Annotated in this window: 52 protein-coding genes, 2 tRNA genes, 1 rRNA gene, 3 pseudogenes and 1 riboswitch (1 of these 59 only partly in view); of the genes and pseudogenes, 29 read left to right on the top strand and 29 right to left on the bottom strand. The window is 46.2% G+C overall.

The annotated features are described in order from the left end of the window. The 5 genes from ACWJJ4_RS13640 to ACWJJ4_RS13620 form a co-directional block, all read right to left on the bottom strand. Window positions 1-125: ribosomal RNA gene (locus tag ACWJJ4_RS13640) — 16S ribosomal RNA — on the bottom strand; the annotation flags it as partial. A 162-nt stretch (window positions 126-287) separates the two neighbouring features. Further along, window positions 288-361 (bottom strand) — tRNA-Gly (locus ACWJJ4_RS13635). An 8-nt stretch (window positions 362-369) separates the two neighbouring features. Continuing rightward, window positions 370-446, bottom strand: a tRNA-Arg gene (locus ACWJJ4_RS13630). 303 nt (window positions 447-749) lie between these two features. Beyond that, entirely contained in the window at window positions 750-2,168 is a 1,419-nt protein-coding gene (locus ACWJJ4_RS13625) for a sugar porter family MFS transporter (protein WP_172614489.1), read from the bottom strand. 428 nt (window positions 2,169-2,596) lie between these two features. Beyond that, window positions 2,597-3,598, bottom strand: a complete 1,002-nt coding sequence (locus ACWJJ4_RS13620) for an NADPH:quinone oxidoreductase family protein (protein WP_039062714.1) — start codon at window positions 3,596-3,598, stop codon at window positions 2,597-2,599. Window positions 3,599-3,725: 127 nt separating this feature from the next. Here ACWJJ4_RS13620 and ACWJJ4_RS13615 point away from each other — a divergent pair, with 127 nt between their 5' ends. The 6 genes from ACWJJ4_RS13615 to ACWJJ4_RS13590 all read left to right on the top strand — a co-directional run bounded on the left by ACWJJ4_RS13615 (window position 3,726) and on the right by ACWJJ4_RS13590 (window position 8,379). Continuing rightward, window positions 3,726-4,199, top strand: coding sequence for an SRPBCC family protein (locus ACWJJ4_RS13615; protein WP_039062713.1), 474 nt, complete (start codon window positions 3,726-3,728; stop codon window positions 4,197-4,199). Between the two features lie 111 nt (window positions 4,200-4,310). Next, window positions 4,311-5,165: a manganese catalase family protein gene (locus ACWJJ4_RS13610; protein WP_071392079.1), complete on the top strand. Its 855-nt coding sequence runs from the start codon at window positions 4,311-4,313 to the stop codon at window positions 5,163-5,165. Window positions 5,166-5,402: 237 nt separating this feature from the next. Further along, window positions 5,403-6,965 carry an APC family permease gene (locus ACWJJ4_RS13605; protein ID WP_007409293.1) on the top strand — a complete coding sequence of 521 codons (1,563 nt, stop codon included), beginning with the start codon at window positions 5,403-5,405 and terminating at the stop codon, window positions 6,963-6,965. A 116-nt stretch (window positions 6,966-7,081) separates the two neighbouring features. Further along, complete coding sequence (locus ACWJJ4_RS13600) at window positions 7,082-7,663, top strand: TetR family transcriptional regulator (RefSeq protein ID WP_014304461.1); 582 nt, start codon at window positions 7,082-7,084, stop codon at window positions 7,661-7,663. A gap of 72 nt (window positions 7,664-7,735) precedes the next feature. Then, window positions 7,736-8,065, top strand: coding sequence for a DMT family transporter (locus tag ACWJJ4_RS13595; RefSeq protein WP_003156023.1), 330 nt, complete (start codon window positions 7,736-7,738; stop codon window positions 8,063-8,065). Next, the gene (locus ACWJJ4_RS13590; RefSeq protein WP_102422394.1) at window positions 8,065-8,379 is read left to right on the top strand and encodes a DMT family transporter; all 315 of its coding nucleotides are present in this window, start codon (window positions 8,065-8,067) and stop codon (window positions 8,377-8,379) included. The genes ACWJJ4_RS13595 and ACWJJ4_RS13590 overlap by 1 nt, the downstream gene beginning before the upstream one ends. Before the next feature lie 59 nt (window positions 8,380-8,438). On the opposite strand, the gene ACWJJ4_RS13585 is transcribed toward ACWJJ4_RS13590, so the two are convergent. The 3 genes from ACWJJ4_RS13585 to ACWJJ4_RS13575 all read right to left on the bottom strand — a co-directional run bounded on the left by ACWJJ4_RS13585 (window position 8,439) and on the right by ACWJJ4_RS13575 (window position 11,167). After that, complete coding sequence (locus tag ACWJJ4_RS13585; protein ID WP_015416938.1) at window positions 8,439-9,653, bottom strand: CynX/NimT family MFS transporter; 1,215 nt, start codon at window positions 9,651-9,653, stop codon at window positions 8,439-8,441. Further along, the gene (locus ACWJJ4_RS13580) at window positions 9,643-10,329 is read right to left on the bottom strand and encodes a FadR/GntR family transcriptional regulator (RefSeq protein ID WP_003156026.1); all 687 of its coding nucleotides are present in this window, start codon (window positions 10,327-10,329) and stop codon (window positions 9,643-9,645) included. The genes ACWJJ4_RS13585 and ACWJJ4_RS13580 overlap by 11 nt, the downstream gene beginning before the upstream one ends. A 121-nt stretch (window positions 10,330-10,450) precedes the next feature. Then, window positions 10,451-11,167: a GntR family transcriptional regulator gene (locus tag ACWJJ4_RS13575; protein ID WP_007409298.1), complete on the bottom strand. Its 717-nt coding sequence runs from the start codon at window positions 11,165-11,167 to the stop codon at window positions 10,451-10,453. Between the two features lie 177 nt (window positions 11,168-11,344). After that, window positions 11,345-11,444: riboswitch (purine riboswitch) on the top strand. Window positions 11,445-11,498: 54 nt separating this feature from the next. Between ACWJJ4_RS13575 and ACWJJ4_RS13570 the strand changes: the two genes are divergently transcribed. Beyond that, on the top strand, window positions 11,499-12,659 hold the full coding sequence (locus ACWJJ4_RS13570; RefSeq protein ID WP_007409299.1) for an MFS transporter: 1,161 nt from the start codon (window positions 11,499-11,501) through the stop codon (window positions 12,657-12,659). A 51-nt stretch (window positions 12,660-12,710) separates the two neighbouring features. On the opposite strand, the gene ACWJJ4_RS13565 is transcribed toward ACWJJ4_RS13570, so the two are convergent. Next, window positions 12,711-13,277, bottom strand: a complete 567-nt coding sequence (locus ACWJJ4_RS13565) for a YdhK family protein (protein WP_070082687.1) — start codon at window positions 13,275-13,277, stop codon at window positions 12,711-12,713. Between the two features lie 196 nt (window positions 13,278-13,473). Between ACWJJ4_RS13565 and ACWJJ4_RS13560 the strand changes: the two genes are divergently transcribed. Then, entirely contained in the window at window positions 13,474-13,647 is a 174-nt protein-coding gene (locus tag ACWJJ4_RS13560) for a hypothetical protein (RefSeq protein ID WP_003156030.1), read from the top strand. Window positions 13,648-13,699: 52 nt separating this feature from the next. On the opposite strand, the gene ACWJJ4_RS13555 is transcribed toward ACWJJ4_RS13560, so the two are convergent. Continuing rightward, window positions 13,700-15,058 carry a serine hydrolase gene (locus ACWJJ4_RS13555; RefSeq protein ID WP_015416935.1) on the bottom strand — a complete coding sequence of 453 codons (1,359 nt, stop codon included), beginning with the start codon at window positions 15,056-15,058 and terminating at the stop codon, window positions 13,700-13,702. A 136-nt stretch (window positions 15,059-15,194) separates the two neighbouring features. After that, the gene (locus tag ACWJJ4_RS13550; protein ID WP_015416934.1) at window positions 15,195-15,464 is read right to left on the bottom strand and encodes a hypothetical protein; all 270 of its coding nucleotides are present in this window, start codon (window positions 15,462-15,464) and stop codon (window positions 15,195-15,197) included. Between the two features lie 233 nt (window positions 15,465-15,697). Between ACWJJ4_RS13550 and ACWJJ4_RS13545 the strand changes: the two genes are divergently transcribed. Next, on the top strand, window positions 15,698-15,952 hold the full coding sequence (locus tag ACWJJ4_RS13545; RefSeq protein ID WP_015416933.1) for a hypothetical protein: 255 nt from the start codon (window positions 15,698-15,700) through the stop codon (window positions 15,950-15,952). Window positions 15,953-16,009: 57 nt separating this feature from the next. Here the strand turns inward: ACWJJ4_RS13545 and ACWJJ4_RS13540 are convergent, their stop codons facing one another. Beyond that, window positions 16,010-17,203, bottom strand: a complete 1,194-nt coding sequence (locus ACWJJ4_RS13540) for a macrolide family glycosyltransferase (RefSeq protein ID WP_070081443.1) — start codon at window positions 17,201-17,203, stop codon at window positions 16,010-16,012. Window positions 17,204-17,343: 140 nt separating this feature from the next. Further along, window positions 17,344-18,030: a GntR family transcriptional regulator gene (locus ACWJJ4_RS13535; protein WP_060386780.1), complete on the bottom strand. Its 687-nt coding sequence runs from the start codon at window positions 18,028-18,030 to the stop codon at window positions 17,344-17,346. 191 nt (window positions 18,031-18,221) lie between these two features. On the opposite strand from ACWJJ4_RS13535, the pseudogene ACWJJ4_RS13530 reads away from it, so the two are divergent. From ACWJJ4_RS13530 to ACWJJ4_RS13520, 3 genes and pseudogenes are all read left to right on the top strand, one after another. Beyond that, a pseudogene (locus ACWJJ4_RS13530) lies at window positions 18,222-18,589 on the top strand (isocitrate/isopropylmalate family dehydrogenase); the annotation flags it as partial. A 424-nt stretch (window positions 18,590-19,013) separates the two neighbouring features. After that, window positions 19,014-19,439 (top strand): hypothetical protein, encoded by a 426-nt coding sequence (locus tag ACWJJ4_RS13525; RefSeq protein WP_020955408.1) that lies wholly within the window; start codon window positions 19,014-19,016, stop codon window positions 19,437-19,439. 207 nt (window positions 19,440-19,646) lie between these two features. Then, window positions 19,647-20,153 (top strand): annotated as a pseudogene (locus ACWJJ4_RS13520) (isocitrate/isopropylmalate family dehydrogenase); the annotation flags it as partial. Between the two features lie 61 nt (window positions 20,154-20,214). Here the strand turns inward: ACWJJ4_RS13520 and ACWJJ4_RS13515 are convergent. The 4 genes from ACWJJ4_RS13515 to ACWJJ4_RS13500 form a co-directional block, all read right to left on the bottom strand. After that, window positions 20,215-20,997, bottom strand: coding sequence for a class I SAM-dependent methyltransferase (locus ACWJJ4_RS13515; RefSeq protein ID WP_156735863.1), 783 nt, complete (start codon window positions 20,995-20,997; stop codon window positions 20,215-20,217). Between the two features lie 35 nt (window positions 20,998-21,032). Next, on the bottom strand, window positions 21,033-21,650 hold the full coding sequence (locus ACWJJ4_RS13510; RefSeq protein WP_071392080.1) for an NUDIX hydrolase: 618 nt from the start codon (window positions 21,648-21,650) through the stop codon (window positions 21,033-21,035). A gap of 163 nt (window positions 21,651-21,813) precedes the next feature. After that, complete coding sequence (locus tag ACWJJ4_RS13505; protein WP_278071617.1) at window positions 21,814-22,686, bottom strand: DMT family transporter; 873 nt, start codon at window positions 22,684-22,686, stop codon at window positions 21,814-21,816. Between the two features lie 214 nt (window positions 22,687-22,900). Continuing rightward, window positions 22,901-23,722, bottom strand: a complete 822-nt coding sequence (locus ACWJJ4_RS13500; protein WP_454021699.1) for a MerR family transcriptional regulator — start codon at window positions 23,720-23,722, stop codon at window positions 22,901-22,903. A gap of 132 nt (window positions 23,723-23,854) precedes the next feature. Between ACWJJ4_RS13500 and ACWJJ4_RS13495 the strand changes: the two genes are divergently transcribed. Further along, a complete protein-coding gene (locus tag ACWJJ4_RS13495; RefSeq protein ID WP_454021698.1) occupies window positions 23,855-24,313 on the top strand; it encodes an N-acetyltransferase family protein in 459 nt (152 codons plus the stop codon). Window positions 24,314-24,471: 158 nt separating this feature from the next. Then, the gene (locus ACWJJ4_RS13490; RefSeq protein WP_044803008.1) at window positions 24,472-25,215 is read left to right on the top strand and encodes a sulfite exporter TauE/SafE family protein; all 744 of its coding nucleotides are present in this window, start codon (window positions 24,472-24,474) and stop codon (window positions 25,213-25,215) included. A 41-nt stretch (window positions 25,216-25,256) separates the two neighbouring features. Here the strand turns inward: ACWJJ4_RS13490 and ACWJJ4_RS13485 are convergent, their stop codons facing one another. Next, window positions 25,257-26,096, bottom strand: coding sequence for a helix-turn-helix transcriptional regulator (locus tag ACWJJ4_RS13485; RefSeq protein WP_014417044.1), 840 nt, complete (start codon window positions 26,094-26,096; stop codon window positions 25,257-25,259). Between the two features lie 108 nt (window positions 26,097-26,204). Between ACWJJ4_RS13485 and fabF the strand changes: the two genes are divergently transcribed. Then, on the top strand, window positions 26,205-27,440 hold the full coding sequence (gene fabF, locus ACWJJ4_RS13480) for a beta-ketoacyl-ACP synthase II (protein WP_101562772.1): 1,236 nt from the start codon (window positions 26,205-26,207) through the stop codon (window positions 27,438-27,440). A gap of 28 nt (window positions 27,441-27,468) precedes the next feature. Here the strand turns inward: fabF and ACWJJ4_RS13475 are convergent, their stop codons facing one another. Beyond that, window positions 27,469-28,680: a Bcr/CflA family efflux MFS transporter gene (locus tag ACWJJ4_RS13475; protein WP_454021697.1), complete on the bottom strand. Its 1,212-nt coding sequence runs from the start codon at window positions 28,678-28,680 to the stop codon at window positions 27,469-27,471. A 146-nt stretch (window positions 28,681-28,826) separates the two neighbouring features. Further along, complete coding sequence (locus ACWJJ4_RS13470; RefSeq protein WP_014304447.1) at window positions 28,827-29,960, bottom strand: glycerol dehydrogenase; 1,134 nt, start codon at window positions 29,958-29,960, stop codon at window positions 28,827-28,829. A 282-nt stretch (window positions 29,961-30,242) separates the two neighbouring features. Between ACWJJ4_RS13470 and ACWJJ4_RS13465 the strand changes: the two genes are divergently transcribed. From ACWJJ4_RS13465 to ACWJJ4_RS13450, 4 genes are all read left to right on the top strand, one after another. Then, entirely contained in the window at window positions 30,243-31,100 is an 858-nt protein-coding gene (locus ACWJJ4_RS13465) for a YitT family protein (protein WP_003156057.1), read from the top strand. A gap of 118 nt (window positions 31,101-31,218) precedes the next feature. Next, window positions 31,219-31,746, top strand: a complete 528-nt coding sequence (locus tag ACWJJ4_RS13460; protein WP_454021696.1) for a GNAT family N-acetyltransferase — start codon at window positions 31,219-31,221, stop codon at window positions 31,744-31,746. A 279-nt stretch (window positions 31,747-32,025) separates the two neighbouring features. Further along, window positions 32,026-33,654: a ribosomal protection-like ABC-F family protein gene (abc-f, locus tag ACWJJ4_RS13455; RefSeq protein WP_454021695.1), complete on the top strand. Its 1,629-nt coding sequence runs from the start codon at window positions 32,026-32,028 to the stop codon at window positions 33,652-33,654. Window positions 33,655-33,790: 136 nt separating this feature from the next. Further along, on the top strand, window positions 33,791-34,513 hold the full coding sequence (locus ACWJJ4_RS13450; protein WP_003156060.1) for a gamma-glutamyl-gamma-aminobutyrate hydrolase family protein: 723 nt from the start codon (window positions 33,791-33,793) through the stop codon (window positions 34,511-34,513). Window positions 34,514-34,546: 33 nt separating this feature from the next. On the opposite strand, the gene ACWJJ4_RS13445 is transcribed toward ACWJJ4_RS13450, so the two are convergent. The 3 genes from ACWJJ4_RS13445 to ACWJJ4_RS13435 all read right to left on the bottom strand — a co-directional run bounded on the left by ACWJJ4_RS13445 (window position 34,547) and on the right by ACWJJ4_RS13435 (window position 38,587). Then, window positions 34,547-36,700, bottom strand: a complete 2,154-nt coding sequence (locus ACWJJ4_RS13445; RefSeq protein ID WP_454021694.1) for an MMPL family transporter — start codon at window positions 36,698-36,700, stop codon at window positions 34,547-34,549. 98 nt (window positions 36,701-36,798) lie between these two features. After that, complete coding sequence (locus ACWJJ4_RS13440) at window positions 36,799-37,434, bottom strand: response regulator transcription factor (RefSeq protein ID WP_014304442.1); 636 nt, start codon at window positions 37,432-37,434, stop codon at window positions 36,799-36,801. Continuing rightward, window positions 37,427-38,587 (bottom strand): sensor histidine kinase, encoded by a 1,161-nt coding sequence (locus ACWJJ4_RS13435; RefSeq protein WP_181445539.1) that lies wholly within the window; start codon window positions 38,585-38,587, stop codon window positions 37,427-37,429. The genes ACWJJ4_RS13440 and ACWJJ4_RS13435 overlap by 8 nt, the downstream gene beginning before the upstream one ends. A gap of 517 nt (window positions 38,588-39,104) precedes the next feature. On the opposite strand from ACWJJ4_RS13435, the gene ACWJJ4_RS13430 reads away from it, so the two are divergent. The 6 genes and pseudogenes from ACWJJ4_RS13430 to ACWJJ4_RS13405 all read left to right on the top strand — a co-directional run. Continuing rightward, window positions 39,105-39,350, top strand: a complete 246-nt coding sequence (locus tag ACWJJ4_RS13430; RefSeq protein WP_101562767.1) for a spore gernimation protein GerQ — start codon at window positions 39,105-39,107, stop codon at window positions 39,348-39,350. A 17-nt stretch (window positions 39,351-39,367) separates the two neighbouring features. Further along, on the top strand, window positions 39,368-39,736 hold the full coding sequence (locus tag ACWJJ4_RS13425; protein WP_070081429.1) for a spore coat protein: 369 nt from the start codon (window positions 39,368-39,370) through the stop codon (window positions 39,734-39,736). An 18-nt stretch (window positions 39,737-39,754) separates the two neighbouring features. After that, window positions 39,755-40,891, top strand: coding sequence for a zinc-dependent alcohol dehydrogenase (locus ACWJJ4_RS13420; protein WP_003156072.1), 1,137 nt, complete (start codon window positions 39,755-39,757; stop codon window positions 40,889-40,891). 18 nt (window positions 40,892-40,909) lie between these two features. Then, on the top strand, window positions 40,910-41,107 hold the full coding sequence (locus tag ACWJJ4_RS13415) for a hypothetical protein (RefSeq protein WP_003156073.1): 198 nt from the start codon (window positions 40,910-40,912) through the stop codon (window positions 41,105-41,107). Window positions 41,108-41,121: 14 nt separating this feature from the next. Beyond that, window positions 41,122-41,421: a spore coat protein gene (locus ACWJJ4_RS13410; RefSeq protein WP_016937108.1), complete on the top strand. Its 300-nt coding sequence runs from the start codon at window positions 41,122-41,124 to the stop codon at window positions 41,419-41,421. A gap of 51 nt (window positions 41,422-41,472) precedes the next feature. Beyond that, a pseudogene (locus ACWJJ4_RS13405) lies at window positions 41,473-41,550 on the top strand (hypothetical protein); the annotation flags it as partial. Between the two features lie 51 nt (window positions 41,551-41,601). Here the strand turns inward: ACWJJ4_RS13405 and ACWJJ4_RS13400 are convergent. Next, a complete protein-coding gene (locus tag ACWJJ4_RS13400; protein WP_102422381.1) occupies window positions 41,602-42,180 on the bottom strand; it encodes a TetR/AcrR family transcriptional regulator in 579 nt (192 codons plus the stop codon). Window positions 42,181-42,425: 245 nt separating this feature from the next. On the opposite strand from ACWJJ4_RS13400, the gene ACWJJ4_RS13395 reads away from it, so the two are divergent. Continuing rightward, the gene (locus tag ACWJJ4_RS13395; RefSeq protein WP_454021693.1) at window positions 42,426-43,616 is read left to right on the top strand and encodes an MFS transporter; all 1,191 of its coding nucleotides are present in this window, start codon (window positions 42,426-42,428) and stop codon (window positions 43,614-43,616) included. A 216-nt stretch (window positions 43,617-43,832) separates the two neighbouring features. Continuing rightward, window positions 43,833-44,192 carry a hypothetical protein gene (locus tag ACWJJ4_RS13390; protein WP_166706381.1) on the top strand — a complete coding sequence of 120 codons (360 nt, stop codon included), beginning with the start codon at window positions 43,833-43,835 and terminating at the stop codon, window positions 44,190-44,192. Between the two features lie 48 nt (window positions 44,193-44,240). On the opposite strand, the gene ACWJJ4_RS13385 is transcribed toward ACWJJ4_RS13390, so the two are convergent. Then, entirely contained in the window at window positions 44,241-44,861 is a 621-nt protein-coding gene (locus tag ACWJJ4_RS13385) for an FMN-binding negative transcriptional regulator (protein ID WP_239808612.1), read from the bottom strand. A gap of 118 nt (window positions 44,862-44,979) precedes the next feature. Between ACWJJ4_RS13385 and pdxR the strand changes: the two genes are divergently transcribed. Then, window positions 44,980-46,362 (top strand): MocR-like pyridoxine biosynthesis transcription factor PdxR, encoded by a 1,383-nt coding sequence (pdxR, locus tag ACWJJ4_RS13380; protein ID WP_454021692.1) that lies wholly within the window; start codon window positions 44,980-44,982, stop codon window positions 46,360-46,362. A gap of 37 nt (window positions 46,363-46,399) precedes the next feature. Here pdxR and ACWJJ4_RS13375 read toward each other — a convergent pair whose 3' ends face one another. Then, a complete protein-coding gene (locus tag ACWJJ4_RS13375; RefSeq protein ID WP_077721859.1) occupies window positions 46,400-47,689 on the bottom strand; it encodes a Na+/H+ antiporter NhaC family protein in 1,290 nt (429 codons plus the stop codon). A gap of 223 nt (window positions 47,690-47,912) precedes the next feature. After that, window positions 47,913-48,317 (bottom strand): MerR family transcriptional regulator, encoded by a 405-nt coding sequence (locus tag ACWJJ4_RS13370; protein ID WP_007409338.1) that lies wholly within the window; start codon window positions 48,315-48,317, stop codon window positions 47,913-47,915. Window positions 48,318-48,476: 159 nt separating this feature from the next. On the opposite strand from ACWJJ4_RS13370, the gene ACWJJ4_RS13365 reads away from it, so the two are divergent. Further along, window positions 48,477-49,526, top strand: a complete 1,050-nt coding sequence (locus ACWJJ4_RS13365) for an NAD(P)-dependent alcohol dehydrogenase (protein ID WP_367069567.1) — start codon at window positions 48,477-48,479, stop codon at window positions 49,524-49,526. 58 nt (window positions 49,527-49,584) lie between these two features. On the opposite strand, the gene ACWJJ4_RS13360 is transcribed toward ACWJJ4_RS13365, so the two are convergent. Then, a complete protein-coding gene (locus ACWJJ4_RS13360; RefSeq protein ID WP_182069730.1) occupies window positions 49,585-50,547 on the bottom strand; it encodes an arsenic resistance protein in 963 nt (320 codons plus the stop codon). A gap of 188 nt (window positions 50,548-50,735) precedes the next feature. After that, on the bottom strand, window positions 50,736-50,779 hold the final stretch of the coding sequence (locus tag ACWJJ4_RS13355) for an HAD-IIA family hydrolase (RefSeq protein WP_326375111.1). Its footprint extends 1,192 nt past the window's final position; the window shows 44 of its 1,236 coding nt (coding positions 1,193-1,236); its start codon lies beyond the right edge, outside the window — the gene reads right to left on this strand; the stop codon is at window positions 50,736-50,738.

Genomic DNA, 50,779 nt, shown 5'->3' with positions numbered 1-50,779 from the left:
ACCCACGTGTTACTCACCCGTCCGCCGCTAACATCAGGGAGCAAGCTCCCATCTGTCCGCTCGACTTGCATGTATTAGGCACGCCGCCAGCGTTCGTCCTGAGCCAGGATCAAACTCTCCGATAAATGGATCACAGACTACATTCACTGCATCCTGCAGTAACGTCTGTGTGATCTGCATCATGCAGACCTTAGTTTGACTGACTACGCACATTGCTGTGCGATTTATTTAAAACTTTGAATTAACAGGTACGTTTTGTCTTGTTTAGTTTTCAAAGATCATTATAATGGAGCGGGTGATGAGAATCGAACTCACGACATCAGCTTGGAAGGCTGAGGTTTTACCACTAAACTACACCCGCATTTGAATTGGCGCGCCCGAGAGGAGTCGAACCCCTAACCTTTTGATCCGTAGTCAAACGCTCTATCCAATTGAGCTACGGGCGCTTATCAGGCGACTTAACTATCATACTACCAATCAGTTATGATGTCAAGTATTTTTTTATTAATTTTCGAAGTCTTTTTTCTCGACCTCATTTATTATACACGCTTTTGAGAATTTGTAAAGTCTTTTTTTCAAAAGATCATTTTCTCATTTGTCGTTATCGCTTTGTTCATCAGCGACGTTTAATAATATACCATGCACTTTAAATTAGGTCAACACTTTTACGAAACTTTTTTCCCGCTTATTATTCCCTTCTATATAATAAGTAAAAAGCGGGATCCCCAGGAACCCCGCGTCTATTCAGATTACCCGCTCACCTCGGCTTCTGCGCTATTACGATCTGTTTTTTCATAGGCACGGAAGTTTTGTTCAAGCTGTTCGAGCGACAGACCTTTCGTTTCCGGAAGGAACCTTTTCACAAATATAACGGACGCTATCCCTAACAGGACAAAAATGAAGAAGGTTGCAGACAATCCGATGTTTGCGAGCAGGATCGGAAAAGTTAAACCAACAATGAAGTTCACGATCCAGAGGCAGAAGACAGTGACCCCCATACCAAGCCCCCGCAAACGCAGCGGGAATATCTCCGACAGCATCAGCCAGGTCACCGGAGAGACAGCCCCCTGCTGAAACGCAAGGAAAGTGACTGTTAATGAAAGAACCACATAAGGAAGAGCAGGCGATCCTTTCAGCACGACAGACAGAACTCCGATCAAAAGCAGCACCGCAGTCGTTCCGATGAGCCCCGTCATCAGCATCGGGCGGCGGCCGACTTTGCCGAGAAGCCATATTCCCACAAAAGTCGCGAGCACTGAAATCACACCGTTAGCGATATTGCCGATTAATGCGGCTTTTGTCTCGAAACCGGCATCTTTTAAAATTTGAGTTCCATAATACATAATTGAATTCACGCCGGTGAGCTGCTGCACTACCGCAATTCCGATCCCGATAAACACAATGCGGCGCACCCACGGAACGGCAAGATCCTTAAAGGTCGCCTGCTCCATCTGAGCTTCCTTATGAAAGGCAGATTCAATCTCAGCGAGCTCAGACTTCGCTTTCTCTTCATTCCTTATTCGCCGGAGAACGTGCAGAGCATCTTCTTTTCTTCCTTTAGAAACCAGCCAGCGCGGACTTTCAGGAACTTTCAGCATACCGAAAAACAAGAATACCGCCGGAAGGGCCGCGATAACGAGCATATAACGCCAAGCGTGAGAGGTATCACCAAGCACATTGCCGATGATAGCATTACACGTGAAGGCAAGCAGCTGGCCCGTTACAATCATCAATTCATTTTGGGTAACCATTCTCCCTCGGCTTTCCGCCGGCGACATTTCAGCCAAATATGCCGGAACGGTTACGGATGCTCCCCCGACGGCAAGCCCCAGCAGAAAACGGGAGATGATCATAACCGACACGTTAGGCGCCAGTGTACACCCAAGCGTCGCTGCAAAGAACAAAACGGCAAGGATAAGGATATTTTTACGTCTGCCGTTATAGTCCGACAATCTCCCTCCGAAAACCGCGCCGATCGCAGCCCCCAAGAGCAGGGAGCTCGCCACCATCCCTTCAGTCAAAGCGGTAAGATTAAGCTGGTCAGCTTCCGCCATAAACGGCAGCGCCCCATTAATCACACCGGTATCGTAGCCGAAAAGAAGTCCCCCGAATGTCGATACTAAAATGATGGTTCTCAAAAATGAATGCTGGCTGCTATTTTTATTCATCTTCAAATCCTCCTAGTTTTTACACAGAGATAATATCAGAATATTCAGTTATCAATATTTACACCTCTAACGTCTGCATACAAGTTCTGACGTCCAAAACAGTTATATAAGAAGAAAATGTTCCGAAAGCGTTATCATTTATAGTGATTATTCGCTCTCCCCTCTCGCCAAATTGTTATTTTATAGTTACTTTGTAGTGAAGTTATAATGATATTATTGGTACTTATGTTATTATCATAATTTTAAAAGCGCTTTCAGTCAATAAATATTTCAGAAAATTTTATAACTTACCTTTATATTACCTATATATAATCAATTTATATTTTACATCAATTCATTTTCATAACATGATCAATGAATTACCCCTATTATAATCAATAATTGATTACATATTGAAAACCCCCAACTGCTAGTTGGGGGTTTTTGTTTTATTCTTCGTTTATTGTAACAATCGTTCTCCCTCTCGCTTCTCCTTTTAAAAGGGCAGGAAGCGTATCCGGCAGCTCTTCAAGTGTAATTTCCTTTTGAATAAAGGCCTCCAGATCTGCAGGCTTGAAGTCATCAGCTAAACGCTGCCATATTTTCTTTCTTGTCTCCATCGGACAGAATACGGAATCAATTCCCAAGAGACTGACGCCGCGCAATATAAACGGAAAGACTGTAGCCGGGAGTTTCGTTCCCGCTGTCAGTCCGCTCACAGCAACTGATCCGCCGTACTGAATCTGACTGAGAACTGAAGCAAGCGGCTCACCTCCGACCGGATCGACGGCCGCTGCCCATTTTTGTTTTTGCATCGGTTTTAACGTGCCGTTATACACTTCGTCACGGTGAATGACCGTCTTTGCTCCGAGGCTCTTCAAATACCCGCTTTCTTCTTCTTTTCCCGTACTGGCCTCGACCTCATAACCTAAGGTTGAAAGAATGGAGACGGCAAAGCTTCCGACGCCGCCTGTCGCTCCCGTCACCAGCACCTTCCCTTTTTCAGGAGCGGCATGGTTTTCTTCAAGACGCTGGACGGACAATGCGGCAGTGAAGCCGGCGGTTCCGATCGTCATGGCTTCTTTAAGTGTCAGACCTTCAGGCAGCGGCACGATCCAATCTGCCGGAATGCGGGCCATCCCGCTATAGCCGCCAAAATGGGAAACGCCTATGCCGTAGCTTGTCGCAATGACTTTGTCCCCTTCTTTAAAACGGGCGTCATCTGAAGAAACGACGATTCCCGCTAAATCAATTCCCGGCACGAAAGGATACGACGTTACGATCTTGCCGTCAGGAATGGCAGCCAAGCTGTCTTTATAATTCACCCCTGAGTAGCAAACCTTAATCAGCACTTCACCCTCGGGAAGATCCTGAACCGCCAGCTCCCGTACGCTGACTGAAAACCGGTCTTCATGTTGATCGACTACTAACGCTTTAAATTGATCTGTCATCACTACGTCTCCTTAAAATGAATTGAATGGCTCTGGAAAAGCATAAAATAAGTTTGATTTGTTTTCAAATGTCCTGCCCTGTGTAGTATGATCAAAAGTAAAAACAGCGAAAGAGTGGTTACGCATCATGTCTGATAAACAAAACAAAGATAACAAAACCAAAAACAACAACAGCAGCAATCAGCCATTACCGGACATTATTCATACCGCCGTTTTCAAGGCGCCGATACAAGTTGTCTGGGATACGGTCTCTACGGCGGACGGCCTGTCTCTCTGGTTTATGCCGAATGATTTCACACCTCAAGAAGACAGTGAGTTTCAGCTGGAATCTCCGTTCGGTCCGTCTCCGTGCAAGCTGCTGGATATTGAAGCGCCGTACCGCCTTTCTTTTTCATGGGATACGGAAGGCTGGATCGTTTCTTTTGTCTTAAAGGAAACGGAAAGCGGAGATACTGAATTCACTCTCATTCACGGCGGATGGAAAGAGCCGGAAGCCGTCATCAATAAAGTCAATCGGAAAAGCTCCGAGATTCACAGTACGATGGATCAAGGATGGAACGGGCTTGTCAACACGAAACTTCGCGGGGCGGTTGAGGCTTAACACAAAAGGACGGACACGCTTTCCGTCCTTTTTTTGATGCCGATACATAAAAACTGACTTTGCAAAGACACTAACAGAAGAACCGAAAACTTCTTTCAGGGGGCGCTGTTTATGTATTATTACAAAGAAGAGCTGATCAATATCATTAAACCGGACAAGCCGGACCCGGCCGCGGCCAAGGTGCTTCAGGAAATTTTAGGCGGGCATTACGGGGAAATGCGGACGATGATGCAATACTTTTTCCAAAGCTCTAATTTCAGAGGAAAAGAAAAACAGTTCCGTGACCTGCTTCGCGGTGTATTTTTAGAAGAGATCGCACACGTTGAGCTCGTCCAGCATACGATTAATGCGCTGCTCGATGAAAGCGGCGCTGAGGGCGCCGGAAATCGGGCAGCAGATCAGGCGCCGCTTGACGAAGCAGTTAAACACGCCAATCCGCACCATTTTATCATCGGGGCGCAAAGTTCTCTTCCTGTAGACGCCGGCGGCAATCCATGGAACGGGTCTTGGGTATACAACCACGGGAATCTGATTGCCGACTTATTGGACAATGTCGTGCTGGAATCAACCGGCGTGCTGCAAAAAACGCGCATTTATGAAATGAGTTCTAACCAGACGTTCAGAGAAACACTCGGTTTCCTGATCGTCCGTGACAACGCCCATCAAAATGCATTTACAAAAGCGCTGGAAACACTGGGTGTCGAATGGGGCAAATTATTTCCCGTGCCGAATTATGATATTGAAAAATACCCGGAATGCCGGAAATTCGTTGAAATGGGTTATCATAATACACAATTTAATTTCAGACTGGATCCGACACGGATCGGAGAAATTCTGCAGGGAACGACGCCGAGCCGAAACGGCGGCGAATTAAGTGTGTCCGAGCCTCCTAAAGGTTTCCCCGTCCCGGAACTTCCCGAGCTTCCGAATGAGCACAGCCCCGGACTGAAAGATATGAACTTGTAACAAAAAACGTCTGTTTCGGGCGTTTTTTGTTTTTCTGAATATGAGGTTTGAATGTGTTCAAAACGGGGAATATAAGCCGGGAGATCTTGCCATACGGCCGTTATTTTGATGTGAGCACATTGCGGTACATACTTCGTTTCGAAAGTTGTCCTAATTTTCCAGCCGGCCGGCTGGGTATGTTTGAATGATAATGGGAATTATGTAAAGAGAACAATGTCTTTTTTAAGGAGGCAGCGAATGTCTAAGCAAGGAAACTTCCAGAAAACTATGTCACTTTTTGATCTTATTTTAATCGGCATGGGAGCCATATTCGGTTCGGCATGGCTGTTTGCCGTCAGTAACGTCGCCTCTAAAGCGGGCCCGTCAGGCGTTTTTTCCTGGCTGATCGGCGGGGGAATCATCTTATTGATCGGCTTAGTTTATGCGGAACTGGGCGCCGCGCTGCCGCGGACCGGAGGAATTATCCGGTATCCCGTATATTCACACGGACACCTGGTCGGATATTTAATTTCCTTCGTCACCATTGTGGCATACACGAGTCTTATTTCAATAGAAGTCACGGCAGTCCGCCAATACGTGGCGTATTGGTTTCCCGGTTTGACCGTAAAAGGCTCTGATTCTCCGACAATTGCCGGATGGATATTGCAATTTGCGCTGCTCTGCCTGTTCTTCCTCCTCAATTACTGGAGTGTCAAAACCTTTGCGAAAGCAAACTTCATTATTTCGATTTTTAAATATGTCGTACCGATTACGGTAATTGTTGTACTGATTTTTCATTTTCACCCGGGCAATATGACCGTTCACGGATTCGCGCCTTTTGGTTTCACCGGAATTCAGGCCGCGATTTCCACAGGCGGCGTCATGTTTGCATACCTTGGGCTGCATCCGATTGTGGCTGTCGCGAGTGAAGTGCAGAATCCGAAGCGGAACATTCCGATCGCATTGATTGTCTGTATTATCGTTTCTACTATTATTTACACCGTGCTGCAGCTCACTTTTATCGGGGCGATCCCGGCGGATACCCTGAAGCACGGATGGCCGGCTATCGGGACTGAATTCTCCCTTCCGTTCAAAGATATCGCCGTTTTGCTCGGTTTGGGGTGGCTGGCGACATTGGTCATTTTAGATGCGATTTTATCACCGGGCGGTAACGGAAATATCTTTATGAATACGACTTCACGTCTCGTCTACGCCTGGGCCAGAAACGGAACATTATTCAGCATTTTTTCTAAAGTCAATAAAGAAACCGGGACACCGCGCGCCTCCCTTTGGCTTTCGTTCGGTCTGGCTGTTTTTTGGACGCTTCCGTTCCCTTCTTGGAACGCTCTTGTCAACGTATGCTCCGTCGCATTGATTCTGTCTTATGCGATTGCGCCGATTTCTTCTGCGGCGCTGAGAGTCAACGCGAAGAATATTAACAGACCGTTTTATTTAAAAGGGATGAGCATCATCGGGCCGCTGTCGTTTATTTTTACCTCTTATATTGTATATTGGTCCGGATGGCGCACCGTATCCTGGCTTCTCGGTTCTCAAATTGTCATGTTTCTGATCTATCTCTGTTTCAGTAAATATGCTCCCAAAGATGATGTCAGCATACGCCAGCAGCTGAAATCAGCATGGTGGATCGTCGGCTTTTATGTCATGATGCTGATTTTCTCCTATCTCGGCTCGTTCGGCCACGGATTGGGCATTATCAGCAATCCGCTTGACCTGATTCTGATCGCCATCGGTTCGCTCGGTATTTATTACTGGGCAAAATATACGGGTCTGCCGAAGGCTATGATCGACAGTGATAAATGACGAATGCCGGAAAGAAGTATGGTCTTCTTTCCGGTATTTTTATGTTAAGGGGTGACAAAAAAGCGAATATGCGATAAAATGAATGACAGTCATTCATAAAAGGAGGAACCCCTCTATTGGCAAAACAAAGCTCGGGAAAATACGAAAAGATCCTGCAAGCCGCGATTGAAGTCATTTCTGAAAAAGGATTAGACAAAGCATCCATTTCAGAAATCGTCAAAAAAGCCGGAACGGCCCAAGGTACGTTTTATTTATATTTTTCTTCTAAAAACGCACTGATATCCGCGATTGCAGAAAACCTGCTCGACACTACGCTGGACAGAATAAAAGGGAAAACGGACGGTTCTGAAGATTTTTGGACGTTGCTGGACATTTTGGTAGATGAGACATTTCACATCACCCGGCTTCATAAAGATATTATCGTTCTCTGTTATTCCGGTCTTGCCATCGATCATTCAATGGAGAAATGGGAAGCCATTTATCAGCCTTATTATTCCTGGCTGGAAGGTGTGATCAATACGGCCATTGAACAGGGTGAGGTCATCAGCGGCATTCATGTCAGATGGACGGCCAGAACGATTATCAACGTTGTCGAGAACGCGGCTGAACGGTTTTATATCGGCTGTGAACAGGATGTCGATCTCGAAGTATATAAAAAAGAAATATTCAGCTTTCTCAAAAGAAGCTTGCAGAAATGATTGGCGGAGACCGATCATTTTTGACCCCCGTAAAAATGACTGACATTCATTCATAACTGAGGTGACTGTATCATGTATTGGCTGCTTGTATTGATAGCCGGATTGTTAGAAGTAGTTTGGGCGTCCGCCCTGAAGCATGCGGATTCGCTCTTTGATTGGATTGGTATTTTCCTTTTGATTGCCGTCAGCTTTCTGATGCTGATCCGCTCTTATAAAAAAATTCCGATGGCTGCCGCATATACCGTTTTTGTCGGAATAGGCACCGTCGGCACATATGTAACGGGCGTCATTTTAGGCGAATCGTTTTCAATCGGGCAAATATTCTTTTTGGCTTTGCTGTTGTCCGGCATTTTAGGAATGAAGGTATTTACGAAAGAAACTGAAACAAGGGGTGAACATTAATGGCATGGCTGCTGTTATTTATTGCCGGAGCGGAGGAAGTTGTAGCGGCCGTTGCCATGAAACATATTGACGGTTTTAAAAAAAAGTGGCCGCTGATTGTCATGGTAACAGGCTTTATGATTTCATTCTTTTGCCTTTCCGGAGCGATGCAGGTTCTTCCCACAGGTGTCGCGTATGCGGCTTGGACCGGCATGGGAAGCATCGGCGTTTCTGCCGTGGGCATACTTTGGTTTAAAGAAAAATTCAATCTGTCACAATTGGTGTCTCTGGGGCTTATCCTCATCGGTGTCATCGGCTTAAAACTGACAGCGTGACGGCCTGAGACAGCTTTTTAAACAAAAAACAAAGGACCCTAAACGGGCCCTTTGTTTTTTTATGCTGTTTTGATCTGTTCCGCTTTTCCCGCTCCGACTCCGAAAATGAAGATCAGAACGGAGACTGCGATCAGCATGAATAACGGAACCGTCCAGCCGTGCGTGATGTCATGCAGCAAACCGAATACAAGCGGCCCGAACGCGGCAAGCAGGTATCCGAATGACTGGGCCATGCCGGAAAGCGCCGCGGCTTCATGAACATGCCGGGTCCGCAGGCTGAAGAACATCATCGCCAGACTGAACGCACAGCCTCCCGCAATTCCGATCAAAATGACCCATAGCGGAGTGAGAGCCGGGCTTCCGAAAAGAACGCCGGCAATGCCGATAAGGAAAAATAAAGCCGTCAGTCCGGCGAGTGCGCGCTGATTTTTCATTTTAGCGGCAGCGATCGGCACAATAAAAGTAATCGGCAGGACTGAGAATTGCATTAATGAAAGCATCCATCCCGCCTTACTTGAGCTGAGTCCATTCTGCTGAAGAATTTCCGGCAGCCAGGCGATGACGGTGTAAAAAATAAGGGATTGCAGCCCCATGAACATCGTCACCTTCCAAGCCAGCGGAGACCGCATCAGACTGTTTTTCTTCTCTCCGTTTGTCCCAGTCGTACGGACGGGCAGTTCGCGTCCTCGCATTTGCGGAATCCACATGACGAACGCAATAAAAGAAAGGATAGCCCAGCAGCCGAGCGCGCCTTTCCAACCTAACCCCGCTGAAGAGGCGATCGGCACGCTGATGCCGGATGCAATCGCGCCGCACAGATTCATAGAAACCGAGTAGACGCCGGTCATGATGCCTAAATTTCCGGGAAACTTATGTTTAATGAGACTCGGCAGCAGGACGTTGCATACGGCGATCGACAATCCCAACAGGATCGTTCCGAAAAAGAGAGTGCCGATTCCGGCGATGGAGCGCAGCAGAGTTCCGGCTGTCAGGACAATTAATGATGACAGTAAGACAATCTCGGTCCCGAAGCGCCGGGACAATAATGGAACAAACGGCGACAGACATGCAAAGGCCAAAAGCGGCACTGTCGTAATGGTGCCGGCAGCCGCATTGGTCATGCCGAGGCTGTCCCGAATTGAGGAAACGAGCGGCCCGACCGATGTCAGAGGCGCTCTGAGGTTGGCCCCTATCAATATGACTCCGATGACCAGCAATATCAGTTTTTTACGATGACTTGCTTGCAGAATTTGATGTTCGTCTTCAATTTTCATGTTCATCCTCCATGTGTATTGTATCTTTAAATACTGTGATGTATTGGTTGACGGCCTCCATGGCCTGATCCGGTTTCTGTCCGATAATCGCGGCGGCAAGCTGGGTGTGGATCCGGATAGCAGGGGTGATTTCCAACAGGTTATGGACTGACGCACAAAGCGCCTCCGTCATATGCTCGTATAGATCAGAAAGCATGTTGTTATGGGCCGCCTGTACAATTGTTTTGTGCAGCTTAATGTCGGCTTCGGCATACCGTTTTCGATCTTCATTTTGCAAGGCCGCTTCACATTCATCCAAGCATGCCTTCAGTGCTTTCAGGTCTTCGTCATTACGCCTTTCCGCCGCCAATCGTGCAGCTTCTCTTTCGAGTGCGTATCTGACTTCTAATGTTTCAAGCAAATTTGATTTTTTAATATGGCGGTAAAATGCCGCGCCGAGAACACTGGATGAGCTGACATACGTACCGCTCCCCTGCCTTGTCTGCAGCAGGCCGGCATGTACGAGCGCCCGAATGGCCTCACGCAACGTGTTTCGGCTCACATCAAATTGCTTCATTAAATCCAGCTCAGGGGGAATGCGCGTCCCGACCGGCCATTTATCCGATTGAATTAACGATTCAATTTGCGCCACCACTTGTTCTACGAGCGACAGTCTGCTTGTTTTGGATATCTCCATCAAAACACCTCTGAAATTTGTAGGATGATTCTATCATTGGGTAATATAACATAAAAGAAGCTACGATGTAAATCAGCGGCAACAAAAAAAGAGTGAGTTTTTCTCTCACTCTTCGGCGCTTTTATGAACGTTTTATATTGACTGAGGTCACGACAAACTTGTCATGACGGTGGCGGGAAAATGAATATTCAAAGGGAGTGCCGTTGTCCAAAAAGCCTACATGCTCGACTTCAAGTATCGGGTCATCCGGCCGGCAGCCGAGATATTGCTGATCCATGTCATCCGACTTGCACGCTCTGATTTTTCTGTGTGAGCCTGCGATTTTGAGCTGCAGTTCCCGCGTAATATGATCGTAGATGGAATGGTTGAGCACCTCGTCATTAATGCCGGGTATAAGGCTCGCCGGCATGTATGTTTTTTCAAGAACGTACGGTTCGCCTTCAACAATTCTGAGCCTCACTACATAATAGACGGGAGTCTTTTCATCGATGGCCAAATGTGCGGCGACATCTTGAGACGGAAACTGCACTTCAAACCGGATGACCTTGCTCTTGATATTTTTGCCTTTTAACAAATTGCTCAAGCCGAGAATTTCGTTGCTGACTACGTGAACGTGCTCATCCTGCATGGCTGATTGGATGATAAATGTGCCGTGCCCTCTTTTTCTGAAAAGCATCCCTTCAGCCGCAAGTGTATCAAGCGCCCGCTTCATCGTCATCCGGCTGCACCCGAACTCCGCAGCGAGCGTCTTTTCATCCGGGATCGGCTGATCTATGTCATATACACTGCTTTTAATCCTCTTTCTCATTTCGTTGGCGATTTTTTCGTACTTATTCATCGGTTTCCTCCGGCTGTATAATGTTTGATCTGTATAGACTCCTTACGGTTATCATAAATTTTTTTCCCTGCTTCATCAATGACGTTACAGCCACCGATATTGAAATTGAAAGGATTTCCTCGAATTTTCTATGGAATCTCCCTCACTATTATGGTAGAATTTTTTGCAGAAACGGACACAGCCGAATATTGCATACATTGTATAACCTCAATGATATGGTTTGAGGGTGTCTACCAGGAACCGTAAAATCCTGATTACAAAAATTGTCCCGTACACTTTTTGTAATCAGGATTTTTTATTTTCTAAAAAATAAAAAAAGGAGTATCTGTACATGAATTTCAAAGTATTTCTGCTTGCAGCATCTACCATCGCAGTCGGATTGGTTGAATTAATTGTGGGCGGTATTCTTCCGCAAATCGCTTCCGACTTAGATATATCCATCGTCAGCGCGGGGCAGCTGATCAGCGTGTTTGCGCTCGGTTACGCGGTATCCGGCCCGCTGCTTTTGGCAGTGACGGCAAAGGCTGAACGAAAGCGGCTTTATTTAATCGCACTGTTTATTTTCTTCCTAAGTAATCTGGTCGCTTATTTCAGTCCCAATTTCGCCGTACTTATGGTGTCACGGGTGCTCGCTTCCATGAGCACAGGGCTGATTGTCGTCCTTTCTTTAACGATTGCTCCTAAAATCGTGGCGCCTGAATACAGAGCGCGGGCGATCGGCATCATTTTCATGGGGTTCAGCTCCGCAATCGCTTTAGGCGTGCCTGTCGGTATTATCATCAGCAATGCCTTCGGATGGCGTGTTCTGTTCTTGGGAATCGGCGTATTATCTCTCGTTTCCATGCTGATTATCAGCGTCTTTTTTGAAAAAATACCTGCTGAAAAAATGATTCCGTTTCGTGAGCAGATCAAGACGATCGGGACCGCCAAAATTGCCAGCGCACATCTTGTCACCTTGTTTACATTGGCGGGGCATTACACACTCTATGCCTACTTTGCGCCTTTTTTGGAAAGAACGCTTCATTTGAGTTCCGTTTGGGTCAGTGTATGCTACTTTTTGTTCGGTCTGTCAGCGGTATGCGGCGGCCCGTTCGGAGGCTGGCTGTATGACCGTTTAGGAGCATTTAAAAGCATCATGCTTGTGACCGTTTCTTTCGCTCTGATCCTGTTTATTCTTCCGCTGACAACGGTTTCTTTAATCATTTTCCTGCCTGCGATGGTGATCTGGGGATTGCTCAGCTGGAGCCTTGCGCCGGCGCAGCAAAGCTATTTAATCAAAATTGCGCCTGAGTCTTCCGATATTCAGCAAAGCTTCAACACGTCCGCTTTGCAGATCGGCATCGCGCTCGGGTCAGCCATCGGCGGCGGCGTGATCGGACAAACCGGTTCTGTCACAGCAACAGCCTGGTGCGGCGGTTTGATTGTCATTATCGCTGTCGCGTTAGCTGTATTCTCTTTAACGAGACCTGCCTTGAAAAGAAAATCCGCATAAATGTGAGACCGCAAAAAAGCCAAAGGAGTTCCTTCGGCTTTGGCGGTCTTTTTATTTTGCGGCAGCAAGCTCGTCTTCTGTCACCCATTTATGATTGGTTACTTTTTGGCCGCCGTCAGTCGGTGTATAGTCGACCATATAAACGGTTGTCTTTTTGGCTGAATCAATAACGGCTTCGGCACCCTTCATGCCTTTCATATGGGATGCCTCGATCACGGCCTTGTCACCCGGTTTTAACGTTTGATCACCGGCGCCCTTCAGCTCTTCCTGAATGACCCATTTGTGATCTTCGACGCGCTTTCCTCCCGTTTCCGGAGTGTAAGATACACTGTAAACCGTTGTATCATAAGCACCTTTTACGGTTCCTTGCGCATTTTTCATGCCTTTCATATGAGAAGCTAAAATCATGACGTCACTGCCGACTTTATAAGTCGGATTTTCGGCCTTCTTTAAACCTTTCGGCACCTCGGATGAACCTGAGTGATTCATGTCTTCGTGAGAGTGCGTTTCTTTGTCTTTCGCTTTTTCGCTTCCTCCTGAAGATTGGCTGTTGCATCCGGCAAGCGCCAGAACGGGGATCAGGAGAAACATGCTGAATAAAAATAGTCTCGCTTTCATTTCAAGAACTCCTTTGCCTTTTTGATTTTTCATTTTCCCTTTCGTTTCTTCGGTAAAACAAAAAGATGGCCTGTCATTTCTCCTAATTCTTCAACTCTCTCTTTATTGCCTTTTATCAGGTGAAATTGTTCACAAAATGTACACATTAATAGAGATGCAGTATAATTCAATTATCAGATAATAGGGGGAACTCATCATGAAAACGAAGGTTTTTGCGGTGGTATTGGGCGCTGTTTTAATGATTGCGGGGTTGGTTTTGGCAGAAGTTTCGCTTTATATGGAATACATCACAATGGTCGGAGCTATGATTTTTTCTTCTATATTTATGTCAGAGCCGAAAAGAAAATTTCGCGTCATCAAAGGGGTTTGACTTCTCTATTACCGCCGTCTTCTCAGGACGGCGGTTTTGTTTTGCATGTCACTCAGTCTATCCGCAAAGCCGTTTCTTCTGTGCCGTCCTGATATAAAACGAAATGCGGGGCTGTTTGTGCTTTATCACCTGCAAATTCAATTTCAAGCGGCAGCGCCCTGACAAAATAACGGGTTTCCGTCATTGGGAATAATTCGAATGGTGTCTGCCCGTCTATTGTAAGATACAATCGGTTTTCTTTTACCGTCACCGATGCATGTGTGTCATCCTGAAATGAGTAATTGCCGGTAAATCTGCTGTAAATCGCAGGATCGATATCTGCTTTTTTCTGATCCGCCGGACGTTTCGGAATCACGTATGGCTGATCAAATAAGATGTTTACGGCCGCGGCAATCACAGCTTGTTCAAATTGATACGATTGTTCCATATTGCTGAGATAAATCAGTGTTTTGTTCTGGTCAATATACCGGATCATCAGAGTTGAATAGCCCGGCCAGCCTCCGTCGTGACTGATAACCTTCCCTTTTTGGCGGCTGTTTTGAATCATCCAGCCAAATCCGTATCCGAATTGCTCTTCTTCATTCCAATAGCCCGGCGTAAACGCTTGATCTTTAGACTCTTTGCCGATGATTTCTTCCGTATAAAGAGCCTGATCAAACAGATATAAATCTCTAATAGTGGAGTTAACGGTTCCGTCACCTTGAATCCCGTCAAGAAAGACGACATAATCGGTTTCCTCAAGTTCATCCGGCAGCACATATTCTCCGGAATGAACATCATACACATAGCCATATGCATAGTTCGGAATGTTTTCTTTACTCAGCCTTCTGTTATAAATCCGCGTATCATGCATACGAAGCGGATGAAATACGGCTTGTTTCATAAATTCAGCAAAACTCATGCCTGATACAATTTCTATAATAACCGCTAACACCGCATACCCCGTATTACTGTAAAGCCAATCCTTGCCCGGCGGGAAATAAGCATCCGGTTTATGCTGCTTAAGCATATCGATCACATCTTGATTAACGGCAATTCTGTCCCGGTCCCAATGTGTTAAAAATAACTCCATATAGTCCGGCAATCCTGACGTATGATGGAGTAAATGCCGAATGGTAATGCCCGGATAAGGAAAATCAGGAAGCCACCGCTCTATCATATCGTCATAACGCAGCTTCCCTTGCTGCTCTAAAATGATAACGCCTAAAGCTGTAAACGGCTTCGATACTGAGGCCAATTCAAAGACCGATTGGTCATTCAGCATCCTCTTTGTTTTCAGTTCTGCAGCGCCGAATGAACCCTGATATAAGATGCGGCCGTTTTCCGCTGCCAATACAGCTCCGTTTATTTCATGTCTTCCGTCTAAAGTGCTGAAAAGCTGTTCAAAAGCTTGTTTTTTCTTATCGTTCATTTCACGAACCTCCATATACAAGCTGATTTACTCTTTTATACGAACAGCCGCTTTAGAAGTTTCAATATTTTTCCTTACTGGAACACCAGTCAGTAAACTGCCGTTCAGGCAGCCGCGGGGGTTTGATGAAGGTCTTTTATTCGCACCATACTGTGCAGGCTTCGAACTCAACATGCTTCTCGTCTTTTTTTGCACCGGCAATTTCCATAGTCGAAAACATCGCACAGACGACGGCTTTGTATTCGTTCATGACGGTTTGAATTTCAATCAGAAACCGTTCGGATGAAGCCGCGTATTCCGTTACGTATTCTTTCATTTTGCCGATAATATCATCTGCCTGACGGATGAAGCCGGCCGCCTCCAAGTCACTCTCAAACTGGTTTTTGTTGATCATATGAATATGCATTTTTCAAGGCCCCTTTCAGCAGCGTTTTGTGGTTATATCCACTGTAAAGGACAGGCTTGGATAAACTTTTAATAAAATATGAACAAAATATGAATTGGCTCATCGGCCTGACCGGCGGGCTTTCGGCTGTGCTCCGTTTCATTTGGACTACCTGAAATAATGACTTCTTTACTCTATGAAAAACAGCTCATATATGATCTAATACCAGTAAAATGAACGTTAGGAGGCGGCCTATGTCAGCAGCAGGAAATCGGCAAAAATTTTGGGTCATGGCGATGCTTATAGCGGTCTTTGCCGTGTTTGTTTTCTCTTTTTCTGAGAATCATTCACAAAAGAACTGGCACACGGCGGTTGACCAGGCGTCAGTGAATGTCTTCGGCCAGCAGATCTTTGAAAAAGACCGTCTGGCAAAAACACTCGACGCACGTGAGGCAGAATCTCTTCTGACTCTTGTGAAACTTGCAAATGAAGAACATCACATCATCTAAAAGCCATTATAAAAAGCCTGTTTCCCTTTGGCAGAGGAAACAGGCTTTTTCCATGTATTATTGAGCATGTTTTTGTTCAATAAACCGGTCGATCCGGGCCAGAACATCTTCCATGTCCATACATTCTTTAAAGCTTTCATTAATGGCTTGAATGCCTTGTTTGTATTTTCCGTTATGCAGCACTTCTTCCGCGGCAAGCTTTACCTTTTCAGCGCTCACTTCATCTTTTTGCACTGTATAGCCTGCATCCAATTCAGTCAGGCGGCGCGCAACCATCGGCTGGTCTTTATCATGCGGAATAACGACCAGCGGCACTTGATAATGAATGCCTTCATTTACACTGTTCATTCCGCCATGCGTGACAAACACGTCGGCCTGCTCCAGCACTTCAAGCTGCGGCACGTACGGGGCGATGATAAAGTTTTCCGGCGCCTGTTTGATTTTCGACAGATCGGCTTTTTCCCCGGCGGCAATGACTACTTTTCCTTCAAAATCTGAGAACGCGTCTATGCACAGATTGAAAAACGCTTCCGTGTCCCCGAGCACCGTTCCCATTGAGATATAAATGACTTTTTCATTCTTTAATGAGTCAATCGGGAAGTCGACGCGCCCTTTTCTCTTCGGAAAACTCGGACCGATAAATAAATACTCATCTCCGAATGTCTCACTTTCGGGCTGAAAATATCTGCTTGTATAGACGACGTTCAATTCACCTGTGTTGTTCATAAATTGAACCATGCTGTCAGGGGCGACACCGTATTTGTCTTTCATCTCGGCCAACAGCTCTTCACATTCCCTGTCCGGCTGAAACGGCACGCCCGATTCCGGATGGAGCGGCAGTATTTTCAGACGGTCTTCATTGAACAGGAAGGATGCTGAAGAAGAGATGCCGGGAATGTTGAGATAATCCCGCACCAGCTCTCCCGCACCGAATTTATCATAATAGACGGCGTCGAATTGAATGTCCTCTGCCAGCCGCTGCACAATATGTAAAATCTCCAGTGACGTTTTGATATGAACCTTTAAAAATGCAAGTATGCCGGACGGACTGCCGGGATCAATGGGTGTCATTCTGAGCAGATCGCTGTGAAGGTGAACTTTCGCTCCTACTCCTTCCAGTCTGCTTTTGTATTTTTCCGTTGAGATATAATGAACGTGATCGCCCCGTTCGCTGAAGGCCTTTGTCATACCCAAAGTCGGGTTTACGTGTCCTTCTGCGGGAAAATTGATCATCAGAATATGTTTCGCCATTTTTCAAACTCCTTTGCCTTTTTTGCGTCTCTTCCATATCCATCATAAATGACGCGGAAAAAATCATGCAAGGAACATCCGTCAGGTCTTTATGACGGTTCGATGACATCGGCAAAAAAAGACAAGGCTTTTCACCTTGTCTATCGTGATGATTCGTCTGTTTCTCCCGCTTTGAGCACACCTTTCAGATGTTCTTCATCATGCTTGAGATGTTCCGTCATATATTGCACGGCTTTTGTTTTATCGCCCTTTTTTATTTCTTCAAAGACTTTCCGGTGCTCATGCAGGATAACCTCCGCACGGTCATCTCCTTTAAAATTAAGAACTCTGCAAAAATGAATCAGCACATTGACATGCTCAAGCAGCATGGCCAGCCGGCTGTTGCGGCTGAAATCCACAAGAAGCCGATGAAACGACTCGTTTAAGGAAATAATCTCAGTCTCTTTGACGCCTTTATTGATGGCTTCTTCCGTCTCCCGCAGCTGTTTTTCAATGAGGTCAATTTCACTCTCAGCCGCTTCATCAATAACCAGTTCGACCGCCAGTGATTCAAGTGACATTCTGATTTGATAAATCTCTTCAACATCCTTAACGGACAAAGAATAAATGACAAAGCCGTTTCGATCGTCTGCCGTCAGAAGCCCGTCCTTTTCAAGGAGCCGCATGGCTTCTCTGACCGGCGACCGGCTGACTCCGAAATCCTTAGCCAGCTGAGTCTCATTCAGCCGTTCACCCGGTTTAAAAATCCCGTCAAATATCATTTTTTTCAATTGGGAATAAAATTGCAGATAATACGGGATTGGCTTATCTAATTTAAAATTATCCATCTTTCCTACCTCTTCATACAATTTAGGCCTTATTGTTACCAAGATCATATAACAGTTTATCTATGGAAGCAACATTCCCGAGCTTGTCAGCATAACGGAGGTGCCGTAATATGGAAGTATAGTTGGTCGAGGGTATTCCGTAAACCGAAAACAATTCATTCGGAGGTGACGGAAACATGAAGACATACTAGATTGTCAGCATACCGGGGGACGGTGTGGGGAAAGAAACAGTTCCGCAAGCGGAACGGGTGTTGAACGCGATCGCCGAATTACATGGAGGCATTGCCTTTGATTTCACTTCTTTTCCGTGGAGCTGCGAGTATTATTTGGAGCACGGGAATATGATGCCGGATGATGGATGAGAAACGTTACAGCACTTTGATGCTTTGTTTTTGGGAGCGGCGGGGACTGCCCATCAAGATACGCCGGGAACCACATCCCCGATTTTGATCTGTTAATCGTCCGGGAAGGTGAGTACAGCTCTGTCGGCAGCAGCATCTATCAGGGTGAAGATGAAATCGCCATTCAATACGCGATCTTTTCCCGGCGGAGTACGGAATGAGTGATCTGTTTTCGAACCGGCAGCGTTCGGCTGGGGTTTTGACAAAGAAATATTACAATTTTTTCAAGAGATAGAGAGAGAAAATTGTATGTCAAGACGCAGCAGGGGAACTGCAAGGAAACGGTAACCCCTCCTTTAATTGTGGTGAAAAAAGAGGATATACCTACAAGACAGGTCGATTGAAGACGGTCTATTGGCATCTTATATCCGCAAATATGTCTTTACACAAAAAAGTTAGAGAGGTAAAAAATATGAAAAAAATATTTTACTTTTTTTTGATATTATATATAATTATAGTATTATTACTTAATTCTGTATTTGACTTGAGTAATGTATTATTAACTGTTTTGTTTGCTATATTCGTTGGTGCATTAGTGATTTATAGCATTGCGAAACGGAGTAAAGGTGATGAGAGAAAAAAGTGTTAAAGAAGGTTACTAAATTATTTATAGCGGGGTGTATTCTCGCTACTGTGTTGTCTGCTTTCGCTCCAAGTTCTGAAGCAGCTTGTCGACGGACAAATCTTGGGACTCAGTGTGATAATGATGTTCTTCTTAAAAAAAGGGTAAAGGTTTATTACACAAAAAATCAGGTAAAAAAAGTGGTTTCTAGATATAACAGCATGGGGTCTAATAAAGGGCTTATTCTCGGTTATATTATTGGGTTGGTACACCCTTCTACTGGTTTAAGTGTTTTAATGTATCAAGTAGGAGCTAATAATATGATTAAGCCTTTTAAAACTGCTAATTCTAAGAAAAAGGGTTTAGAGATTTCTTACACGGTTACCGTTTATAAGTGGTCAAATGCATCTACTAAGGTATCTGGAGTAAAATATAAATATAGATAAGACTAAGTAATACATAATGAGCAGGCGATGGCCTGCTTTTTTTATTACAAGAGAAATGTGCAAAATGAAAAAGGAAAACTGAAGTGGAAATCGATCTGCATGGGATCCTGTGTGATGATGCGTTCCTAGCGTGAGTCAACGGTATGCGGATTGCAGGGAGGATTAAGGAGTTGACTCACTCAGTCAGCATTCAAACAAACTTGTTTCAATCGGCGGAAACACGTCACAAGCGCGACGAAATCAAACGGTATTGTTCACTCGATGCCGTTCTGGGATGACATCTTTAAAGAGGTCAGCCGGGAGTACGCCGGGATTGAGACGGATTCCCAGCACATCGATGCACTGGCGGCCTTCTTTGTCACGCAGCCGGAACGCTTTGATGTCATTGTCGCTTCGAATCTGTTCGGAGATGTGCTGACAGATATCGGCGCGGCGATTATGGGAAGCGTCGGAATCGCTCCCGCAGCCAACATCAATGTAAACGGCAAATATCCTTCTGTTCACGGCTCCGCCCCGGATATTGTCGGAAAAGGAATTGCCAATCCTATAGGCCAAATATGGACGGCGAAATTAATGCTCGATTCATTCGGAGAAGAGGAACTGGGCCATCTCCTCTTACAATCTATTGAAACGGTCACAAACAGCGGCATTCTGACTCCTGATGCCGGCGGAAAGCATTCAACGGAGGACGCCCCATCCGCCATTATTTCTTAAATCAAGAACAGATAAGACGAAAAAACCGCGGGCAGGAAAACTGCACAGCGGTTTTTTCGTCTCAGACGGGACGGAGCGCGCAGAAACAGGCCGATTCACCTGTGAAGCCCGCAATACGGCCTGATTGATCCTTTTCTACAGAAAAAAACCGCTGTATATCACGAGGAGCATCCAGCATCTGTTTTTCCAGTAATGCGGCTTTCTCTTCAGTCAGGCCTGCCCGTTCACACCAGACGGTAAATTGAAATGGTTTCAAAAAGCAGACAGCGGATTCCATCCGGAAGCCGGCTGTCTCCAGAAAACGAAGCCATTCTGTTTTTTTCCACGCCCGAAAGTGGCTCTGATCCCGTTTCTTTTCAATGTCATTATAAAAATGGTCATATTCATTCTTTTCAGGTGCGGTATTGTCAATGAGAAGCAGTCTGCCGCCCGGTTTGACAACCCGAAACGCTTCATGAACAAAGGCTCTGACATCGGGAAAATGATGCGCCGCGATTCTGCATGTGACGATATCGAAAGCAGCATCGGAAAACGGCATCTTTTCAGCATCGCCTTTTTCGAATGACACGTTCGTCCATCCGTTTCCGGTTATAAATGCTTCAGCGGCTGCTAACATTTCTTCCGTGAGGTCATATGCGATAACAGAGCGTACGAGAGGAGCGAGAGCGTTAGCCGTATGTCCACCTCCCGTCGCGATATCCAGCACGTCCATATGCTTTTCGGCACCGGAAGCTGAAATGAGATACGCCAAATCCTCTCCTGCGGCGTGTCCGGGACTAGTCACATATTTCGCGGCGTTTTTGGCAAATTGCCGCTGCGCCTGCTGTTTAATTGAATCCTCCATTATACTTGGGCCCCCTTTTCTTTCTGCTTGCTGCCTTAATCAAAATAAACGGGTTCATCCGGATGTTTGAGATATGCAAACATCTTTTCAATCTGACTTACCGTATTGCGGGCGGCAGATAGCGGCGGCAGTTCCGTTTCCGCAAAAAAGCCGGCCGCGCTTGTTTCCGTTCCCTCTCTGAGCCGGCCGCCGATGATCTCGCATTTGATAAACACTTTGTAAACGTGGGCGGCGGACGGCGGATGGGAATGGCATTTCTTATCCATTACAGCTAACAGTTTAACGGGCTTTACGTCGATTCCCGACTCCTCTTTTACTTCTTTGACAGCGGTCTCGCCCGGTGAAATCCCGATATCAGCCCATCCGCCCGGCAGCGCCCATCTGCCGTCGCTTTTCTCTCTTACCATTAATATACTCTGATCTTTAAAAACTGCCGCTCTGATATCAACTTTCGGAGTGGGATAGCCCGTGTCACCGGCGAATACGTCTTTGATGATCCTTTTGTCGATGCCGGTATGATGCGCCATGATATCCACGCTTATTTTTCTTATTTCTTCAAATCTCTCAATATCATATATGTCTTTGGAATAAGCCAGCCCCGCTTGCGCCGCGGATTGAAGCTGTTTTGCCCATTCAAGCCATTTTGGCTCCATTTTTTCACCGCCTTATGTTAATTGACGAAACCCCGAATTGCACCTTGAGAGTACCGGTGCCCATGATCCGTTTCTGCTCCTTGTTTTCTGTTTATGGCGGAGCGAATCCTGCCGGGAAATCAGAAAAAAGCCATTCATTTGCTGAATGGCTTTTTTTCATTTTCTATTTTTCTTTCATGACGAGAACGACGCCTGAAACAATAAGGGCCGCCCCGATCCAGAAGGTTCCTCCGATCGACTCTCCCAACAGCAGCCAGCCGAGCAATGTCCCGGAAAGCGGCTGAAAGAAGAAAAACAGACCGCCGCTTGCCGCATTCAGCAATTGCAATCCGCGATTCCAAAGCATGAACGCGCAGGCGGTTGAGATCACACCCAGATATAAAAGTCCGCCCCATATCTCAGGCCGGGCAAGCTGAGACAAAGGAATCTCCCGAAGCGGGCCCGCTGTAAACGGGGTCAGGATGACAAATGCGACGCAAATGGAATACGTTGTGACGACAAGCGGGGAGTAATGGCCGGGAACCCGTTTCATCAGCACGGACATCAAAGCCCATGTCAGCGCCGCAGCCAGAAGCGAGAGACCGCCGAGCTGGCTCGACATATCGAGATCTCCGTTCCCCACAATGAGCAATACTCCGATCGTCGCCAGCCCTGTCGATATTCCTTTTTTCAGCGTTAACCGTTCTTTCAGCATCAGCCGGGCAAATACAACCATAAATGCGGGAGTGGATGCCGTAATAATCGCACCCATCTGCGCGGTTGATAATTTCGTGCCGATTTCCTGCGTAACGATCGAAACCGTGTTGCCGATCAATCCGATCGCAGCGATCAGTAATAAATCACGTTTAAGAACTTTCCAGGATTGGCGTGTAAATAAACTGAGAATCAAAAGTGAAAGAAGCGCCACCGCATATCTCAGCCATACCAGTTCAAGCGGCGGAATGACCGCTACCACTACTTTTACGACGACATACATACCGCCCCAGATACTGGCGGCCAATGCCAAATAAATCGAACCGAACAATGTATTTTTCAATTGATGCACCCTCCGTTATCATATTAGGTCACGTCATATGCCCTAACGGAGAGAAGCGCAGTCACTTTCCTCCATTAAGGGCGGAGAAGTGCTGCCGGTACATCATGTTCAAATAAGGGCGCTAGAAACATATCGTTTTTCACCTCAATTGCAATCTGATTTTTCTCATTATACAAGGTTTGTCAGAAGACGTAAATGAACGGCGGCATCGGCTTTATCGATTGCGGACTTCCAGCTGGATTCTTGTGATCTGATTGTCAAACCCGTCCGCCACAACCTCATCAAGCATATATTCTTCATATGCATAATCGCCCATTTCCAGCCCATACTCTTCAATAAACTGCATGATGCTGCGGTAAGCCGCTTCCGCTTCATCCCCTATTTGGTACCCGACGGCATAAAGCCCTTTCGGCTTGATATGGAGGTCTCTATTCTCTATGCCTCCTTCTGTCTTCATATAAAAATGGGTGTAGTTGTAGAATTCTTTTTTCAGAATCTGCTCCCGCGCAAACAGTCCGCCGACCGGATGTCCCTGATCGAGTTCATGTACCCGCATATAGCGGATCAATTCGGAAATGGCGGCAGTGTATTGCCGTTCTGGCAAATGGAGTACGGGTCGTCCTATCATAAGTGTCTCTTCATCTAATCGTTGCAATGAGATGGAGGAAAAGTCTGTCTCCAAGGCTTGTTCGGTCAGCTTCACCTTTGTCTGAATCATTCTTTGCAGGTGCTCCAGCTTTTTGATTTTGCTTTCGATTTCTGAAGATTTCTCTTTTAAAAGCGTGATGACACCCTCGGGGGTTTTGTCTGTTAAGAGCGGTTTGATCTTCTTCAAGGACACCCCGACCTCCTTAAACAGACCGATGACCTGGAACAGTTCGAATTGATGATAGGAATAGTATCTGTATCCGTTCGCTTTTTTGATTTCCGGAGAAAGCAGGCCGATCTCGTCATAATGGAACAGGGTTTGTTTTTTTACGTGGCACAGTTTTGCAAATTCACCCGTTGTGAAGTATTTTCTGACGTCTTCGCTCATAATGCCTCCTTGACTATACGGTAACCATATCCTTTATGATGATCATTGTATCCGAGAGAAGGCTGATTCACAAATGGCTTACGAAATGAAAGCTTTACCGTCTCAGAAAAAAGCGGAAGAGGAGTATCAAGTATGACGATTGAAATCAGAGCAGTCACGGAAGAGAACCGTGCCGATATACTGGCGCTTCATGTAAGGGAAAGCCAGACTTCATTTATTGAAACCGCGGAAGAGTGCTTACAAGATGCTGAGGATTGCCGGCATTATCAGCCGGCCGGTCTTTATGTTAACGAGGTATTGGTCGGCTTTGCCATGTACGGATGGTTTCCGGAATATGATGAGGAAAATGAAAACGGCAGAGTGTGGCTTGACCGTTTTTTTATTGATGAACATTATCAGGGACGTGGATTGGGCAGGCTGTTGCTTGATGCCCTTATCCGCCATCTCGTTCGAATATATGATTGCAGACGGATTTATTTAAGCCTGTTTGAAGATAACGTGCACGCATTGCGGCTTTATCAAAAATTCGGCTTCTTATTCAATGGAGAGCTGGACTCAAACGGAGAAAAAGTGATGGTGAAAGAGCTGTAAACCCTCTGTATAAAAGCGATTCGTCTTCTTGCCAATCCCTTAAATTTGAGGTAACATAAAGATATTGGACGACGGTCGACGGACTACGGTCGATTGTTAAAAACCTGATAAAGCGGATCTGAACATGGTGATCAGGTATCTAAATGGAGGAGAAGATTGTGCTTATTATACTCGTTATGTTTCTTCTCGGGATTATTCTCGGGTTTATCGGCGCGGGGGGAGCCGGTTTTGTCATTGCACTTTTAACTATACTGTTTCACGTACCGATTCATACGGCTTTGGGCACCTCCCTCGCCGGAATGGCTTTCACAAGTTTATCGGGTGCTTTCAGCCACTACCGTGAAGGCAATATTCAGATGAAGATCGGCCTCATCGTCGGCGTTTTTGCGGCATTCGGTTCGTTTTTCGGGGCAAGGCTTACTTCCCTTATCCCCGCAGATTTGCTGCATTACTTGACGGCCGGCATGCTGTTTTTATCTGCTCTGCTTATTTTAGTCCGGTTATTTATTGTAAAAGAAACACAAGAAGATTCTGGACGGCAAAGCAACCTGAACATATGGGTGAAAGCCGTTGTACTCGGTATCATCGCAGGAATCTTGTCCGGAACGTTCGGTATCGGCTCTGCTCCTTTTATCCAAATCGGCTTAATGATTCTTTTGCGCTTATCCATCCGCCAGTCGGTCGGCACCACCATGCTTGTCATTATCCCGCTTGCGGTCGGCGGAGGACTCGGTTATGTGACGGAAGGATTTGTCGATTATATGCTGTTGGTCAAAGTGCTGATCGGAACGATGTGCGGCGCATATGTCGGAGCAAAATTCACCAACCTCGTGCCGAAAGTCATTCTGAAATCAGCCATCTTTTTAACACCGGCCATCGCCGGTTTGATGCTTTTATTTTAAACTGAAACGGGAGGCGGCGGCCTCCCGTTTTTTTCTGTTCTTCACCTGTTTTCGAAGAGCTTTTTCAGCTTTGCTTCCGTTTCGGTATGATCTACCGGCGTATACACACTGCAGCGCAGATCACTGTTACCCTGAACCTGAAATGAAGTCAGGTTAAAGACCATTTTTCCCGCCTTCGCATGGCGGAACTCAATTAATACTTCGGGTGCCGAGCTGACTTCGCTCTCATTCCACAGCGTATGAAATTCCGAATACGTTTTCTCCATTTCTTCTATAAACTGAGAATACCACGTATCAGCTACATACTGGCCGTAATACGTTCTGAAAATGGCGATGAATCCTTTCACAAAGTGCTCCCAGTTCACGGCTAAACTTCTTAATTCTTTTCTGGAAAACAATAGCTCTATGAGATTCCGTTTTTCAGGAGGAATTTGTTCAAAATCTAAAAACACGTGAGCCGCGGCCTGATTCCATCCTACGATATGACACCGCCTGTCCGAGATAATGGTGGGACAATAACGGAGCTCCTGCAGGATTTTTGAAAGCGACGGGCTGATAACCGCTTCTTCCTCCGCGGTAAACGGCTGCTTCACGCCCTCCTCAATGGCAAGCGCGTATAAATAATTTCTCTCATCTTTATTGAGCTGCAGCGCATCGGAAACCGCGTCCAACACGGCTGCGGACACTTTAATGTCTCTGCCCTGCTCCAGCCACGTATACCACGTGGTGCTTACGCCGGCTAATTGCGCGACCTCTTCTCTTCGGAGTCCGGGCGTTCTTCTCCGTGTGCCCATCGGCAGCCCGGCCATCTGCGGAGAAATTTTGGCCCGCTGCGTTTTTAAAAACTCTGAGAGCGCCTGCAATCTTCCTTCTGGTATCATACCGAATCTCTCCTCTCTTACCCTGGTATTCATTATACTAGGATAATCAACAACTTGTAATAGGATAATTGCAAGTTACAATAAATACATACCGAAGGAGGAATGACCATGAAAAGAGTTGTGATCACCGGAATGGGAGTGATTTCACCTCTCGGCAATGATGTGCATACATTTTGGAAACACCTGACGGAAGGAACATCGGGAATCTCTCTCATCGATTCGTTTGATGTCTCCGGCTCCAAGACAAAAATAGCCGGCACCGTCCGTGATTTTGACGCCGAAGAAAGATGGGGCAGAAAAGAAGCGAGACGGCTTGACCGTTTCAGCCAGTTTGCTTTAGCGGCAGCGGAACAGGCGCTTGAAAGCTCCCGGATTCAGCTCGATCAGATTGACCGTGAACGCCTCGGCGTGTACGTCGGCTCGGGAATCGGCGGCATCACGACTTTGATTGATAACGTTCATACTTTAAATGAACGGGGAGCGCGAAAAGTGAGCCCGAGCCTTGTCCCCATGATGATCTCAAACGCGGCCGCCGCTCAAATCAGCATCAGATTAGGCGCGCTCGGCCCCTCACTTTCGCCCGTCACCGCGTGTTCCATCGGCAATACGTCGATCGGGGAAGCATTCAACGCCATTCGGAATGATGACGCGGATATTATGTTTGCCGGGGGAGCGGAAGCGGCGATTACGAATTTGTCATTAGCCAGCTTCGGCAATGCCCACGCGCTGTCAGCGAGAAACGAAGACCCCGCCGCGGCAAGCCGGCCGTTTGACGCGGATCGCGATGGGTTTGTCATGAGTGAAGGCGCAGGCATCTTAGTATTGGAATCATTGGATAGCGCAATCGGCAGAAATGCCCCGATCCTTTGTGAGGTGCTCGGCTACGGCGCAAGCTCTGACGCGTATCATATGGTGGCCTCCCATCCGGAAGGGACGGGCGCATACCTGGCGATGAAAAACGCTTTGAAAAAGGCGAACGTTTCAGCGGAAGACATTGATGTCGTAAGCGCCCACGCGACAAGCACAAAAGCCGGAGATCTTTCTGAAACATTGGCCATCAAGACATTATTCGGGGAGCTTGCGTATGACATTCCGGTTACGGCCAACAAATCAATGCTCGGCCACATGCTTGGCGCGGCAGGCGGCGTTGAAGCCATCGCTCTGACAGAAAGCCTGAGACACGGCATCATCCCGCCGACGATCAATCTGCAGCACCCTGATTCGGCATGTGATTTGGACTATGTGCCAGACGGGCCCCGCCATCAATCGTTAACGATCGGCCTTTCCAACTCATTCGGCTTTGGCGGACATAATTCGGCGATCGTGCTGAAGAAATATGAATAGCGGGCATCAAAAAAAGGAGTGAATCATTTCACTCCTTTTTTGCTTTCTCCGGTTTTGTTGTTAAGGCGAAAAAAGCGATGGAACCGATAACGGATGTCGTGAACATAATTGCCCCCATCGGCACGGCCGTCGCTTCATTCATCCCCACAAGCGGCGACACGATGGAACCGAGAAGAAGCGGAAGCATGCCGAGCAGTGCGCTTGCGCTTCCCGCGCGGTGTCCCTGCTTTTCCATCGCCAATGTAAAGGTGCTTGTCAGCGTCATGCCGATCGTAATCATATAAATAAAAATGGAAATCACCAGTGCCGCCAGCGGCCCGTGAATGATCGTCATGACGAGCAGAACGGCAGTCGCCGTCATCGCTATAATCACGCCGATTCTCAGCAGGCTTTTTTCGTGAATAATCCCGCCGAAACGGCCGATGATAAAGCTTCCGGTAATGATCGCCAGACCGTTTATGCCGAATAAAACACTGAATACCTGAGGCGATACTCCGTAAATATCCTGATACACAAAAGGCGTTCCGGAGACATACGCAAAGCTCCCGCCGTGAATAAAACCGACCGTCAGCGCATAGCCGATAAATGACCGATCCTTCAGCAGGCTTCCCATTGTCCGCACGGAATTTCCGATGGAGCTCGGAATCCGCTTTTCCGGCGGCAGGGTTTCTGTCAACTTGAGCGCAATGATGAGAACAAGCAAAAACCCGATAAAGGTTAAAAACAGAAAAATCGTATGCCATGATGCAAACGGAAGCAATAAAATCGCGCCTCCCGTCATCGGCGCCACCATCGGCGCGACGGCGGTAATAACCATCAGCAGCGAGAAAAATTTAGAAAGCTCTCTCCCCGTAAACACATCTCTGACGATTGCACGGGATAAAACGAGTCCCGCCGAAGCGGTGAATCCTTGAAGAAAACGGGCAATCACCAGTGTTGAAATGTTCGGTGCAAGCGCGCAAAACAGAGAAAACAAAGCAAATAAAAAAATACATAGCAATAACGGTTTTCTTCTTCCCTTCGCGTCACTTAACGGGCCGACAACAACCTGTCCGATTGTCAGTCCGATCAGACAAGCGGTTAAACTGAGCTGGACAAGCGAAGCGCGGGCGCTTAAATCTTCGGCGATTTCAGGGAAGCTCGGCAGATACATATCTATATTGAGCGGCCCCAGTATCGCAAGCATTCCGAGTAGAAAAGCCAGCGCAAGCCGCTCCTTACCGGTCGGATTATGCAGCATATCGTTCCCACCTTTCCTTTGTCAATCTCTCAAAACATTTGTATATTGTATCATAATTTTTTCTTTATTTTTAAAAGTTTTCAAAGGGCATAAAAAAAACCAAGGGCTGTAACAGCCCTTGGTTCCGGGTCACGCGGTAAAAGGTTTTACGCGTGTTTTTCTTTAAATGCTTTTGCGTATTGATCAGCCGCTATAATGGCATCCGCCACGTCGTCAGCCGTCACGTCAAAAGCGGCATGAATCGTTTCTTCTTCAATCGTCGCGGCTTCTGCCACTTTCATAATGTCCTCTTTAGATGCGTCTTTCAATTTGATGTCTTCAAGTGTGACAGGCAGCCCTAAGCTGATATAAAACGCGATATACCGCTCAATTTCCTCAAGCGAACGTTTTTCCAGCGCCAATTGAACAAGCGTGCCGAATGCCACTTTTTCACCGTGGGTCAAGTGATGGATTTCACCTTCAAGCGCGGTAAATCCGTTATGAATGGCATGTGCCGCAGCTAAGCCGCCGCTTTCAAATCCCAGTCCGCTCAGAAGTGTATTGGCTTCAACAACCGCTTCCAATGCGGGCGTAACGGCTTTCGCTTTCACAGACTCATAAGCGAGACGGCCGTATTTGAATAATACCGCTTCACATTTTTCCGCGATAGCCTCTCCGGCGATTGTCGGAATTCCGCCTGCCATCGTTTTACCGCCATTGGCGATGACACTGCGCGCCTCTATCCACGTCGCCATCGCATCGGCAATCCCTGATGCTAAAAAGCGCGGCGGAGCTTCCGCGACGATTTTCGTATCGACCAGAACCAAGTCAGGATTCTTATGATAAAAACGATAGTTTTCGAACGCGCCTTGTTCAGAATACACGACAGACAGCCCGCTTGTCGGAGCATCCGTTGAAGCGGCCGTCGGCACGATAACGGTGTAGCCGTTTATTTCATCTGATACGGCTTTGGCCGTATCAAGCGTTTTACCGCCGCCGACTCCGATGACAATAGTCGCCCCTGCTTTTTCTGCGATGCCGGCAATTCTTTTCATTTCTTCCTGGGAGGCTTCGCCGTTGAAAACCGCCTCTTCAGAAGAAATATTGCTTTTCTTTAATTCAGCCGTCACTTTATGGCCCGCGATATCCCATACGGTTTTGTCCGCGATGACGACGGCTTTTTCACCAACACCCTCCAGATGTCCGCCGATTGTTTCAATGGCGTTTTTTCCCTGCACGTATTTGGCCGGACTGATAAAAATTCGTTCCAATGTCATCATCCCTTCTTCGTTGTCTCTCATTACATTTCTCTTATTGATAGAGCAGAAATGAAAACTCTTCTGATATCATTCCTCGTTTTGGTTTGATTCAAACCTCATATACACTGCTGAAAAATCAATTTTCACGGCATTGACAAGATGTGAAGGTGTCTATATAATCTTCGATATTGAAGCTGATCATTCTTTACTGAATGAACAAACGAGATTGTGAATGATTCGTCTTAAAAATTATTTAGTTCTGCTGGATAATTTTTGAGGCGTTTTTGTTTTTTATATATTTTTGACTGCGGAGGAGGTTTGCATATGAAGAACATTTGCAAGGATATACTGATGATTATGGCCGGAGCCTTTCTTATCGCGGCGTCCGTGGAATTTTTCGTCATCCCGAATCATTTAGGGGACGGCAGCACCGTGGGAATCGCTCTCGTTTTATATTATCTTTTCCATATACCTGCAAGTATTACGACTCTGGTTGTAAATTTGATTTTTATCGGGTTGGCTTATAAATTTTTAACGAAAAAAACGATTTTATACACGATACTCGGTACGGGAATGACTTCTGTTTTTCTCAGCATCGTCAGCTTTATTCCATTCGGCGTGCACGACATGGTGCTCGGGATCGTATTCGGCGCTCTGCTGATGGGAGCGGGGCTGGCATTGATCTTTATCGCTGACGGATCTACCGGCGGGACCACGCTTTTGGCGTATTTATTGAATTACACAAAGGGCTTTAACATCTCCAAAAGCATGTTTTATATGGATTGTGTCATCATTTTCGCATCCGTTTTAGCGATCGGAATCAATCATATGCTGTATACGTTTATATTCGTTTATCTGTGCGCCAAAATCGTCGATATTGTCATTGAGGGTTTCCATAATAAAAAAGCCCTCACCATTATGTCTGACCAATACGAAGAAATCGCCAAAGCCATCACCTCCGAGTACGGCAACGCGGCGACGATTTTTTACGGATACGGGTATTACGGCAGCAAAGACAAGCGCATTATCTATGTTGTCATTAAAAAGAACGAATTGCTGAAAATCAAAAAACATGTTCAAAAAATTGATCCGAAATCATTTATCGTTATTCATGAAGTAAAAGAAGCTGTCGGAGGGCAATTTGGGTTTACAAACCTGCCCGCCGCCGCAAATGAAAAATAACCGCCTGCAGTGTATAGCTGCAGGCTTTTTTTATCCGGCTCTTCCCCGCTCAAAGGTTTTTTACATCTTTCAATCGAAGTAGTAAATGAAACCTTTTTTGATGGAGGAACATAAAAAAATGAATATCAAAACTGAAAGGCTCGTAATTCGGACATTTGAACCGGAAGATTGGCAGGATGTCTATGCGTACACCTCGAATCCGAGTGTCATGAAATATATACCAGAGGGTGTCTTTACCGAAGAAGATGCCAGGAAATTCGTTACTGAAAACAGCGGTGAACATACCGGGAAGTTTCCCGTTTTATTGAAGGATGAGAAAACGGTCATTGGCCACATTGTTTTTTTTCAGTATTTTGGCGATCATACGTATGAAATCGGCTGGGTGTTTCACCCGGAATACCAGGGCAAAGGATATGCTTCAGAGGCGGCGCGCGCCGTGCTGGCATTCGGGTTTAACAAGATGAAATTACACCGGATTATTGCGACATGTCAGCCGGAAAACATGGCTTCGCACCGGGTGATGGAAAAGATCGGGATGAGGCGGGAAGGCTTTTTTAAAAAATGCATCCCCCATGATAATGAATGGTGGGATGAATATTATTATGCAATTTTAGAAGAAGAGTGGGAAGCCTCCAATCTGGAATAAAAAGGCTTATACCCTTTGCTTTTACAGATAAGTGTGTGCTACACTGTTCGTAACAAATACGAAGGGATGATGGGTGGACAATGATTAACTAATCTTATTTTGACCGTTTGAAATCAAATATTTCAAATCAGAAAAAATAGGATTAGTCTGCCCATTTTCTATACGATACGAGAAAGCTATGTAAAAATAGCTTATTTGATCATGCACAGGTACGGCTAATCCTTCCAAATCAATTGGGAGGATTTTTTTTGTCCTCCCTTTAAAGCGAGGGATTGACATATGAAAGAAATGTTAAAGTTAAGCGGCATCAGTTATGAAATCAACAGCGTTCCCCTTTTTGAACAGATCAGCGCGAGTGTCCAGCAAGGCGACATCATCGGCGTTATCGGTAAAAACGGCGCCGGCAAATCTTTATTGCTGCAATTGATCTGCAATCAAAAAGCGCCGTCACAAGGACAGATCCAGATGATGCAAGATGTGAACATATATATGGTGGAACAAGAAACGGAAGCTTATGATTCCGGCCACCCGGAGCCTGCGGAGGCAGCCTTGTTAGAAAAGTGGAACGTGCCCGCACGCGCCTTTTCGCAATTAAGCGGCGGAGAAAAATTGAAAGCCCGTCTTGCCAAAGGTTTCTCCTCCTCAAGCGGCCTTTTGTTATTAGATGAGCCGACGAACCACCTCGATCAGCACAGTTTAGAAATACTGCTGAATCAGATCAAGAATTACAAAGGCACCATTATTTTCGTTTCGCATGATCGTGCTTTTATAGATGCAGCAGCGACAAAAATCTGGGCCATCGAAGGAAAGAAACTCATTGAACAAAAAGGGAATTATTCAAGCTATATGGAGGTCCGCAAACAGAGAAGGCTGACCCAGCAGCGGGAATATGAGAATCAGCAGCATATGATCAGACAGATTGAAGCTCAAATGAACGAGCTGAGCGCTTGGTCAAAAAAAGCCCACGCCCAATCAACGAAAATAGAAGGCTTTAAAGAATACCACCGCGTAAAAGCAAAACGCACGGACGCCCAGATTAAATCAAAGCAGAAGCGTCTTGAAAAAGAGCTTGAAAAAGCGAAAGCAGAACCGGTTGAAGCGGAGTATGAAGTCCGTTTTTCCATTGAGCACCGTAAAAAAGCGGGAAAGCGTTTTTTAGAAGTAAGTGATGTCACAAAGTCATATGACGGCCGAACGCTTTTTAAAAACGTGAATTTCACTGTGATGCACGGTGAAAAGATCGCGATTACAGGTCCGAACGGCAGCGGGAAAACAACATTATTGAAGGTCATCCTCGGTCAGGAAAAAGCGCAGGGCGGCATATGGATTTCTCCGTCTGCAAACGTCGGATATTTAACCCAGGAAGTATTCGACCTTCCGCTTGATAAAACCCCCGAACAGCTTTTTTACAAAGAAACGTTCGAAGCAAGGGGAAATGTTCAATCCCTCATGAAGCATTTAGGATTTACCGCAGCGCAATGGACGGAACCCATCGGCAAGATGAGCATGGGAGAGCGGGTCAAATGCAAGCTGATGGCGTTTATTCTGGAGGAGAAAGATGTGCTGATTCTGGATGAGCCGACAAACCACCTTGATCTGCCGTCACGCGAGCAGCTTGAAGACACTTTGGCCCGATACGACGGAACGCTCATCATCGTATCGCATGATCGCTACTTTGTCGAAAAGACGACGGACATCCGGCTTGATATCTCAAACGGCAGCGTCCGAAAACAATGGAAAGAATCTCCCTCCGTCAGGGATGATGCTGAAGAACTGCGATTAAAGCTTGAAACCGAACGGCAGGAAGTCCTCGGAAAACTCAGCTTCATGACTCCGGCTGATAAACAATATCGTGAGCTTGATCAAAAATTCAAAGAGCTGACGGAAGAAATCAAGAAATTGAAATGAATGTAAAAACCCGTGATTGTCACGGGTTTTTTTGAAAAGTTCACATATCATGAAGAATAATTTCAAACTGATTTGTACAACCTACGTTCAGATTCATACGAGAAGGTTCAGAAAGAAAGGTTCAGGTGAACGCAGAATGGCCAAACGCATCGGAATTACGGGAAACATTATGGCTGATCAATCCGGCCCTTTCCCGGGTTATAATCGGGCATATGTCAATAATGATTATATTCAGTCTGTTTCTGAGGCCGGCGGTGTGCCGTTTATATTGCCGGTGATTCAAGAGACGGCGCTTTTAAAGGAACAGGTCTCTCATGTTGACGGCATCATTCTGTCCGGCGGCCAGGATATAGATCCGCTGTTTTACGGCGAAGAACCTTTACAGGCTTTAAGAAAGACCTTTCCTGATCGGGACGCCTACGAAAAGGAGCTGATTCTCACGGCGGTTGCTTTAGAAAAGCCGATACTGGCCATCTGCCGGGGGATGCATATGTTAAACGTCACTTACGGGGGAACTTTATATCAAGACCTGACACACGCTTCGTTTGCTGACATTAAGCATGACCAAGAAAAAGATCCGCCGTTAAAAACCCATCATGTTTCTTTTGAAAAAGGGACACGTCTCCATACCTTGTTTGGCGATTCAGCGCGGGTGAATTCATTCCATCACCAGATCATAAAAGAGACGGCGCCTTCATTTAAAGCCGCGGCTTATGCGAAAGACGGGGCCATTGAAGCGATTGAACGGACGGGTGAATTATTTGTCGTCGGCGTGCAATGGCATCCCGAAATGCTGACAAAAAAACACGAAGACATGAAAAAGCTTTTTTCCCTGTTCATGAATGCGGTCAGCACATAAAAAAAGCAGATCATAACGATCTGCTTTTTCATTTTATTCTTCCGGTTTCTCCGGTGTTTTGCCTTGTGTCAGCTTATGGCCTTCGATATCCACGTTCGGAATGATTTTATCCAGCCACTTCGGCAAGTACCAGGCCGCATGTCCCATCAGCTTCATGACACTCGGAATGATGGTCATTCTTACAATGAACGCATCGAAAAGAACACCGAAGGTCATTGCCAATCCCATGGATTTGATCGTAGAGTCCCCCGCGAAGATGAATCCCGCAAAGACGAAAATCATGATCAGTCCCGCCGCTGTTACGACAGGTCCGCTATGTTTCAATCCGGCATGGATGGCTTGTACCGGATTTTTTGTTTTGACATAGTCTTCTCTCATTCTGCTGACAAGGAATACTTGATAGTCCATCGCCAGCCCGAAAAGAATACCGATGGCTAAAATAGGCAGGAAGGCGAGAATCGGACCTTTTTCCGGAATGCTGAGCAAGCCGGTGAAATTCCCATCCTGCAGAACGAATACCGATAACCCGAGTGTAGCGGTCATCGTCAGCAAAAAGCCGACGACGGCGGCAAGCGGCACGAGAAGCGAGCGGAAAACAACGGTCAGCAATACAAACGCAAACCCGACAATGAGAATGGCGAATTCCGGAATCGCATCATTTAACCGGTCTGAAATATCAATATTCACCGCTGTTGACCCGGTGACGAGCAGGCGGATGCCGTTTTTGTCTGATCGTTTCCGTATATCCTGCACTAACTCTTTCGTTGCCTTATCATTCGGCCCGGTTTCAGGCACTGCCGTAATGATGGCATAATCCCCTTTTTGATTCGGCATGGCAGGTGTGACGCTCGACACATTGTGCAAGTCCTTTATTTCTTTCACGGCGTCTTGAAATGCTTCACTTTTATTCCCCTTGACTCCTTTTGCATCGGCAACAATTGTCAGCTTGCCGTTAAAGCCTTCGCCGAATCCTTTAGACAACAGATCATAGGCGCGGCGGTCCGGGCTGTCTTTCGCTTTCATTCCCGCATCAGGCAGCCCTAGCTCTAAATGCATGGCCGGCAGACTGATGACGGCTAAAAGAATAATGCTGAAAATGCTTAACAGAATAGGCTTCTTTGTAACGAAGCGCCCCCAGGCATTCGTGTCGGCGCTTTTCTTTTCTTTCTTCTTGTTTGATTTCGGAATCATCCGTTTTCCTGCGATTGATAACACCGCAGGCACCAGCGTTACTGATGCCAATACAGCCATCAGCACACTGAGCGCCGCAGTCAATCCCATGGCAGACATGAACGGAATGCCGACAACGGTCAATCCGCAAAGCGCGACGATCACGGTCAGTCCCGCAAAAACGACGGCGCTGCCAGCCGTTCCCGCAGCCTTAGCGATCGATTCATTTTTTTGTACACCTTCGCCCAAAAACTGACGATGCTTCGTAAAGATAAACAGCGCATAATCAATCCCGACGGCCAGGCCGATCATTCCGGATAATGAGAGACTGACCGAGGCTATTGTAAAGACCTGTGTTCCGATTAACGTCAGCGCGACGCTTACGCCTAACCCAATCAGGGCTGTGACAATCGGCAGCCCCGCTATGACTAATGAACCAAACGTAATGGCCAGAACGACGAAAGCCAGCACAACGCCGACAATTTCAGAGGCACCGCCGACTTCAACACCGGCTCCCGGCACATCACCGCTGAGCTCCGTCTGCAGGCCCTTGTCTCCGGCGGCGGACAGACTGTGTTTAATATGTGAAACAGACGCCTCCGTAATGTCATCCGCCGCTTTTTTGTACGTAATATCGGCATATGCCACTGATCCGTCTTTAGAAATGGTTCCTGTCTCAAAAGGACTTGCAATCGAAGCGACTGAATGATCTGTTTTGATCTTCTTTAATGTCTCTTCAATCGCTTGTTTTTCCGGTTTTGACGTCAATTTCTTCCCGTCTTCAGCTCCGAAAATAACCCGTATGCTTCCTTTATCAGGCCCCTTTGAAAATTCTTTTTGAATGATATCCATCGCCTTTTCAGAAGGTGTGTCGGGAATTGACATATCCTCAGAAAAAGCAGGCTTTAACGAGATGGCGATCACAATCGAAGCGATCAATATCACGAGCCACGCAATGATCATTTTGAATCGGTTGCGGGCAGACCATCCCCCTAATTTATATAAAAAACCAGACATCGAATACTCCTCTCCAATCATTACTTTCTGCCTAATTGTAGTTCACATTCACATAAAAAAAACGTACATAGGGGCATGTACGTTTGGGCAGTTTTTCATTATATATTCAGTTTCAGAATGCCTTTTTGCATGGCAATGGTGACGGCTTCCGTCCGCGAATCAGCGCCTAATTTGTTATAAATCGATGTTAATCTCGCTTTTACCGTCCGCTCTGAGATTCCTAAATCGAAGGCGATCGCTTTGCTTTTATGTCCTTTCGCAACGGCTTGCAGAACTATGATTTCCTTGTCCGTCAGCTGTGTTTCATTGGCATTTGCCCGTTCCATTTTCATTTCCCGGAAACGGCGCAAGATGTCCGGCTGCAGAAGCACTTCTCCCCTCACCGCCGCATCCATCGTATGAAATAAGGTTTCTGAGCTTGTGTCCTTCAGCAGATAACCGTTCGCGCCTGATTCGATGCCTTCTATCATCAGATGATCTTCATTATAGGTCGTCAAAATAATGATCGGCACATCAGAATGCTCTTTTATCTGTTTAATGGCTTCCAGCCCGCTCATTTCCGGCATGTACAGATCCATGAGAATGACATCGGGCTTTAGTTCCTCTGCAAGGCGGACGGCGGTTTTCCCGTTTTCCGCCTCTCCCGTTATGGTGTAATGGTCATTTGTTTCTATCAAAAGCTTCAGACCTTCTCTGACGACAAGATGGTCATCTGCTATTAACACTTTATACATGTTCCGCTTCTCCTTGAATTGGTATGATGATCTCAATTTGAGTTCCCGCTGCTCTGGCGCTTGTTATACGGAAAGTGCCATTCATCATATTGACGCGTTCTTGTATCCCAAGCAGCCCGTAATGTCCGCTTTTTCTCATTTCTGTTCCGGCATCAAAGCCTTTCCCGTCATCTTTGACGGTTATGCGGATCTGTCCCTCTTCTTCCTGAACGGACACCCAGACATTCTTGGCTTCTGCATGCTTGGCGGCGTTAGTCAGGCCTTCGCCGATCATGTAATGGCAATTCTCCGCCGTATGAACGTCAAGCACATGATACACGCTGTAATCTAAAAAACAAGACAGCCCGGAGGCTTCTGTAAAATGGTTGATTTGTTCAGTGATGCATTCTTTTAAGAACCCGATCTCTTCTGATTTGCTGCGAAGGTTGTCAATGGCCGAGCGCGCATCAGCCAATGTGCCCTTCACTCTGTCCATTGACTGGCTGATGATGTCTTTCGCTCTGTCAGTGTTACCCTTTGAAAGATGAACATGCACCGCTTCAAGCTGCATATGCAAACTGACCAGCCCTTGCGCAAGTGTATCGTGCAAGTCTCTCGCCATCCGCTGCCTCTCGTTTTGAAGCGTCAGCTGTTTCACTTGCCGGTGAGCGAGCTCTAATTTTTCAAGCGTCATCTGTGTTTTTATTTTTTCATCAACTTGTGCGAAAAATGTTGCCGCATACGTGATAATCACGATCATGATGGGAGCGGCGATAACGATGAAACGAAGCAGATGATGCGGATGCTCCTGGTGCAGGGCTGCTATGGACATTAAAATGAAAAGATAGAGTATGAGCAGCGTTTTGCCCTTATCCGCCATTCCGATAATCTGCCCGATTAAAAAGGCATAGAGACCGATGACCGCCGCGATATAGCCGCCGGTCATCAAGTTAGCCGATGTATATATGATAAATCCCTGTATGATGAAATAAAGAAACGTTTTTTTCTTGACCCAGCGATAGGAATGCCAGTGCAGCACGGCAAAAATGACGATCAATATCGTGAATAACAGCAGCAATAAAACCGTCCAGCTTTCATAAATGTACTGCAAAGAGACTGATGCGGCATATACCATAAAAATAAACGCCAGACCGGGCACCCGAAGCGCAAGCATATGCAATGAGCGTCTGTCACGGGAGACATAGTCTTCTTGATGTTTTGTACCAAACAATCTCTGTCCACTCCCTTTTAGCCGACCGGCCTCACGAGATTTTATTCTATTTGTCATCATACCATAAGTGCCTTCTTCTCACCTTCCCCTTCTGTCCTGCATGGCGGGTGAAAGAAAAAACAGCCTGCGGGATTGGTTATATATGGGCTTGCGTTCGGCTCATTGATCGGCCTGTTAAGCGCCAGCCGGATGATCTCGCGGAAGGGAACCAGGTTCGTTGCCCCGGTCAGCGTTCTGTTTGTTATCACTGGGATATTTGTCATCAGCGCAGGTTGTTTTTCCGCTTTCAAAAGCATCGTGTTTGCCGGACTTATCATCTACGGGATTAGGCTTCCTCTTTTTTGATGTACCGTCAGATTTCTTCTCTCTTTTTTCTTATAAACAAAATTTGTAAGACTAAAGTCCTTTTCTAAGGGGAAATTAACTACGTATTTCTAGAAAGGGAGGTTTAAAAGACATTATGGAAAAGCGAGAATTAGCGGCTCACGAGTCGCTTGACTTACATGAAATGATTAACTTCAAGACGCTTTGTGTAGCGAAATCCAAGCTCATGCAAGGACTTGTGTTTAATCAGGACCTGAAAACGTTAATGGAGAAAGATGTTCAGCAAGCCTCTCAAGACCTGGCTGATTTACAGGCGGTTTATGAACGGGCATCTTTTCAGGCTCCTGTTCCTCAAAACCGGCCGACTTCGATCATCAATTGAAAGGAAGGTAAGCATCATTGAATCATGACTATTTAGATCCAATCAATTCATTACACGTCCCTGAACTCGCAGATATGACATTCGCAATGGATTTTCTTTTACGGGCAAAAGAAGGCGTCAGAAATACCGCCGTCGCTTTAACAGAAACCGCTTCACCTGATGTAAGAGCTTTGCTGCGCAAACAGCTCATGCAGGGAATCGCGATGCATCAGGAAATTACCGACTTGATGGTCAGCAAAAAGTGGTTTCATCCGCATGATCTGAGCGAACAGTATAAACTGGATCAGCTCTCTGCGAAAAATACCCTCATGGTCGGAAACATGAACCTGTTTCCCGTTGAAACGAACAGAAAAGGGATGTTTGACCGCACACCTGATGAACACTAACACTGGAGGTATTACAGCATGAAGGCCGTAACGTATCAAGGAGTGAAAAACGTCGTAGTCAAAGACGTGCCTGATCCGAAGATTGAAAAACACGATGACATGATTATAAAAGTCACAAGTACGGCAATTTGCGGATCAGATTTACATTTAATCCACGGACTCATTCCGAACTTGCAGGAAGACTATATTATCGGGCATGAACCGATGGGCATCGTGGAAGAAACCGGTCCCGGCGTGACGAAAGTCAAAAAAGGCGACCGCGTCATTATTCCTTTTAATATTGCCTGCGGAGAATGCACTTATTGTAAAAATCACCTGGAAAGCCAATGTGATCAATCAAATGAAAACGGCGATATGGGCGCTTATTTCGGCTATTCAGGGAGTACCGGCGGCTATCCGGGCGGCCAGGCCGAATATTTGCGCGTCCCTTTTGCGAACTTTACCCATTTTAAAGTCCCCGAAACATGCGAAGAACCGGATGAGAAATTGAGTGTTATTGCCGATGCGATGACAACCGGTTTTTGGAGCGTTGACAATGCCGGCGTAAAAGCAGGCGATACGGTCATCGTTCTCGGCTGCGGGCCCGTGGGCCTTTTCGCTCAAAAATTCTGCTGGTTAAAGGGAGCGAAACGCGTAATAGCCGTAGACTATGTCAACTACCGTCTCCAGCATGCGAAACGGACGAATAAAGTGGAAATCGTGAACTTCGAAGACCACGAAAATACGGGCAGCTACCTGAAGGAAATCACCAAAGGCGGCGCTGATGTGGTTATTGACGCCGTCGGCATGGACGGAAAAATGACAGATCTGGAGTTCCTCGCCAGCGGATTAAAACTTCAAGGCGGGGCCATGAGCGCATTGGTCATCGCGTCCCAAGCGGTGCGAAAAGGCGGAACGATTCAGATTACGGGTGTGTACGGCGGCAGATACAACGGGTTTCCCCTTGGCGATATCATGCAGCGGAACGTCAATATCCGATCAGGACAAGCTCCGGTTATCCATTATATGCCGTATATGTTTGAACTGGTGTCAACCGGCAAAATTGATCCTGGCGATGTTGTAAGCCATGTCATTCCGCTCAGTGAAGCGAAGCACGGCTATGAGATGTTTGACACGAAAACAGATGATTGTATTAAAGTTGTACTCAAACCTTAGAGAACGGAGGCTACAGAAATGGCCAGCGCCTTACATGAATTACTCGAAATTCAGGAGATGGCTTCTTTTAAGTCACTTTGTCTGACGAAATCCAAAACCATGAAAGCGCTCGTATCCGATCCGCAGCTGAAAGAAATCATGCAGCAGGATGCGGATACATCAACAAGGCAATTGCAGGAATTTGCCTCGATTTTATCTGATGCAAAGCACGAATAGGAGATGAATAACGAATGAATCCGATTATGGAATACTTGACGGGGATGGATGCACTGACAGACCAAATTGTCGCTATGGATTTATTGAATTCGGCAAAAAGCGGAGTCAGAAACTATGCGATGGCGGCGACGGAAGCCGGAACGCCTGAAGTGAAAGCGATCCTCACCCGTCACTTAGAAGAAGCCATCGACATGCACGAGCAAATCTCACGCTATATGATGGAAAAAGGCTGGTATCATCCGTGGAACACAGATGAACAAGTCCGGTTTAATTTACAAAATATTGATACGGCGCTCCGCCTGCCCGTCCTATAAATGTTTTGCTGCTGAGACAGCACCTCTGGCTCAAGCTTCAACGAAACAGCTCTGCAGCTTCTCCAGCCTTTCTTCGGGCTGTTATTGGGGCTTGCAGCGGTGAATGCGTGCGTGGCAGCTGCCGGGCGTTCGCAAATAGAGCAGAGAAGGCAGAACAAATTGTTCTGCCTTTTTAATTATTCACGTAGCTTGAACTCCCTTAAACGCACTCATCACAAGATCATGCACATAGGAATCATTCACCTCATCACCTGTGATCAACAGGCGATAGAAAATCGGTCCGTAAATGAGATCGATGCTTACTTCAATATCAAGATTCTCTCTTAATTCACCTTTCTGAATTCCCTTTTCCAGAAGGCCTTTCGCTTGGAGGCGGCGGGGCTGGAAAAATCGCGTGCGATATTCTTCCGCCAATTTTGCATCCAGCTGTCCCGCACCGATTAATTCCTTAATAACGGTTCCTTCCCGGCTTGTCAAAAACTTTGCTAAATTTGCGGCGTGGATCAATATATCTTGCACTGTTGATCCTGTATCGGGCACAGGCAGTCTGTCCGTAGCGGTCGAAAGAAAGCTGTCCATGATAACGGCAGCCTTGTTTGACCACCATTTATAAATCGTTGCCTTACTCACTTTGGCACGCTCTGCAATTTTATCGACTGTCACCGCGTCAAAGCCATTTTCCAACAATAGGTCATAGGCAGCAGAAAGAATCGCCTTATGTGTTCCTTCATCACGCGGCCGTCCTCGTTTACTCTGCACATGAATCATTCCTTCCCGAATTATAAACGATACGTTCAGTATACTTAACATGATAAAAAAATAAAACAGAAGCCTATTTACAAAACTGAACGTTCAGTATATTATTTACTTATAAAAACTAAACGTACAGTTTAGTAAATACTCAACACTCCGCAAAACCTTAGCACTAAAAATCTATGGAGAGGAGATGAATCAGCAAAATATTTATCAAACCTCATAAAATCATTAAAAAGGAGTTCATTCATATGGCTAAAGAAAATAAACAAACAGCAGATCAGAGAATCTCAACCAGTTTAACCCTTCTTCTCGCAACGGCATGCGGTATCATTGTCGCTAATCTTTATTATGCACAGCCCTTGGCAGGATTCATTAGTGCGGCAATCGGGCTTTCTCCAAGCAGTGCCGGATTGATTGTCACGCTGACTCAAATCGGATACGTTGCCGGCCTACTGTTTCTCGTCCCTTTGGGAGATATTATCGAAAACAGAAAACTTGTCGTGGTATCGCTCCTACTAAGCGCAGCCGCTCTAACTCTGACAGCATGTGTGAAGCATGGAACACTGTTTTTAGCCGCTGCGTTTTTCATCGGACTGGGATCCATCGCAGCCCAAGTGCTAGTTCCGTTCGCATCATACCTTGCACCAGATGCCGCACGAGGCCGGGTTGTCGGCAATGTGATGAGCGGCCTGCTTCTCGGTATTATGCTTTCCCGTCCGATATCCAGTCTGGTCGCTGATATATGGGGGTGGAATGCCATATTTGCTTTATCCGCCGCGTTAAGTGTTGTCCTGGCAATCGTCTTATCAAAAGTGCTTCCTGCCAGAAAACCAACAGCAAACACAAGCTACACCGTCTTACTCGGTTCAATGTGGAAGCTGCTGCGCACGACTCCGGTCTTACGCCGCCGTGCCATTTATCATGCGTTTGTATTTGGAGCTTTCAGCTTATTCTGGACGACTGTACCTTTATTATTGTCCGGTCCTGCTTTTCATTTTTCTCAAAAGGCAATCGCGCTGTATGCATTAGCGGGCATTGCGGGTGCAGCGGCTGCACCGATAGGCGGCCGTCTGGCTGATCGCGGCTTGACCCGGCTTGCCACCGGAATCGCTCTCGGTGTTGTCATCGTTTCTTTATTACTCCCGCTCATGATTCAGAGCAGCTCCCCCGTCGGAATAGCAGTTCTGGTGGCCGCAGCTATCCTGTTGGATATGGGGGTATCTGCCAACCTCGTACTCAGTCAGCGTGCCATTTTTTCGTTGGCACCTGAATTCCGCAGCCGATTAAACGGATTATTCATGGCAATCTTCTTTCTGGGCGGCGCTGCAGGATCATCAATCGGAGGATGGGCATACGCCTCAGGCGGGTGGAGTATCACATTATGGATTGGAATCGCTTTTCCGGTCATAGCATTGCTTTATTTCACCACGGAGAAATAAGCCTTTCCCCAAAAATAAGCCGTCAGGACCAAGCTGACAGCTTTTTTTTGGTGTATTCTTCTTTACATCCATCCGAACAAAAAATCCGGATTCATGAAAAGATGATATTGATTCTTTACGCCCCGCTCATATAGCCGGACTTCCAATTCTTTCAGCAGCGGTAAAACCATGTCATAATATGTTAAGAAATAATTGCGCCATAGGCAGGTGAAACACATGAAGAAGTATTTATATAAACACCTTTTGTTAGCTCTGATTTCATCCGTTTGCTTTTTATTGGTCTTTTATGTGAGTTTAAAAGTGACACAAGAAGACACACCGCCGTTGTCTGACCGGTTTTACCTTTTTATTTATCTGTACATAGCAGCCGGATATTTGACGGTCGGCCTTGTTTCAGCTTGTATGACTGATATCTTGAAGAACCGCTGGACATTGAATAAAACGTCTTCCATTCTATTAAAACTAATCGTTTACTTACTCATACCGTATGCTATTTTTCATTCTTTCTTCATTTTAATGGCGCCGTTGATTTATGTGCTGTTTGAGTCGTTATTCATCCTGAGAAAAGCTTCATAATCAGAAAAAAACATACCGCATGCTGCCGGTATGTTTTTAAGGTATGGATCAATTTTTTGCAGTGATCCGCTTGATGTTTTCTTCCATCAAGCCGGAAATGAGCTGTTCGTTTGTATGCGGGATCTGTTTGAGCTGTTGTACGACCAGCCCTTGTCTTGCGGCTGAATGATTTTGACTCAGCTTCGCTTGCCCCTCTATTTTGCTGATTTTGATTTTAAAACCTTTTACCCCTTTGTTCATGCCTGCCAGCAATTTCGCATCGACATCCTCTAATTTGTACGGGCTGTCGGGGCTTTCGTATTTCAAGACGAGATCACTCATCGACTGCACGGTTTCTTCCTCATCCAAAAGCTCCGCCTCTCCGTAAACATGAACCGCCACATAATTCCATGTGGGAACAGCCTGATTCGTCTCATACCATTTAGGCGAGATATAACAATGAGGCCCTTGAAAAACGGCTAACACGTTTTGGCCATCAATCTCTTTCCATTGGGGGTTCGGCAATGCAAAATGACCGTATAAGCATTCGTTATCCTTACTCATCATCAATGGCAGGTGGGTTGCATACGGCATGCCTCCCGCCGTTGAAAACAATGCTGCGAAACCATACTCTTTGATTACATCGCACGCTTCAGCTTCACTCAGCTGAAATGGAGCCGGAATATACATACAAAACTCTCCTCTCTGAACATGGATTGATAAAGCGCTTTCCGCTATAATAAGATATCAACTGACATTTAAAAAGGTACAGTTTCAAATAAATACACATGTCAGAGGAGAATATCTGATGAAAAATATGATTTTCGCTTTCAGAAGCGGCACCCCGAAATATAAACAAATTTACGAGCAATTTAAAACATTGATTGAGCAGGGAAATATTCAGGCAGATGAGCGGCTGCCTTCGATTCGGGAGCTGGCGGATTCCCTGCGGGTAAGCCGCAATACAACGCTGATGGCTTATGATCTTCTTTTAGCGGAGGGATACATTCGCGGGGAAACACGCAAAGGTTATTTTGCAAATGAAGTAGAACCTTCTTTATTTCAAAAAGAAAACGATGTTGTTTACGCTAAGAAAACCGAATCAACTCAGCCGGCCCTGATTGATTTTCGCGCCGGAGCCGTCGATCAAAAGCATTTTCCTCTGAAAACATGGAGAAAATTATACAATCAAGTTTTGGCATCAGAGAAAAGCTTCCTTTACGGTGAACCGTTCGGCGAGAGAGACCTGCGTGAACAAATTGCCGCTTATCTCTTGGAATCACGCGGAGTGAAAACAGATGCGGATTCGGTTATCATCGGCAGCAGCACCCAGCAGATGCTGATATATCTCAGCCGGATTCTGAAAGAGGATTTTTCCGGAATTATCGTTGAAGACCCTGGGTTTGACGGGGCCAGAGCGGCATTTCAATTTCACGGGCTATCTATGGAAACGATGCCTGTCTATGAAAACGGAGCTGATTTTTCTCAATTGCATGCAATGAAAGAAAAATTAATCTATGTGACCCCATCCCATCACAGCCCTTACGGCGTAAGCATGTCCATTCAGCAGCGCCAAACACTGATCAATTGGGTGAATCATAGAGAGGGTTATATTCTTGAAGATGATTATGACAGTGAATTCCGTTATACACAGCAGCCGTTTCCCGCTCTTGCTTCCATTCAATCAGACCGGGTGATTTATTTAGGGAATTTCTCAAAATCCTTTCTACCGGGCATCCGCATAAGCTATATGGTTTTGCCGCAGCGCCTTTTGCACCGGTATAAAAAACGGTTTATTCATTTCGAAAGCACCGCTTCTTCGCTTAATCAGCTGACCATGGCTGAATTGATAAAGGCCGGTGAATGGACCCGCCATATTAAGCGCATGCGCACTGTCTACAAGCGTAAGATGCAGCACTTGACTTCACATATCAAGCAGCAGTTCGGCGATCAGGTGACGATCATCGGCGAGCAGTCGGGATTGTATATATTGGTGAGAGTTCACCTGAACTATACAGAAGAAACATTAATCGAACGCGCTTTTCAGTACGGAGTGAAGGTATATCCTACCGCCGTTTATTTCGTTGCCGGAAAGCCTGAACCGCCGATCATAAAGTTAGGTTTCGCCCATCTCGATACGGATCAGATCACACAGGGCGTACAGCTTTTGAGAAATGCTTGGCTGTCATGAAAGAAAAAAGGCGCCGAACGGCGCCTTTTTTTATCTTTTATTTCGTATTTCTTGTGAATTTCGGCAGTCCAAATATAATGGCGGCGATGCCGCAGATTCCGATTAAAACGGGATAGAAAGAGTATGGCAGGATGCTGACGGGTGAAATATTCCCGAATTTCCCGGCTGATAACAGCTGCGCGCCGTAAGGAATCAATCCTTGTATCATACACGAAAAGATATCCAGAATACTTGCCGATTTTCTGTTGTCGATGCTGAATTTATCAGCGATATTCTTTGCAATCGGCCCGGCTGCGATAATGGAGATCGTATTATTGGCCGCAGCCAGATTCGTCACGCTGACCAGTCCGGCAATGCCGGCTTCGGCGCCTTTTTTGGAACGGATTCGTTTCGTGATGAACTCCAGTAAAAAGTCGATCCCGCCGTTTTGTTTCATCACGCCGACCATCCCGCCGATCAGCATGGACAGGATGATCAGATCGCTCATTCCGGCGATTCCATCCGTAATCGCCTTAAAATAAGAGTCAAACGTCAGGCTGCCGCCCGCCAATCCGATGATCCCCGTCAAAACCAATCCGCCGAATATGACAGCCATCACATTAAAACCGATTAACGCAAAAACCAACACGGCGACATAAGGAAGCACCTTAATCCAGCTGTAAGATGCAGCGCCCGCATGGCCCGCGTGGCCTGCCGGAATAAAAAATAAGATAATAACCGTTAAAATAGCAGCGGGCAAAACAATCAGGAAGTTCGTTTTGAATTTATCCATCATTTGTGTTTTTTGCGTCCGGACTGACGCAATGGTCGTATCGGAAATAAAAGAAAGATTATCTCCGAACATAGCTCCGCCGACCACAGCTGCCATCGTAATCGCGCCGGAGATGCCAAGCTCTCCGCTCAGACCCGCGCTGATCGGCGCAACCGCCGCAATCGTGCCCATTGATGTTCCCATCGATATAGAAATAAAACAAGCAATGATAAACAGCCCCGGCAGCAAAAACTGCTGCGGAATAACGCTCAAAGCAAGATTGACAGTTGAATGCACCGCTCCCATCGCCTCAGCCGCTGAAGCAAAGGCACCTGCCAATATAAAAATCATAACCATAATGATAATATCAGGATGTCCCGCACCGGAAGCGAACCATTCTATTTTTTGATTGAGCGATTTCTTCCGGTTAAATAACAGCGCAAAAGCTGACGCAATGATCGCGGCAATCAAGATCGGCAATTTATAAAAATCTCCGGTCACCAGACCAGAGCCGACAAAAAGCCCTACGAATAAGACTAAAGGCAATAACGCCCAAGGATTCTTATGATTGTTCATCTGGGTAAACCACCTCTTTTCAGCATTAAAGTCGCTAATCACAGTCTAAGCAACATTTCACACTTTAAAAGTCTGCAGTAAAAAAGTCAAGCTAAAAAAAGGATAAGTAATGTTTGATAAGATAGAAAAAGCTGTTTTGTTTCCTCTCTTTAGAAAATAAAAAAACCAAGGCTCGTTTCCCTTGGTACATTTCATGCGGCCCGGCGCCCGGGACACCTTCTCTTCATTCAGAAATACATTCAGCTTTCAATCTGTTTTTAAGTTTCGCTTCATTTTCCAGGATATCTTCGTAATCCTCAATCTTCCTGTTTAATCGTTTTATAGTTTCATCAATTTCCCTCTGTTTCTCCGTCAGCCTTTTCCTTTCATTTATAAGGATGTTTTTTCGGGGTTCGATCGTATGATCGGCTCCTTCAATAAATAAAGCGGTATATTCAATCAGCGCCTCAATCGACAGCCCGGCACTTCTCATGCATTTTATAAATTGAATCCAATTCACATCATCTTCGTCATAATCGCGGATGCCGCTTTCATCGCGTTTTACCGGAGGAATCAGTCCTATACTTTCATAATACCTAAGCGTCGCGGCTGATAACTCAACCTGCTTTGCAGCCTGCGCAATCTTCATATTCTTACCACCCATCCTTCATACCTTTCATAAGCGTGCCATTATAGAATATCATTTCATAGAAAAATAAACCAAACCCCTTGACTTAAAGTCCGCTTTAACATTTAAAGTAAAACCGAACAGAGGATTCATCACTTTATCTTGGAGAGGAAGATAACCATGTGCAATAATCATCCGACTCGTGTATTAAGCGCTCCGCATGCAAAAGCTAAATTTGAGCGGACGACGATTGAGAGAAGAGCATTACGGCCGCACGATATCCTGATTGATATTAAGTACAGCGGGATTTGTCACTCAGACATCCACAGCGCATTCGATGAATGGGGCGGCGGAATCTTTCCGATGGTTCCCGGCCATGAAATTGCCGGAGTTGTGGAAGCCGTAGGTGAAGAAGTCACCACATTTGCCGCCGGCGACCGTGTGGGTGTCGGCTGTTTTGTAGACTCCTGCGGGGAATGTGAATACTGCCTGAACGGAGACGAACAATATTGCACAAAAGGCGTTGTTCAGACCTATAATAACCTGGACTACGACGGAAATCCTACGTACGGAGGCTACAGCCAGAAAATAGTTGTCACTGACAGATTCGTTGTCCGTATTCCCGATCAGCTGGATTTGGATGCTGCCAGTCCGCTATTGTGCGCGGGCATTACCACCTATTCTCCGCTGAAACACTGGAATGCCGGTCCCGGCAAAAAAGTGGCGATTGTCGGAATGGGCGGGCTCGGACATTTAGCCGTTCAATTCGCGCACGCTTTAGGCGCAGAGGTCACCGTCCTCAGCCGCTCAATGAACAAAAAAGACGAAGCGCTTGAATTTGGAGCTGATCATTACTTTGCGACAAGCGATCCGAATACATTCACTGAGCTGGCCGGACGATTTGATCTTATTTTAAATACAGTATCCGCGAACCTTGACGTAGATGCCTACTTATCCCTGCTTCGCATTGACGGTACATTGGTAAATGTGGGAGCGCCCGCTAAGCCGGACTCATACAGTGTGTTCTCCTTAATCACGGGCCGCCGCAGCATTGCGGGTTCACTCGTCGGCGGTATTCCGCAGACTCAGGAGATGCTTGATTTCGCCGCCGAGCACGGCATTGCTCCTAAAATTGAAGTGATACCGGCCGATCAAGTTAACGAAGCGTACGAACGGGTTCTCCAAAGCGATGTCCGCTACCGTTTCGTCATTGATATTGCAACTTTATAATTCTCATAAAAAACATACCAATATCTATTGGTATGTTTTTTTCAGCGCAGATTATTTTTTATTTCAGCAGCCATCCGGGCACCGCTTTTATATAAACCAATTCACCTATCAATTCAACAATCGTCTGAGTGACGATAACAGCGGCGGCTAATGAGGCCCAAGCATCCGGCAAGGCCAGTGCTAACGGAAGGACTGCGAGAGAATTTCTTGTGCCCGTGCTGAAGATCAATGCTCTTCCTTCACCTGTATCCAGACGGAACGCATATGCGATAAAACGGGAGACAAACGGCATAATGAGCAGGAATAACAGATAGATCGGAATCACACGTATAATGATGTCAGCATCACTGATGACTTTGCCGATTTGTGTGGCGACGACCGCCAATAAGACCAGAGCCATAAAAGGAACAGGCAGCCACGCCGTCCATTCCAACACCTTTTCTCCCGCCGGCTTCTTATCAGCCCATAGTTGAGTCATCACCGCCGCCAGCAGCGGCACCCCTATTAACAATAAGAATGCTTCCAGAAACGGTCCCGCATGAACAGTCCCTATTACTTCTTTCCCGATAAACAGCCACAGGTATAACGGAAGCAATACCATCTGAACGGCGAACAAAACCGGCGTGGAAGCCAGTATTAATCTCTCATTTCCTTTGCCGAGCTGAGTAAAGACGATGACGTAATCAATACAAGGTGTAAGCAATACCAAACAAACCCCTGATAATATAGGAGGAGATTGAGGAAAAATAGCGGTTAACGCCCATACAACGACAGGTACAGCTAAGAAATTACCGATCAGTAAAGCCGCCATAAACTTAAGATTTGACATGGCTTCCCTCAGCTTCAAGAATGGGATTTGGGCAAACATGGCATACATGAGAACAGCGATAAGCGGTGATATCGTCCATCCCCAGCGAAGTCCTGAATCTTTCCCGGCGATCCCCGCTATTCCGCCGATCACAAGAGTCACACCATATATCCAAATTTGCTGTTTTTCTAATGTCTCTCTGGTTATTTTCATTGGCTGACACCTCTTCTCCGCCCATTATACCTTCTTTTCTGCCGCTCTTGCATTAAGGTCCTGCCGGAATTAAAAAACACCAAGGGTCTGTGACACTTGGTGTTATTGGAACGCGGCCGAGAGATACGGGTTGAGAACCGTTAATTCTTGTAAATAACCCCCAAAAAGTATTTTTGGCGTACTGTTCCTTATCGAATAAAAGCATTCTCTTTCATTTCCAAAGCATCATCCA

This window comes from Bacillus sp. JK62, from assembly GCF_053663455.1.
This window is presented reverse-complemented; position numbering and strand designations above follow the sequence as displayed.

Coding starts and splice junctions, on each gene's coding strand:
- abc-f (WP_454021695.1), top strand. CDS start 32,026: ATGAAAGAAATGTTAAAGTTAAGCGGCATCAGTTATGAAATCAACAGC.
- pdxR (WP_454021692.1), top strand. CDS start 44,980: ATGAAAAATATGATTTTCGCTTTCAGAAGCGGCACCCCGAAATATAAA.
- ACWJJ4_RS13450 (WP_003156060.1), top strand. CDS start 33,791: ATGGCCAAACGCATCGGAATTACGGGAAACATTATGGCTGATCAATCC.
- ACWJJ4_RS13465 (WP_003156057.1), top strand. CDS start 30,243: ATGAAGAACATTTGCAAGGATATACTGATGATTATGGCCGGAGCCTTT.
- ACWJJ4_RS13560 (WP_003156030.1), top strand. CDS start 13,474: ATGAAAACGAAGGTTTTTGCGGTGGTATTGGGCGCTGTTTTAATGATT.
- ACWJJ4_RS13460 (WP_454021696.1), top strand. CDS start 31,219: ATGAATATCAAAACTGAAAGGCTCGTAATTCGGACATTTGAACCGGAA.
- ACWJJ4_RS13540 (WP_070081443.1), bottom strand. CDS start 17,203: ATGGCGAAACATATTCTGATGATCAATTTTCCCGCAGAAGGACACGTA.
- ACWJJ4_RS13395 (WP_454021693.1), top strand. CDS start 42,426: ATGGCTAAAGAAAATAAACAAACAGCAGATCAGAGAATCTCAACCAGT.
- ACWJJ4_RS13595 (WP_003156023.1), top strand. CDS start 7,736: ATGTATTGGCTGCTTGTATTGATAGCCGGATTGTTAGAAGTAGTTTGG.
- ACWJJ4_RS13440 (WP_014304442.1), bottom strand. CDS start 37,434: ATGTATAAAGTGTTAATAGCAGATGACCATCTTGTCGTCAGAGAAGGT.
- ACWJJ4_RS13415 (WP_003156073.1), top strand. CDS start 40,910: ATGGCCAGCGCCTTACATGAATTACTCGAAATTCAGGAGATGGCTTCT.
- ACWJJ4_RS13495 (WP_454021698.1), top strand. CDS start 23,855: ATGACGATTGAAATCAGAGCAGTCACGGAAGAGAACCGTGCCGATATA.
- ACWJJ4_RS13370 (WP_007409338.1), bottom strand. CDS start 48,317: ATGAAGATTGCGCAGGCTGCAAAGCAGGTTGAGTTATCAGCCGCGACG.
- ACWJJ4_RS13510 (WP_071392080.1), bottom strand. CDS start 21,650: ATGGAGCCAAAATGGCTTGAATGGGCAAAACAGCTTCAATCCGCGGCG.
- ACWJJ4_RS13445 (WP_454021694.1), bottom strand. CDS start 36,700: ATGTCTGGTTTTTTATATAAATTAGGGGGATGGTCTGCCCGCAACCGA.
- ACWJJ4_RS13375 (WP_077721859.1), bottom strand. CDS start 47,689: ATGAACAATCATAAGAATCCTTGGGCGTTATTGCCTTTAGTCTTATTC.
- ACWJJ4_RS13625 (WP_172614489.1), bottom strand. CDS start 2,168: ATGAATAAAAATAGCAGCCAGCATTCATTTTTGAGAACCATCATTTTA.
- ACWJJ4_RS13515 (WP_156735863.1), bottom strand. CDS start 20,997: ATGGAGGATTCAATTAAACAGCAGGCGCAGCGGCAATTTGCCAAAAAC.
- ACWJJ4_RS13420 (WP_003156072.1), top strand. CDS start 39,755: ATGAAGGCCGTAACGTATCAAGGAGTGAAAAACGTCGTAGTCAAAGAC.
- ACWJJ4_RS13590 (WP_102422394.1), top strand. CDS start 8,065: ATGGCATGGCTGCTGTTATTTATTGCCGGAGCGGAGGAAGTTGTAGCG.
- ACWJJ4_RS13430 (WP_101562767.1), top strand. CDS start 39,105: ATGGAAAAGCGAGAATTAGCGGCTCACGAGTCGCTTGACTTACATGAA.
- ACWJJ4_RS13535 (WP_060386780.1), bottom strand. CDS start 18,030: ATGGATAATTTTAAATTAGATAAGCCAATCCCGTATTATCTGCAATTT.
- ACWJJ4_RS13390 (WP_166706381.1), top strand. CDS start 43,833: ATGAAGAAGTATTTATATAAACACCTTTTGTTAGCTCTGATTTCATCC.
- ACWJJ4_RS13615 (WP_039062713.1), top strand. CDS start 3,726: ATGTCTGATAAACAAAACAAAGATAACAAAACCAAAAACAACAACAGC.
- ACWJJ4_RS13605 (WP_007409293.1), top strand. CDS start 5,403: ATGTCTAAGCAAGGAAACTTCCAGAAAACTATGTCACTTTTTGATCTT.
- ACWJJ4_RS13385 (WP_239808612.1), bottom strand. CDS start 44,861: ATGTATATTCCGGCTCCATTTCAGCTGAGTGAAGCTGAAGCGTGCGAT.
- ACWJJ4_RS13410 (WP_016937108.1), top strand. CDS start 41,122: ATGAATCCGATTATGGAATACTTGACGGGGATGGATGCACTGACAGAC.
- ACWJJ4_RS13475 (WP_454021697.1), bottom strand. CDS start 28,680: ATGCTGCATAATCCGACCGGTAAGGAGCGGCTTGCGCTGGCTTTTCTA.
- ACWJJ4_RS13500 (WP_454021699.1), bottom strand. CDS start 23,722: ATGAGCGAAGACGTCAGAAAATACTTCACAACGGGTGAATTTGCAAAA.
- ACWJJ4_RS13620 (WP_039062714.1), bottom strand. CDS start 3,598: ATGACAGATCAATTTAAAGCGTTAGTAGTCGATCAACATGAAGACCGG.
- ACWJJ4_RS13550 (WP_015416934.1), bottom strand. CDS start 15,464: ATGCATATTCATATGATCAACAAAAACCAGTTTGAGAGTGACTTGGAG.
- ACWJJ4_RS13470 (WP_014304447.1), bottom strand. CDS start 29,960: ATGAGAGACAACGAAGAAGGGATGATGACATTGGAACGAATTTTTATC.
- ACWJJ4_RS13545 (WP_015416933.1), top strand. CDS start 15,698: ATGTCAGCAGCAGGAAATCGGCAAAAATTTTGGGTCATGGCGATGCTT.
- ACWJJ4_RS13555 (WP_015416935.1), bottom strand. CDS start 15,058: ATGAACGATAAGAAAAAACAAGCTTTTGAACAGCTTTTCAGCACTTTA.
- ACWJJ4_RS13570 (WP_007409299.1), top strand. CDS start 11,499: ATGAATTTCAAAGTATTTCTGCTTGCAGCATCTACCATCGCAGTCGGA.
- ACWJJ4_RS13365 (WP_367069567.1), top strand. CDS start 48,477: ATGTGCAATAATCATCCGACTCGTGTATTAAGCGCTCCGCATGCAAAA.
- ACWJJ4_RS13585 (WP_015416938.1), bottom strand. CDS start 9,653: ATGAAAATTGAAGACGAACATCAAATTCTGCAAGCAAGTCATCGTAAA.
- ACWJJ4_RS13610 (WP_071392079.1), top strand. CDS start 4,311: ATGTATTATTACAAAGAAGAGCTGATCAATATCATTAAACCGGACAAG.
- ACWJJ4_RS13575 (WP_007409298.1), bottom strand. CDS start 11,167: ATGAATAAGTACGAAAAAATCGCCAACGAAATGAGAAAGAGGATTAAA.
- fabF (WP_101562772.1), top strand. CDS start 26,205: ATGAAAAGAGTTGTGATCACCGGAATGGGAGTGATTTCACCTCTCGGC.
- ACWJJ4_RS13580 (WP_003156026.1), bottom strand. CDS start 10,329: ATGGAGATATCCAAAACAAGCAGACTGTCGCTCGTAGAACAAGTGGTG.
- ACWJJ4_RS13565 (WP_070082687.1), bottom strand. CDS start 13,277: ATGAAAGCGAGACTATTTTTATTCAGCATGTTTCTCCTGATCCCCGTT.
- ACWJJ4_RS13435 (WP_181445539.1), bottom strand. CDS start 38,587: ATGCTTGCGCTTCGGGTGCCCGGTCTGGCGTTTATTTTTATGGTATAT.
- ACWJJ4_RS13360 (WP_182069730.1), bottom strand. CDS start 50,547: ATGAAAATAACCAGAGAGACATTAGAAAAACAGCAAATTTGGATATAT.
- ACWJJ4_RS13485 (WP_014417044.1), bottom strand. CDS start 26,096: ATGATACCAGAAGGAAGATTGCAGGCGCTCTCAGAGTTTTTAAAAACG.